The sequence below is a fragment of the Pseudoalteromonas sp. SG44-5 genome (assembly GCF_014164175.1).
GTDB lineage: Bacteria > Pseudomonadota > Gammaproteobacteria > Enterobacterales > Alteromonadaceae > Pseudoalteromonas > Pseudoalteromonas nigrifaciens.
In genome coordinates, this window is the sequence record NZ_JACJES010000011.1 from 57672 (window position 1) to 101239 (window position 43568).

The 43568-nt window shown below is 41.7% G+C and carries 35 protein-coding genes (1 of these 35 only partly in view); 16 read left to right on the plus strand and 19 right to left on the minus strand.

What is annotated here, in order from left to right:
- Nucleotides 1-691, plus strand: the 3' portion of a protein-coding gene (locus H5079_RS12180; protein WP_182684180.1) for an acetyl-CoA C-acyltransferase. It extends 515 nt beyond the left edge of the window; the window shows 691 of its 1206 coding nt (coding positions 516-1206); the start codon falls outside the window, past its left edge; it ends in the stop codon at nt 689-691.
- Between the two features lie 55 nt (nt 692-746).
- Nucleotides 747-1541 carry an SDR family oxidoreductase gene (locus H5079_RS12185; RefSeq protein WP_011328786.1) on the plus strand — a complete coding sequence of 265 codons (795 nt, stop codon included), beginning with the start codon at nt 747-749 and terminating at the stop codon, nt 1539-1541.
- A gap of 205 nt (nt 1542-1746) precedes the next feature.
- Here the strand turns inward: H5079_RS12185 and H5079_RS12190 are convergent, their stop codons facing one another.
- The 6 genes from H5079_RS12190 to H5079_RS12215 form a co-directional block, all read right to left on the minus strand.
- Nucleotides 1747-2940 carry an acyl-CoA dehydrogenase family protein gene (locus H5079_RS12190; protein WP_011328787.1) on the minus strand — a complete coding sequence of 398 codons (1194 nt, stop codon included), beginning with the start codon at nt 2938-2940 and terminating at the stop codon, nt 1747-1749.
- A 25-nt stretch (nt 2941-2965) separates the two neighbouring features.
- Nucleotides 2966-4123, minus strand: a complete 1158-nt coding sequence (locus tag H5079_RS12195; protein ID WP_089368585.1) for an acyl-CoA dehydrogenase family protein — start codon at nt 4121-4123, stop codon at nt 2966-2968.
- Nucleotides 4124-4144: 21 nt separating this feature from the next.
- Nucleotides 4145-5755 carry a FadD3 family acyl-CoA ligase gene (locus H5079_RS12200; protein WP_182684181.1) on the minus strand — a complete coding sequence of 537 codons (1611 nt, stop codon included), beginning with the start codon at nt 5753-5755 and terminating at the stop codon, nt 4145-4147.
- Between the two features lie 10 nt (nt 5756-5765).
- Nucleotides 5766-7490, minus strand: coding sequence for an FAD-binding protein (locus H5079_RS12205; RefSeq protein WP_182677274.1), 1725 nt, complete (start codon nt 7488-7490; stop codon nt 5766-5768).
- A 79-nt stretch (nt 7491-7569) separates the two neighbouring features.
- On the minus strand, nt 7570-9264 hold the full coding sequence (locus H5079_RS12210) for a class I adenylate-forming enzyme family protein (RefSeq protein ID WP_182684182.1): 1695 nt from the start codon (nt 9262-9264) through the stop codon (nt 7570-7572).
- On the minus strand, nt 9261-10364 hold the full coding sequence (locus H5079_RS12215; RefSeq protein WP_182684183.1) for an MBL fold metallo-hydrolase: 1104 nt from the start codon (nt 10362-10364) through the stop codon (nt 9261-9263). Before H5079_RS12215 ends, H5079_RS12210 begins: the two co-directional genes overlap by 4 nt.
- 153 nt (nt 10365-10517) lie before the next feature.
- Here H5079_RS12215 and H5079_RS12220 point away from each other — a divergent pair, with 153 nt between their 5' ends.
- Together H5079_RS12220 and H5079_RS12225 are read left to right on the plus strand one after the other, a co-directional pair.
- Complete coding sequence (locus H5079_RS12220) at nt 10518-11918, plus strand: MFS transporter (protein WP_011328793.1); 1401 nt, start codon at nt 10518-10520, stop codon at nt 11916-11918.
- A gap of 18 nt (nt 11919-11936) precedes the next feature.
- Nucleotides 11937-13031, plus strand: coding sequence for a Rieske 2Fe-2S domain-containing protein (locus H5079_RS12225; protein ID WP_011328794.1), 1095 nt, complete (start codon nt 11937-11939; stop codon nt 13029-13031).
- Nucleotides 13032-13110: 79 nt separating this feature from the next.
- Here H5079_RS12225 and H5079_RS12230 read toward each other — a convergent pair whose 3' ends face one another.
- Nucleotides 13111-15279, minus strand: coding sequence for a TonB-dependent receptor domain-containing protein (locus H5079_RS12230; RefSeq protein ID WP_182684184.1), 2169 nt, complete (start codon nt 15277-15279; stop codon nt 13111-13113).
- Between the two features lie 352 nt (nt 15280-15631).
- Nucleotides 15632-17071, minus strand: a complete 1440-nt coding sequence (locus H5079_RS12235) for a coniferyl aldehyde dehydrogenase (protein ID WP_182684185.1) — start codon at nt 17069-17071, stop codon at nt 15632-15634.
- Nucleotides 17072-17465: 394 nt separating this feature from the next.
- On the opposite strand from H5079_RS12235, the gene H5079_RS12240 reads away from it, so the two are divergent.
- From H5079_RS12240 to H5079_RS12270, 7 genes are read left to right on the plus strand one after another with little or no spacing between them, the layout of a single operon-like run.
- Nucleotides 17466-18446 (plus strand): flavin reductase, encoded by a 981-nt coding sequence (locus H5079_RS12240; RefSeq protein WP_011328797.1) that lies wholly within the window; start codon nt 17466-17468, stop codon nt 18444-18446.
- Nucleotides 18443-19231: a fumarylacetoacetate hydrolase family protein gene (locus tag H5079_RS12245; RefSeq protein ID WP_182684186.1), complete on the plus strand. Its 789-nt coding sequence runs from the start codon at nt 18443-18445 to the stop codon at nt 19229-19231. Before H5079_RS12240 ends, H5079_RS12245 begins: the two co-directional genes overlap by 4 nt.
- Before the next feature lie 24 nt (nt 19232-19255).
- A complete protein-coding gene (locus H5079_RS12250; RefSeq protein WP_058373846.1) occupies nt 19256-20158 on the plus strand; it encodes an acetaldehyde dehydrogenase (acetylating) in 903 nt (300 codons plus the stop codon).
- A gap of 11 nt (nt 20159-20169) precedes the next feature.
- Nucleotides 20170-21204, plus strand: coding sequence for a 4-hydroxy-2-oxovalerate aldolase (dmpG, locus tag H5079_RS12255; RefSeq protein WP_182684187.1), 1035 nt, complete (start codon nt 20170-20172; stop codon nt 21202-21204).
- A complete protein-coding gene (locus H5079_RS12260) occupies nt 21201-22514 on the plus strand; it encodes an MFS transporter (protein WP_041454514.1) in 1314 nt (437 codons plus the stop codon). Before dmpG ends, H5079_RS12260 begins: the two co-directional genes overlap by 4 nt.
- A 49-nt stretch (nt 22515-22563) precedes the next feature.
- The gene (locus tag H5079_RS12265) at nt 22564-23331 is read left to right on the plus strand and encodes an SDR family oxidoreductase (protein ID WP_011328802.1); all 768 of its coding nucleotides are present in this window, start codon (nt 22564-22566) and stop codon (nt 23329-23331) included.
- A 33-nt stretch (nt 23332-23364) separates the two neighbouring features.
- Nucleotides 23365-24870: an FAD-dependent oxidoreductase gene (locus H5079_RS12270; RefSeq protein WP_182684188.1), complete on the plus strand. Its 1506-nt coding sequence runs from the start codon at nt 23365-23367 to the stop codon at nt 24868-24870.
- A gap of 246 nt (nt 24871-25116) precedes the next feature.
- On the opposite strand, the gene H5079_RS12275 is transcribed toward H5079_RS12270, so the two are convergent.
- The 7 genes from H5079_RS12275 to H5079_RS12305 form a co-directional block, all read right to left on the minus strand.
- Nucleotides 25117-26043 (minus strand): TauD/TfdA family dioxygenase, encoded by a 927-nt coding sequence (locus tag H5079_RS12275; protein WP_011328804.1) that lies wholly within the window; start codon nt 26041-26043, stop codon nt 25117-25119.
- 39 nt (nt 26044-26082) lie between these two features.
- On the minus strand, nt 26083-26853 hold the full coding sequence (locus tag H5079_RS12280; protein WP_011328805.1) for a class II aldolase/adducin family protein: 771 nt from the start codon (nt 26851-26853) through the stop codon (nt 26083-26085).
- A 130-nt stretch (nt 26854-26983) separates the two neighbouring features.
- On the minus strand, nt 26984-28000 hold the full coding sequence (locus H5079_RS12285; protein ID WP_182684189.1) for an AraC family transcriptional regulator: 1017 nt from the start codon (nt 27998-28000) through the stop codon (nt 26984-26986).
- Nucleotides 28001-28152: 152 nt separating this feature from the next.
- Nucleotides 28153-28614: a MaoC family dehydratase gene (locus tag H5079_RS12290; RefSeq protein ID WP_182684190.1), complete on the minus strand. Its 462-nt coding sequence runs from the start codon at nt 28612-28614 to the stop codon at nt 28153-28155.
- 9 nt (nt 28615-28623) lie between these two features.
- Entirely contained in the window at nt 28624-29409 is a 786-nt protein-coding gene (locus H5079_RS12295; protein ID WP_058373853.1) for an SDR family oxidoreductase, read from the minus strand.
- 459 nt (nt 29410-29868) lie between these two features.
- The gene (locus H5079_RS12300) at nt 29869-30789 is read right to left on the minus strand and encodes a glyoxylate/hydroxypyruvate reductase A (RefSeq protein ID WP_011328810.1); all 921 of its coding nucleotides are present in this window, start codon (nt 30787-30789) and stop codon (nt 29869-29871) included.
- 50 nt (nt 30790-30839) lie between these two features.
- Nucleotides 30840-32258: an MATE family efflux transporter gene (locus H5079_RS12305; RefSeq protein WP_011328811.1), complete on the minus strand. Its 1419-nt coding sequence runs from the start codon at nt 32256-32258 to the stop codon at nt 30840-30842.
- Nucleotides 32259-32500: 242 nt separating this feature from the next.
- On the opposite strand from H5079_RS12305, the gene H5079_RS12310 reads away from it, so the two are divergent.
- On the plus strand, nt 32501-33154 hold the full coding sequence (locus H5079_RS12310; RefSeq protein WP_011328812.1) for an OmpW family protein: 654 nt from the start codon (nt 32501-32503) through the stop codon (nt 33152-33154).
- Between the two features lie 95 nt (nt 33155-33249).
- Here H5079_RS12310 and H5079_RS12315 read toward each other — a convergent pair whose 3' ends face one another.
- From H5079_RS12315 to bcsE, 4 genes are all read right to left on the minus strand, one after another.
- Entirely contained in the window at nt 33250-33786 is a 537-nt protein-coding gene (locus tag H5079_RS12315; RefSeq protein ID WP_011328813.1) for a thioesterase family protein, read from the minus strand.
- A 128-nt stretch (nt 33787-33914) separates the two neighbouring features.
- Nucleotides 33915-35471 carry a transcriptional regulator TyrR gene (gene tyrR / locus H5079_RS12320; protein ID WP_011328814.1) on the minus strand — a complete coding sequence of 519 codons (1557 nt, stop codon included), beginning with the start codon at nt 35469-35471 and terminating at the stop codon, nt 33915-33917.
- 129 nt (nt 35472-35600) lie between these two features.
- Nucleotides 35601-37178, minus strand: a complete 1578-nt coding sequence (gene bcsG, locus H5079_RS12325; protein WP_011328815.1) for a cellulose biosynthesis protein BcsG — start codon at nt 37176-37178, stop codon at nt 35601-35603.
- Between the two features lie 176 nt (nt 37179-37354).
- Nucleotides 37355-38971, minus strand: coding sequence for a cellulose biosynthesis protein BcsE (gene bcsE / locus H5079_RS12330; RefSeq protein WP_182684191.1), 1617 nt, complete (start codon nt 38969-38971; stop codon nt 37355-37357).
- Nucleotides 38972-39089: 118 nt separating this feature from the next.
- On the opposite strand from bcsE, the gene bcsR reads away from it, so the two are divergent.
- The 4 genes from bcsR to H5079_RS12350 form a co-directional block, all read left to right on the plus strand.
- Nucleotides 39090-39275 (plus strand): BcsR/BcsP family cellulose biosynthesis protein, encoded by a 186-nt coding sequence (gene bcsR / locus H5079_RS12335; RefSeq protein ID WP_182684192.1) that lies wholly within the window; start codon nt 39090-39092, stop codon nt 39273-39275.
- A gap of 17 nt (nt 39276-39292) precedes the next feature.
- On the plus strand, nt 39293-40006 hold the full coding sequence (gene bcsQ, locus H5079_RS12340) for a cellulose biosynthesis protein BcsQ (RefSeq protein WP_182684193.1): 714 nt from the start codon (nt 39293-39295) through the stop codon (nt 40004-40006).
- 2 nt (nt 40007-40008) lie between these two features.
- Nucleotides 40009-42672 (plus strand): UDP-forming cellulose synthase catalytic subunit, encoded by a 2664-nt coding sequence (gene bcsA / locus H5079_RS12345; protein WP_182684194.1) that lies wholly within the window; start codon nt 40009-40011, stop codon nt 42670-42672.
- On the plus strand, nt 42665-43568 hold a 904-nt coding region (locus H5079_RS12350; protein WP_182684195.1), incomplete at its 3' end, for a cellulose biosynthesis cyclic di-GMP-binding regulatory protein BcsB. The genes bcsA and H5079_RS12350, both read left to right, overlap by 8 nt.

Consider the following 43568-nt stretch of genomic DNA (forward strand, 5'->3'; position numbering starts at 1 on the left):
ACAGTCGCAACTGCGTATTGCTACGGCGCAAAAAAACAACCTGTTTGATGACGAAATTGTGCCAATGGCGTCTACTAAATCAGTATTTAACCGCGAAACCAAAGAAGTGACCTTTGAGGACGTATTACTAGCTAAAGATGAAGGCAACCGCCCTTCTACAACTATTGAGAGCCTACAAAGCTTAGAACCGGTGTGGAAAGATGGTCGCGTTATTTCACAAGGTGAATTTATTACAGCAGGTAATGCAAGTCAGTTATCTGATGGCGCATCAGCCTGCGTGGTAATGGACTCACAATTAGCGGCGCAAAAAGGCTTAGCGCCAATGGGTGTGTTTCGTGGTATGGCGGTTGCAGGTTGCGAGCCCGATGAAATGGGTATTGGCCCTGTGTATGCTATTCCTAAGCTATTAAAACAACATGGTTTATCAATTGATGATATTGGTTTGTGGGAAATTAACGAAGCGTTTGCGTGTCAGCTTATTTATTCGCGCGACTACCTAGGTATTGATAACAATAAACTTAACGTTAATGGCGGCGCTATCGCCATTGGCCACCCCTTTGGTATGAGTGGTGCGCGTATGGTGGGCCATGCCCTTATTGAAGGCAAGCGTCGCGGTGTTAAATATGTTGTGGTGAGCATGTGTATTGGCGGTGGCATGGGTGCTGCGGGTTTATTTGAGGTATGCCTGTAAGGCAACCTTAATTTGCACAGCAACATGTTAGTCTAATTTAAGTAAGGAGATATTAATGTCTATACTCGATAGATTTCGCCTCGATGGCCAAGTCGCTATTGTTACCGGCTCAGGGCGTGGCATAGGTGCTGCCATAGCACTGGCATTAGCCGATGCGGGTGCCGATATTGTAGTCACTGCCAGAACCATCGAAGATATTGAACAAACAGCAGCGCAAATACGCCAACGCGGCAGCCGCGCTTTAGTCGTTGCGTGCGATGTACTTGATGAGCAACAACGACAGTCATTAGTTGATAAAACAATTGAGCATTTTGGTCGACTCGATATTTTAGTCAATAACGTCGGTGGCTCAGGCGCAATTAAGCCTACACTTAGCAGCAGCGCAGCAGAGTTAGAAAATTGCTTTAAGCTCAATACCGCTACCGCGTTTGATTTGTCACGTATTAGTGCCCCGCACATGGTAAATACCAGTGGCCAAGGCAGTATTATTAATATTTCATCGGTAGCTGGGCAGTTAGCTCAGCCCGGCTTTATCAGTTACGGCATCGCCAAAGCGGCATTAAATTTTATGACGCTTAATTTAGCGCAAGATTTTGCACCTAAAGTGCGCGTTAATGCAATTAGCGTAGGCTCAACCCTTACCGAAGCACTTAAAGGCGTAATGAATGATGAAATGGAGCAGGCTATTGTTAAACGTACACCTATGAATCGCTTAGGTCAGCCTGAAGATGTAGCGGCTTGTGCGTTATTTTTAGCCTCGCCGGCGGCGGGCTATATCACTGGTGAAATTTTTGGTGTTAATGGGGGACTAACCGACGCGCCAATGCCTATGCCTCGCAGTAGTTTTTAACGTCCTTACTGTATTCAAATAAAGCCCGCTGATTAAGCGGGCTTAGCTTTACAGCCCTTCTTACTCTTTAGTTAATTTTTGAACTCACAGCCTTCGCTAAAAATAACCCCACCAGCCCAGTCGTAATGAGCAATAAAATAAGTAACCTGATGTGCTGGTTAAGCGATTTTTTATCCGTTACATCAGGTTAAGTAATACAATTATTTTATGCGGTTATTTTAGGCTCTTTGGGCATACCTAAGCCACGTTCAGCAATAATGTTACGTTGTATTTCGTTAGTGCCACCATAAATGGTATCTGAGCGAACAAACAAATACATAGCCTGTAAACGGGTTAATGTATAAGGGCCTGACTCTAGTATTTCGGCTTCGGGGCCAAGTACATCCATTGCCAGTTCGCCTAAATCACGGTGCCATGTTGCCCAAAATAACTTATAGATCAGCGCTTCTTTTTGTAAGCCGCCATCACCTGTATCTGAGAGCATACGCATACTGTTGTAGCGCATTATTTTAAGCCCTATATGAGCGTCAGCAATGCGTTGGCGAATAGTTGGATTTTGGCTTTTACCATTGGCTTTGGCTATATCAATAATTTGATTAAGCTCATTTTGAAACTGCATTTGCTGACCTAAGGTCGACACGCCACGCTCAAAATTAAGTAAACCCATAGCAATAGCCCAGCCTTCACCTGGTTGCCCTACAATATCGTCGGCATCACATTCGGCTTGATCAAAAAATACCTCATTAAACTCAGAGGTGCCGGTAAGCTGCCTTATGCCACGCACTTCAATACCTGGCTGATCCATTTTCATTAAGAAAAAGCCTAGCCCTTTGTGAGCGCTAGAATTTGGGTTAGTACGCGCTATAACAAAAATATAGTCAGATTCATGCGCAAGCGATGTCCACACTTTTTGCCCGCTAATAATCCACTTACCTTTGGCTTCGTCAAAATGTGCCTTGGTATTAACATTAGCTAAGTCTGAGCCTGCACCAGGCTCAGAATAACCTTGGCACCAAAGTGCGGTTCCGGCTGCAATGCCTGGCAAGTATTTTTGTTTTTGCGCTTCACTACCAAAGGCAATTAACGTTGGCCCAGCAAGCCCTTCACCTATATGCCCAACACGACCCGGCGCACCGGCGCGAGCATATTCTTCATTAAAAATAACTTGCTGCTCAATAGAGCACCCTCGGCCACCATATTCTTTAGGCCAACCAATGCAGGTCCAACCTCCTTGCGCGAGCTTTTGTTCCCACTTTTTACGCTCCAGAGGAAACATGTGTTCATCCCCTGGGCCACCGCGAAATTTAAGCTGCTCAAATTCACCCACTAAATTCTCAAAGAGCCAAAGTGCCACTTCGGCGCGAAATTTTTCGTCTTCATCACTAAAACTTAATTTCATCTGTTTTACCTTTTTTAGCAGCCGTTTAATCTAATAACAATGTTGCGACGTGTTCACGATGATAAGCAGCATCACCTAAAAATAACTCAGACGACTTGGCTCGTTTAAAATATAAGTGCACGTCATATTCCCAGGTAAACCCTACTCCACCATGAAGTTGCAGCGCATCTCCGGCATTTTTAAAGTAGCCTTCTGAGCAATACGACTTAGCTACGCTGGCTGCTTCGCCTAACTCATCGGCCAACAAACCACCACTGAGCGCCTCCTCTGCTACGCACGCAGCGTAATAAACGGCTGAGCGCGCCACCTCGGTACGCAGCATCATATCTGCCGCTTGGTGTTTAACTGCTTGAAAACCCGCTATAGGCCTACCAAACTGCACTCGCTCTTTGGTGTACTCTACAGTTAAATCTAATACTTGTTGCGAGCCACCTACTTGCTCTGCTGCAATGGCTATAGCAGCTAGTTGCAATACTTTATTTAGCTGTGGCCAAGCATTATTTTCCTCGCCCATTAATTGGCTGCTGCTCACTCGCACATTATCAAACACTATTTCTGCCTGTTTACGTGTTTGATCCATAGTTGGCAACCAAGTGCGCTTTACTCCAGGTGTGTCTGAGTCTATTGCAAATAAACTTATTCCTTGCTCGCCCTCACTGCCTTCACTACGTGCGGCAACTATTAATAATTGCGCCGTGTGGCCATCTAGTACATAACGATATGTGCCATTAAGTACATAATCATCGCCCTGTGCAGTTACAATGCCTTGCACTGCTGTTGCGTCCCACTGGCCATTTTTACTGGTATAGGCAAGCGTAGCGGTTAAACTACCTTCACATATTTGCGTTAAATATTGTTGCTTTTGCTCATCAGTGCCGGCAACTATTAAGGCATTACTGGCTAAACACACGGTTGAAAAAAACGGCGAACATAATAAATAACGTCCCATTTGCTCCAGCATAACCACCAAATCTACATAGCCTAGTCCCATGCCGCCATATTCTTCCGGTATATGAATTGCCTGCCAGTACATTTCTTCGCAAATACGTTGCCATATTTGTGGATCAAAGCCTTGCTCAGTGTCCATTGCGCTGCGTATTGCATTCGATGACGATACTTCAGCTAAGAAGGCTTGCGCAGTATCGCGGATCATTTTCTGCTCTTCGGTAAATGAAAATTCCAAATGTTTGCTCCTTCTAAAATTTTACTGTTGCAAAAAATGCTTTATCAGTTCTGCTTTAACTACTTTGTTAGAAGCATTTACTGGCATTGCGTCAATTATTTTGATTTTTCTGGGTACTCGATAATTTGCCATGCGCTCACGACACCAAGTCATTAACGTTGCCTCATCAAGTTCTGCTGATGATTTTAAAGTAATAAATGCACAGCCAACTTCTCCCATGCGCTCATCTTTAATTCCTACCACTGCAACTTGTGCAATAGCGCTGTGCTCAATAAGTACTGCCTCTATTTCTGCCGGATAACAATTAAATCCGCCCGAAATGTACATATCTTTTAGTCTGTCGGTAATGCTTAAATAGCCATTTTTATCTAAATGCCCAACATCGCCGGTGTGCAGCCAATTGTCTTTATCTATGGTTTCGGCGGTGGCTTGTGGTTGCTCAAAATACCCTTTCATTACATGAAAACCACGAATACAAATTTCGCCAGTTTCATTAGCACCGAGTATTTCACCCTGCTCAGACATTATTGCTATTTCGGTGCCTTCAATTGCGCGGCCACTGGTACTGGCGATGGTGGCAACGTCGGTATCAATGCCACAAATACTTGCTAAACCACCGCACTCAGTTAATCCATAGGCTGTGGTTACCACTTTAAAACCTAATAACTCACGCATTCGCTCTATTAAAATAGGCGGAATAGTTGCAGCGCCAGTAACGGCTATGCGCAGGCTACTTAAGTTAGCGCTTGCCAACTGTGGATGAGCAAGCAATGATAAATAAAGTGTTGGTGGCCCAGGTAATACGGTTATTTTATCTTGGCTAATTCGGGCAAGTACATCATCGGCGTCAAACACTGCTTGTGGTAAAATAGTCGCGCCTGCTAATAAACAACTTACCCATCCGGCTTTATAACCAAAGGCATGAAAAAACGGATTAACCACTAAATAGCGATCGCCAGGTACTATGCCTAAGGTTTTTACAAATACGCTAAACGCTTTAATTATTGCCCCATGGCGGCTCATAACACCTTTGGGTTTGCCTGTAGTGCCAGAGGTAAACATAAGATCAGACAAATTATCTGCACCAACCCCTAAGGCAATTTCACGGGCACTGCGCTCATCTATGCTGTCTTTTCTGGCTAAAAAGCTTTGCCAATCACAACAAATATCAAGTGGCTCCCCTTTACGTGGGGTTAAGGTTACAATCGACAGTTGCTGTGGAGTGAATAATTTTGCCAATTCGCCGGGGTAGTCACTTTTTAAAAAGTCACCAACACTAAACACTAACTTTGCGCCACTGCGATTTATAATTTCAGCCGCTTCAACTGCTTTCATACGGGTATTGATAGGTACTAACACTGCTCCGGCCATTTGCAAACCAATCGCGGCAAGCACCCAGCGCCCAGAGTTTGCTCCCCAAATAGCCACGCGATCGCCCGGTTTTATTCCAAAAGCAATAAGTGCACGGCTAACATTTAAACTCTCAGTAGGTAAGTCTTGATAGGTTATTTTTGCTTCGCCATCTTCAATGGCAGTAAGTTGTCCATGGCGCTTTGCAGCAGCAAACACTAATTTAGGAATACTATCCACTTCGCTGCTAATGCCAGGGTCTAATGAATTATTGATCGTCATATGCAATTCTCTAGTCATTAGCTTCTGCGCCGCGGTTAGCTGTAATGTGATTAGCCGCAACGTAACCAAAGGTCATAGCTGGGCCAATTGTTGCACCCGCGCCTGGGTAACTTGTGCCCATAACTGAGGAGGAACTATTACCTATGGCATAAAGTCCTGCAATGGGCTCACCCGATGGGCGCACCACTTGGGCATACTCATTAGTAAGCAAGCCACCTTTAGTGCCAATATCGCCCGGATGAATTTTTAATGCGTAATAAGGGCCTTTTGTTAGCGGTGCTAAACAAGGATTAGGTTTTACTTTGGTGTCGCCGTAATAACGGTCAAACACATTACCGCCACGGTCAAAGTCTTCATCTACACCCGTTGCTGCGTAGTGGTTCATCTTTTGTACTGTTTGTGCTAATCCATCAGCATCAATATTAACTAGTTTTGCCAGCTCTGCTAAGCTATCGGCTTTAAAATAAACCGAGCCTAACCAGGCTTTGGGCGCTCTGCTATCTGGCATAATTTTGCCAGGCATCAGTGGTCCCATAGCGTATTCATGGCGAAAATGGCCATCAAAAACCACCCAAGCAGGAATAGAATTACCCATTTTTTGATGATTACGATACATAGCATCACCAAATTCTAAATAAGGCGCTGCTTCGTTAAAAAACCGTTGCCCTGCACCATCAACAACAATAGCACCAGGAAAGGCTCGCTCGGCAAATAAACCACGAGCGTTGCGCTCTTTAGGTACATTTAAGGTAGGTGTCCACCAGCACCAATCAAGTAAATCGGTGGCTGCACCTAGTTTTTGCCCCGCTTCTAATGCCGCGCCAGTGTTACCGCCTTTAGGTGTTGCACTCCAGCTTTGTTGTGACGGTGCCGGTAAATATTTTTCACGTAATGCTTGATTTTGCTCAAAGCCACCACTGCCCATTATTACGCCATAACGCGCATTTAATGTAAGTTCTTGGCCATCGCGTAGCACTTTAATACCAGTCACTTTGTCGTTATTAATAACAAAGTCGGTAAACTCTGTATCGCGCCATAATGGAATATTACGATCGCATAACGAGTGGCGCAGTGATGCCACTAAACTCGCGCCTAACCCTGCTCTGCGATCGCGGCGTCCTTTTTTACGCTGCTTAAAGTCCAATTTATAACGTAGCATTAAACCAATTATCATCAGCATCCAGCCGCGCTCCTTCGACACTGCTTTATGTGCTTGGCGCGCAGTCCACGACATTTTCCCCATCAGTAATGCATTACCGGCAGCAGGCTGTTGGTTATCCATTTCATCGCCCAGCCCTGTGGTATCGTATAGCTCTGGATCCATACTACGCCCACCCGGTAATGAGCCTTCAAGGTGTTGATAGTAATCGGGGTACTTATCGGCAACCGCAAATTTAACGCGGCTATTAGCTTGCAGCTCGCGCAGCATTTTTGGTGCATTATCTAAATAGGCACGAATACGCGTCTCATCAACACTGCCTTGGCTGGCCGCTTTAATATAAGTGAGTGCTGCTTCATAGCTGTCTTTGCCGCCAAGTGCACGAAATTCATCGTTATTTGGGATCCAAATACCACCTCCAGATATTGCAGAGGTGCCTCCGTATTTATCGGTTTTTTCAACAATAAGTACTGAGTTACCCTGATCGGCGGCAAACAGTGCTGCAGTCATTGCACCCGCTCCCGAACCGACAACAATTACATCGTAATTTTTTTCAACATCATTGGCTGTGGTCATCTACCTTCTCCTGTTCAATTATTTTTATTCACTAATGACTAATCTGCGCTTTATTGGCTTTTTTAACGGCGATTAACATTTATTGATAAAGCTTTGTTTTTAATTTGTTTCTTAAAATTTTACCAGCCGGATTACGCGGTAATTTATCTTCCATAAGATGAATTTTCTGCGGTACTTTATATTTAGCCAGTCGTTGTGCTACATGTGCGAGCAATTGCTGCTCTTCAATAAACTCGCCTTCTAATGGGCAAACAACAGCAATAACGGCCTCACCGGTTTCTTCATCTGGAATACCAAACACTGCTACTTCGGCTACCGCAGGGTGTTCAAGCAAACACGACTCTACTTCGGCTGCGGGAATATTTTCCCCCGCGCGGTTAATCACATCTTTAATACGGTCAACAATAAACAAAAAGCCTGCGTCGTCTATATAGCCCAAGTCGCCGGTATGTAACCACCCAGAGCGTATTGCATCTTGAGTTGCTGTTAAGTCGCCAACATACTGATCCATTAAAGTAATACCGCGCATACATACTTCGCCCACGCTATTGCTAGGTAACGACTGTCCATCTGCTGCGCAAATACGTACTTCCATAATGGGCGAAATAAGCCCAGAGCTTTTGGGTGCATGACGAAATAAATCGCCAGACGCGGCTGCGCCCACGCCATTGGTTTCGGTCATACCAAAGCCAATTCCTATCATTTGCTCAGGTAGGCTAGACAGCGTTTTATCAATTAAGCTGGCTGGTAGTCCTGCGCCGCCAAAACCTAAGCCACTAAACGAGGCCATAACTTCTGCACTATGAAAACTCGGCTCTCGTAATAACTGCATCACCATAGATGGCGCACCATTAAATTGTGTTACTTGCTCTTTTTTGATCAGTTCAATTGCCTCTAGCGGATCCCACTTATGGGTAAACACTAAGCGCCGCCCGCCACGTAATGCCGACAATAACTGGGCATGTAAACCACTTACATGAAATAACGGCACCGCGGTTAAAATAGTAGGCACCAGTCCTTTTTCCATAATTAGCGCTAATGCTTTAGGTGAGGTCATTGCCGATATTGCACCAATAAAGTCAATATTATAAAGTGCTTGGCACACTGCAATATGGCTCGACTCAACCGCTTTAGCCACGCTGGTCGCACCTGAGGTAAACAGTACTAAAGCCGCATCGGTCGCTGTTATTGTGGGTGGTTCAATGCTGTGTGCTGAATAATTAAGCGCCTCTGTAAAGTCTATTGCTGCAGCAGATTGCGATAAATCTAATGCTGTATCGTTTAATACTAAGGTATCGGTTAACCACTCATTACTTTGGCTAATTCGCTGCCATCTTGGGCCATCACAAATTAATAATTTAGGCGTAATACCATTAAGTGCAGTTATTAGCTCTTGCTGCATCCCAAAACTGTTGAGTGGTGCAGGTACTGCACCTATCAATGCTATCGCGCAAAAAGCAATAACCCACTCAGGTCGGTTACGCATTGCAATAGCAACACGATCCCCTTGCTTTATGCCATGTTGCTGCAAGTAACTGGCAACATTATCAACGTGTTGAAAAAACTGTTTATAGCTGCAGTGCTCTCCCTGATAAACCAAAAATGATTGCTCATCAGTGCGCCTTGCATCATTAATCACTTGCGCTAAATTAAGCGGCGCGTTGCAATACACCTGATAACTTTGACCATTGATTTGCTTATTAGTGATTTCAAATGGTGCGCCAGGTGCCATTAATTGTGATTTAGTGGCAGTGACTAAATTAAATAAACTCATAATGTATTCCCAGCTGCTAATTTTTTGTCCGTGAGTAAGTAACTATTAATGCCTGAATCAGTTTTACGCTGACAAAATAATTCATCATTACTTTCTAACCAATTTAGGTGCGCTAAGGTTTCGCCCAATGCCATCATACTTTCTATGGGTGAAAGAGCGCGTTTAAATAAATGCTTCATTGCCTGATAGGCATTAAATTCAGGAGCTTGCAGTGCAAATGCTCTTAATATATCTAACTGCTCAAAATGATGATCAATCAACTGTTGTACTCGTAAATGCATGTGGCGAAATACTGGGCCATGGGCTGGTAATACTAAGGTTTGTGGGTCGAGCGTTTGTAGCTTTTCAAGCGAACGTAGCCAGTTTTTTAATGGCTGACCTTGCGGCTCTAACTCAGACACTAAAATATTTGAACTAATATTGGGCAATAACTGATCGCCAGCTAGCAGTAGCTTGTCGGCTTCACAATAAAGGCACGCATGCTCTGGCGAATGCCCCTCCCCTATGACTATTTGCCAACGGCGCTTACCTATGGTGAGCACATCCCCTTCACGCAGACGATTAAATGACGGCGGGCTAAATTTTATAAAGGGATCTTTACGGCAACTAGTAATGATCACGTCTAACTCATCTCGTGGTAAACCTGCACTATGATAAAAATCTAACTGGTTGTCACTGCCTAGTGCTACGGTGTTATTACTCAGCGTTTTTAGCATGTAAAACTCACCAAAAGTCATATATAGCGGCACATTAAACGTGGCCATTAACCAACTAGCTAGGCTGCTATGGTCATAATGAAAATGCGTACAAATAACGCCTTTAATTACTTTTTTGTTGCAATGTTGTTCTATTACCGTTAACCACAATTGCCGTGTTGTGTCATTATTAAGCCCGGTATCGAGAATATACCAACCGTCGTTATCTTCGAGTAAATAAAGATTTATATGATCCAACGACATCGGCATAGGCATACGTAACCACAACAAACCTTCAGCTATCTCCACTACCGAACCATCCGCATTGGGTGGAGTAATTGGATATTCTAAAAGGCTATGCAGCTGATGGCCTTGTGATTCTTTGGGTAAAATCATCGATTTCATTATTTCTCCAAAAATAAGTGATCAGCGCGTTTATATTTTCTTAACTTAATAAGAAGCCATTTAGCGATTCTGTAATACGTCCAAAAGGACGATGCTGAAATTATTAGCAAAGTTAAGGTAGCTTAAAACAATATCAAAAAGAGAGTGCAATAAATGCAAGTAGGTCAAAGTTCATTAAGCGCAGGTCGGACTCGTCTGACGCTATTATTGCTTTCTATTATTTACGTTTTTTCGTATATCGATCGCAATTTAATTGCCATTGTTCTTGAGCCAATTAAATTAGAGTTTGGCGTATCAGATACTATTATGGGCGCGGTGAGCGGCCTTGCATTTGCCGTTTTATACTCTGCGGTTAGCTTTCCGTTAAGCCGTATGGCCGATAGAGGCACCGACCGTAAAAATATTATTGCGGTATGTTGTGGGCTCTGGAGCCTTGCCACTATGGCCAGCGGTGTTGTTACCCAATTTTGGCAATTTGTAGTTGCCCGTATGACAGTTGCCATTGGTGAAGCAGGCGGTACATCACCGTCTATTTCTATGGTATCTGATTTATACCCTCCACATCGTCGCTCATTTGCAATTAGCTTATATATGCTTGGCCCACACATTGGTTTGTTAGCCGCCATGGCATTAGGTGGTTGGATAGCCCAAGAGCACGGCTGGCGCGCAGTATTCATCTTTTTCGGTATTCCAGGGCTATTACTAGCATTGCTACTTTATGTTTTTGCAAAAGACCCTGGCTTAGGTGTTTATGACACCGACGCTGAGCGTAATATTCGTGCCCAACCGCAAGAAAACTTTTTCCGTGCTGTTGCCGATATTATGAAACTAAAAGGGTTTTTCTTAATTTGTATGGGTACTGCCGTTGCTGGCATGGTCGGCTATGGTTACGCCATTTGGGCCCCTACTTTTATGGTACGCAATTACGATATGTCACTTTCACATGCAGGCCTTACCTTTGGTATAGCCAGTGGTGTTTTTGCTGCTACTGGGTCAATGTTTAGCGGTTATTACTGCGACAAACTAAGCCAAAAAGACTGTCGTTGGCAATTACGTATGCCTGCGATTGGCGTATTAATTAGTATTCCTTTTGGCTTGGCTTTTTTACTTTGGCCTGCCGGCGCCTTTTGGCAATTAGGGAGCCTTAAAATACCGCACGCGATTATATTTGCTGCTGGCTTTAGCTTTTTTAATAGCTGGTGGCCAACACTTGCATTCGCTGCAGTGAGCCATTTAGTTAACAGCTTTCAAAGAGCTACTAGCATTGCAATCTTAAGTTTATTTTTAACCTTTTTTGGTGCCGGTATTGGCCCATTGCTAACCGGTACACTCAGTGACTTATTTTCTGTTGGTGATGCGGGTGAAGGCCTTAAGTACGCCATTGCAGTGATGATTGCTTTATCGTTGTTTTCGGTTTGGTTTTACTACAAAGCCATTGGCCCTTATCAACAACGAATAGCAAGTAAAGTAAGTGATAACGATAAAACAGCGCAATCTTATAATAATAAAGCAGATTGCACCTCAGACAATAATTCAAGTACATCTACTACCTAAATATAAAAAGGAATACTTATGGCCACTACACAAGATTATCGCCTCGGCGATTATACATTCCCAAGAGGTTGGTTCATGATAGCTACGGCTGAAGAGATCAACACGCATAAGCCCCTAGCCGTACGGTTTTTTGGTCGCGATTTCGCACTATATCGCGGTAGAGCAACAGGTCGAGTGGTACTACTCGACGCATATTGCCCGCATATGAAAACGCATTTAGCCGCCGAAAATGATACCTCTTACGTTATTATTGATGGCGGTGGTACCAACATCGAAGGCGATAGCATTCGTTGTCCTTATCATGCATGGCGTTTTGGCCCTGATGGCCAATGTGACGACATTCCTTACCACGACGGACCAATCCCAAAAACAGCCTGTATTAAAGCGTGGCCTGTGGCCGAGAGCATGGGTGCAATTTGGATATGGCACGATCCTGAAAATGGCGATCCTGAGTGGGATCACCCAAGTTTGCCACAATGGGACGATAAAGCGTGGGTACATTGGCGCTTTGACGACTTGGGAATACTTGAGCAGCATCCGCAAGAAGTTATTGATAACATTTGTGATTATAGCCATTTAGCACCAATTCACGGCTCTACCGTACAGCGCTACGAAAATGAATTTGATGGCCACGAAGCAATTCAACGTCAATGTGGTCCGCACCGTACTTTAGTAGGCGAAGATGGCGCAAGCCCAGTGCTGCATACAATAACTAAATACCATGGTCCGGGCGTATTAATTTCACATTTGACTGGCTATTACGAGTCTTACTTAATGATAACACATACCCCTGTAGAGGATGGTTCAATTAGAGTTTGGCACGCATTATTAGTTAAATCACCGGGTGGCAATGAAGTAGCCACAGTAGAGGATGAAGTAGCAGCACGCCAGTTCCAAGACGCAAGTAAGTTTGCATTTATGCAAGACTTCCAAGTGTGGACAAATAAAGCACCTTGTTTTAATGGGTTGTTTTTACCAAGTGATGGCCCGTTTATGAAAGCGCGTATTTGGTACAAACAGTTCTTTAATCCAAGAGCGCGTAAAGAAGAGTTCCAAAGCAAAGTAAATGGCGTATATGTGCCTAAAGGCACCGTAGCTTATACCCAAGACTAATCTATTTTTAAATAAATTATAGATACAAAAAAGAGCCCCTACTTAAAAAGTAGGGGCTCTTTTTAGCTGTAACTCTTTATTAAAATGAGTAAGTTATTTCTGCTCCATAAGTTACTGGGTCGCCATAGTAATTTAAGCCACCAATGAATACCCCTGACGAATCACCCAACGGCACACCGTTAATTCGGTACTCTTCGTCGGTCATGTTTTTACCCCAAATAGAGGCACTAAAGTCACTGCCGGCAATTCTTTTAAGTGAAACTCGGGCGTTAAGTAAGTTGTATTTTTCAATACGAGTATATTGGGCCGAAGGTTGGTTATGAAACGCAAAGTGATCGTCCACAAAGCTGTAGTCGGCACCGGCGCTAAATTCACCAAGGGCTGTTTCACTAATGTAATTTAACCCAAACGACCATTTATTTTTTGGACTATAGGGAAACTCGGCACTGTCGGTAACATCGTTTGCTACCCCAGTGTACACATCGTAAGTAATAAACTTGTCGTATTTAGGGTCTAACAAACCGTAATTAAAGTTTAGCGTTAAATCATCGGTTAATGCCGCTACCAATTCAAACTCTAACCCCGCCACTTTTGCCGATCCTGCGTTTTGAATATCTGAGTACGCACCTAAGTATTCCGACATTTGCATATTGGTAATATCGTTATAAAACACCGCTATATTGGCTTGAATACGTTGATCTAACCAACGCGATTTAAGGCCCCATTCGTAGGCAATTACTTCCTCTGGTGCATAGGGTTTTACTGCTAATGCTTGCGTTGCTGCTTCACCGTTAAAACCACCCGCTTTCCAGCCTTGTGATACTTTTACATAGCTGTGAATATTGTCTGCTAGCTCATAATTAAGTGATGCCATAGCCGAGGTGTTATTCCAAGTATCGCCCGCTGTGGTGTATGGCAGTGGGAAAAAATAAGCAAAGCTAAAGTCATCTGGGTGTTCTATATAAAATGATTTTTCTTCTGTGGTCCAACGCAGACCCCCTGCCAACATTAGCTTGCCGCTTAGTCGATATTCTACATTACCATAAGCGGCAACCGAGGTAGACTCAACACCATAATAGTTATTCACTGTGCCAAAACCCAGTACATACGGGTTGTTTACATCAGATTCTTCTTTAAAGTAAAACAAGCCTGCAACGTAGGTTAAATTATCTATATCGCCAATAAATTGTAGCTCTTGTGATACTTGCTCATGCTCTACATGGCGGTAGGTATGAAAGCCAAGAAAATCAGCGCCATCGTAGTCATTGCCATCATCGTAATCTATTTCACGTAGTGCCGTAATTGACTTAATAGTTAAGTTATTACTTTGCTGCCATGTAACTGTAAGTGCATGGCCCGAGCTTTTAGAGCGATCAAATATAGCGCCATCTAATGCAGCACTTTCTTGGCGATCTTTCGTATCTTCTGGCATTGCACCGGCAATATAGACTTGGCCCAACGGAGGAGTGTTTTTTTTATTACTGCTATCGTAAGTGTAGTAAAACTCTAGATTATCGCTGTGCTCATACAAGGCACCAAAACGCAGTGAGGTAGAATCAAGCTCTTTAAACTTATCAATATCAGAACTTGTCGAAAGGTTATCGTAAAAGCCGTCGCGCTGTTTTTTATTAGCGGTAAAATTAAAACTGAGTTTGTCGTTAATTTGCGCCGAGTCGGCAGTAACATAAACATCTGTCATACCGTAGTTACCTGCCCCTACGCGTACTTCGCCGGTAAACTCACCACTGGGTTTACGCGTTACAATATTAAGCGCCCCACCTATTGTATTTTTACCATAAAGCGTCCCCTGCGGCCCGCGCAGTACTTCAACGCGCTCTATAGCGGCTACATCAAATAAACCACCGACATTTTTAGATACAAATACCCCGTCTATATACACACCAGTGGTGGGCTCCCAGGTAACCGCAGGGTTAATTGTAACCGAGCCACGAATAGCAATTGTAGCACCAGTACTGCCGCCTGGAGTTTCTGATATTTGCATGTTTGGCGTATATACACTGAGATCTTCAACATCAGTAATGCCTTTATCGGCCAATGCTTGGGCATTAAACACGGTAACTGCCGTAGGTAGCTCTTGTAAGTTTTGTACCCGCTTTTGCGCGGTTACTTGGATCACTTCCAAACCTTCTTTTTTAGTACTTTGCTCTTGAGCCGCTAGTGTCGAATTTGCCATGCTAATTAAGGCTAACGCTATCGCTGCATTTAGTGGTTTTTTATTAATATTCACTATTTAGTCCTTGTTTAAAATTGAACGCGAGTAAAATTAACTAACAGGAATATCGCCAGTTACGCGCGCTGTACCTAACACTACATAAGTTAATTTTGAGACCGCTTTGCACGGCCTAAAAACTTAACGTATTGCGTTTTCATAATTACAAAAAGCAAATTGCTGTATCACGTTATAATCGCGTGTTTATCAACAATAAATGTAAGGTTTTTATCCTCGCACACTATTACAAAAACTAAATAGTCCGCATGAACGATAACTAAAAATAATGAGGAATAACAAAGACTAAAAGGCAGGAATTAATAAGTAATATTAGGCACTGTTATTATTAAAGTAACAGTGCCGGTTAACGTCAGTCGGCCGTTACTTGCGCGACCATCATAGCTTTAAATTGCTCATGATGCGGCGGTAATAAGCCCCACTCACCACGAGGGTCGTGTTTTGGGGCAACAAATACAGTACGCTGATGGCTAAAGGCTAAAAAGCCTTCACGACCATGATAATGCCCCATACCCGATGCACCTACGCCACCAAATGGCGCATCGTGCATTGCCGCATGCATTAAGCAATCATTTATCGCTACTCCACCCGATGAAGTGTTTGCTAAAAGCTTACTCAGCTCTGCGTCATTTTCGCCAAAATAATACAGCGCTAGTGGTTTAGCACGGCTGTTAATATCGTTAATAACGCCATCTATATCATCATAAGGAAGTAGCACTAATGCAGCGCCAAATATTTCTTGCTGCATAATATCCAGCTCTTTATCTGGGGATATAACTAATTGCAGTGGTAAACGTTTATCGCTTGTGACCAACTCTGCTAAATTAGCAACCTCATGACTACTAAGAACTTGGCATCCAGCATCGCGAGCTTGCTCAACTAAATCGACAACTCGCTGGCAATGTTGGCGGTTAACGCTAGGTACAAAATCTGGATTATGAGTGATTTCTGGATAAAAGTGACGAAAATTTTCGAGTAATAATGCAGCCACTTGATCAAGCTTATTACGCGGTACATAAACAATGTCAGGGCTAACACACACTTGGCCGCCATTATTACTTTTTGCTAAAGCTAAGCGTTTGCAACTTTCGCTTAAATCGCAATCGTGGCTAAGCACTGCCGGCGATTTACCGCCAAGCTCTAAGGTAACTGGCACTAAATTTTTAGCCGCTGCCGCCATAATTTTTTTACCTACTTGGGTACTACCAGTAAATACTAAATGATCGAACGGCAGTTCGCTAAATTTAGCACCAGTGTCGGCGCCACCTGTAACTACACTCACTAGTAATGGGTCTATGTGTTTGGCAAATAATTGCGCTACTAAGGCCGCTGTTTTAGGCGTGACCTCAGATGGTTTAAGTATGGCGCGGTTACCCGCCCCTAATACACACGCCAACGGGGCAAATAAGGTATAAAGTGGCGCATTCCAAGTACCTATAATACCCACACTGCCTTTAGGTTGGTATTCAACCCGTGCGGTACTACCGAGTTGATCATAAGGGGCAAACACTTCGCGGCTTTCACTTTTAAGCCATGGTTCTAAGTTGTCGCGGGTATATTTAAGGCTGGCTAGCGAGCCGAGCACATCATTCATAATAGAAAAGCCTTGGCTGCGACCATTAAAGTCAGCTTCTATTGCCTCGGCAAATGCTTGGTGATGCTCTACAAGTAAATTTATAACTTGTTGAATACGCTCTCGCCTTTGCGCTACAGTTACCAACATTTGCAATTTATGCGCTTGTTGCTGATGCTGCAGCAAAGCTGCCATTGAACCTGAATCTTTGCTGTTCATGCACTATATCCTTACTAGGTTTTACACTTGCCTGGCGAACAATATTTGCTTACACACCATATTGCAGCTTTTGCATTGCAAGTAAACTAATTGAGCTGTGCTTCCTTTCTAGCTGTTTTTACTCAAATAAACCTCGTCCACTTGGACGAGCTCTCGTATTTAAATTATTTAATGTACGGTTGCTGCAGTCACTATTTTGCCCTATTTAAATAGGCCACTTAAAGCTAACCTTCGCAATAAAACTTAACCGCTGTTTAATATAAAATAACCTAAATAAATTGCTGAGTAATCATATAAATAGCAAATGCCTGTGTTGTTTAGTCCATTAAGACGATGATGAAAAATAGCCAGATCATGATACTGAAGTTATATAACAGTAATAAGGCGAGTTAACATGGCACAAGCAGAATTTGATAGTCAGGCATTTAGACAGGCGCTCGGTAGTTTTACTACTGGCGTAACAATTATTACTGCCACCGCTCCAGATGGCACCCCTGTTGGTCTTACCGCAAACAGCTTTAATTCTGTTTCGTTAGACCCACCTATGGTGCTATGGAGCTTGGCAAAAACCTCTCTTAGTGTGGCTGCCTTTAGCGAGGCCGAGCACTGGAACGTTCATGTTCTCTCGCAGCACCAACAAGAGCTGTCAAATAAATTTGCCGCAAAAGGCGAAGACAAATTTAATGACACTAATCTCGAAGCGGGGATTAGCTCTGCACCACTTATTGCCGATTGTAGCGCGCGTTTTCAGTGTCGTAATATGGTAACGCACGATGGGGGTGATCACCTTATTTTTATAGGTGAAGTACTGGGGTTTGATCATCAAGCACTACCGCCACTGGTGTTTCAGCAAGGTCAGTACGCAATGACTGCACGTAAACCGTGGGCAGCGGTTAACTTATCTAGTGAACCTACAGCGCCGCAGTGCAGCTACAACGAAGATTTACTAGGTTACTTGCTTGGGCGTTCACATTTTCAAATGCTGTACCGCATGCGTAAAGTACTCGATGAGCAAGCGCTGGAAGATTCACACTTTTTTGCATTATCGGTATTAAATATTCAGCAAAATCTGAGTTTAGAGCAGCTAAATACCCACCTTGATTATACCGGCCACAGTGTCAATCTTGAAGATATGGCCTTTTTAGAAAAGCAGGATCTTATTTGCCAAAAAAGCGAAGACAATTACCAACTTACCACCGCTGGGCGAGAAACCTCACTACACCATATTGCGCAAGCAAAAGTAATTGAAGAAGAGCTCATTACAGAGCTTGGTGCAGGCGACGTAATGGCATTAAAGCTATTACTTAAACGCCTTATTCATCAAACCGATCCTGGCTTACCTGATCTTTGGTCTACAGAGGATAAAAGCGCATGAGCGAACTACACCAGCATTTAGCACAAATTCTTTATGATGCGCAGCAACAGCGCACACCTATTGCGCCATTAATTAAAAATAACCCTGAGCTTACAATCGACGATGCCTATCAAGTGTCGTTAAAAACACTGGCAATACGCACTCAGGCTGGCGAAAAAATCATTGGTAAAAAAATTGGTGTTACCAGTGAAGCAGTGCAAAAAATGCTTAATGTGCATCAGCCCGACTTTGGCTTTTTAACCAACACTATGCACCACCCTGATGGCAGTAATATTAGCCTTAAAAAATCACATTTAATTCAACCACGCGCCGAAGGCGAAATTGCGTTTTGCCTTAAACACGACTTACAAGGCCCAAACGTTACCGCAGAGCAAGTACTTGCTGCGACTGATTGGGTGGCACCGTGTTTTGAAATTGTTGATTCGCGTATCGAAAACTGGCAAATCACCATAGTTGATACCGTGGCCGATAACGCCTCATGCGGGGTATTTGTAATTGGTGATAAACATACCGACCCTAGCACACTCGATTTAGCTGCAGCCACTATGGTAGTTAAACACAATGGTAAACAAGCAGTAACCGGTGTGGGCTCAGCAGTACAAGGGCATCCTGCGCAAGCAGTTGCATGGCTGGCAAATACGCTAGGCGAGTATGGTATAGAGTTTAAAAAAGGCGAAATTATTCTGTCGGGAGCTCTGGCTCCTCTAATAGATGCTAACAGCGGCGATCATTTTAGTATGGAGATCGAAGGTCTCGGTTCATGCTCTGTCAGCTTTTGCGATTAACAGTTAACCCACGAGGGAAGTAACATGAAAAAGATTAAATGCGCCCTGATCGGTTCAGGAAACATTGGTACTGACTTACTTTATAAGCTCAAACGCAGTGAGATATTAGAACCCGTTTGGATGGTAGGCATAGACCCAGACTCAGAAGGCTTAGCGCGCGCACGCGAATTAGGTATTAAAACCACCGCTGAGGGTATTGATGGCTTAATACCGCATATTGAAGCCGATGAAATCAAAATTGCTTTTGATGCAACCTCAGCCTACGTGCATGGTGAAAACTCAGCTAAAGTGAATGCAAAAGGCGTGTTGATGATAGATTTAACCCCGGCGGCTATTGGCCCTTTTTGTGTGCCTCCGGTTAACCTAAATCAACTTAATGCTGATATTAAAAACGTTAACATGGTGACCTGTGGCGGCCAAGCAACTATTCCTATGGTTGCTGCGGTATCGCGCGTACAGCCGGTTGAATATGGTGAAATTGTTGCCACTGTTTCATCAAAATCAGTTGGCCCAGGTACACGCCAAAATATTGATGAATTTACTCGCACTACCTCAGGCGCAGTGGAGCAAATTGGTGGCGCTAAAAAAGGCAAAGCCATTATTATAATTAACCCTGCTGAGCCACCATTATTAATGCGCGACACCATCCATTGCTTAACCGAAACAGAGCCAGATCAAGCCGCTATCACTGCATCTGTGCATGAAATGATTGCTGAAGTACAAAAGTATGTTCCAGGCTATAAACTAAAAAATGGCCCGGTGTTTGATGGTCGTAAAGTGTCTATATTTTTAGAGGTTGAAGGTTTGGGCGATTACTTGCCTAAATATGCCGGTAACCTTGACATAATGACCGCGTCGGCCGCGCGTACTGCAGAAATGTTTGCACTACAAATGCTAGGTCAATCGCCATCAGATAGTCAATCTTAAGGAGTAATATCATGGATTTAAAAGGTAAAAAAGTTACCCTGCACGATATGTCATTACGTGATGGTATGCATGCTAAGCAACATCAAATTAGCTTAGATGAAATGGTGTCTATTGCCACTGGCTTAGATCAGGCGGGCATTCCTTTAATTGAGGTTACCCATGGCGACGGTTTAGGCGGCTCTTCACTTAATTATGGTTTTCCTGCTCATACCGATGAAGAATACCTAAGTGCTGTAGTGCCAAAAATGACCCAAGCTAAAGTCTCAGCGTTATTAATTCCGGGCATAGGAACGGTTGATCACTTAAAAATGGCTTATGATCATGGCGTAAGTACAATTCGAGTGGCTACTCACTGTACTGAAGCTGACGTTTCAGAGCAGCATATTAGCGCAGCGCGTAAAATGGGTTTAGATACCGTTGGCTTTTTAATGATGGCACATATGATCAGCCCAGAGGAGCTACTTGCACAGGCTAAACTAATGGAGTCTTACGGTGCTAACTGTATTTACTGTACGGATTCTGCTGGTTACATGTTGCCCGACGACGTAAGTACCCGTATTGCGTTACTGCGCAGCGAACTTAACAGCGAGACCGAAATTGGCTTTCATGGTCATCATAATTTAGGCATGAGTATTCCAAATTCGCTGGCGGCAATCGAAATGGGCGCTAACCGCATCGATGGTTCGGTGGCCGGTTTAGGTGCCGGTGCAGGTAATACGCCGTTGGAAGTATTTACCGCGGTACTTGATCGTATGGCAGTTAATCACGGTATTAATTTATACAAAATTATGGATGTTGCTGAAGACTTAGTCATGCCAATGATGGATCAACCTATTCGTATTGACCGAAACTCATTAACTTTGGGTTATGCAGGTGTTTATTCGTCATTTTTATTATTTGCAGAACGCGCCGAGAAAAAATACGGTGTACCTGCACGTGATATTTTACTTGAACTCGGGCGCTTAAAAACCGTAGGCGGACAAGAAGATATGATAGACGACACCGCAATGACTATGGCTAAGGCCTTAAAGGCGGCGAAAGCTTGAACATAAAAAAATCTAATTGGCGCCAACATGCTTTATTGTTGGTGCTTACTTTATTTTATATAGAAAGTTTTGTTGGGCGACAAATTATGGCGGTGATGATTGAACCCATCAAAGCTGAATTTGGCGCCTCAGATGCGCAAATGGGCTTATTAACTGGCCTAGGTTTTGCCATTGTATTTACTTTAACCGGTTTATCGGCCGGCAGACTTGCTGACAAAGTGAGCCGCACACGTTTGTTAGCCGCCAGCGCATTAGTGTGGGGCATTATTACAGCACTTAGCGGCATAACTGCAGGCTTTATTAGTTTACTAATAATGCGTATGTTGGTGGCAGTAGCTGAAGCACCGGTTACTTCGGCCTCTTTATCGTTACTTTCGGACAGTTACCCGGTTGAGCGACGCTCATTTGCGATTAGCTGTTTTACCTCTGGCGCTACCTTTGCCGCCATTATTGCGCTTACCTTAGGTGCATATTGGGTAGAGCTGTATGGATGGCGAGAAACCTTTTTTATTATCTCTACTCCCGCTTTGTTTATTTCTTTTTTGCTATTTTTTGTGATGCCCGAACCTAAACGCGGTCAATACGATGATGCCATTAGCTCTCCAACTTCACCGCTGCAGCCTGCACTAACCACAGGTTTTAGAGCATCAACAAAAGCATTGTTAAAGCGCAAAGATTATCGACTATTAGTTTGCTCAAGCGCCATTGCAACGTTAGGCGCAAATGCGTTTGGCATGTGGAATGCCACTTTTTTAGTACGCAGCCACGACTTAACACTGAGCCAAGCCGGCATGATGGCAGGCTTTTTTGGCGGCGGTGCGGCAGCGATTGGAATTCTTTCTAGTGGCTATTTGGCTGATAGAATCGCCAGACGAAAAGGTGTTTTATGGCTACCTATACTAGGCCATATACTGGGGTGGGTATTTATTGTTATATATTTTTTATGGCCTAAAGGCTTAGGCGATGACCTATTTTTTGCCGGTATTCCATTTGCTATGCTGTTTTGCACCTTAGCGAGTTTCTTTTCTGTATGGTGGGTTAGCCCTTGTCTCACATTACTCACTTCAATTGTACCGGGCACTCAGCGGGCATTGGCTATTTCAATGCAAACCGTGCTGATTACTTTTTTAGGCATAGGTGTTGGGCCTATGTTGGTGGGCGTGCTTAGTGAAGTATTTAGCGAGGTGGCCGGTGTTGAATCCTTACGTTATGCTTTACTTATTAGTACGAGTACAACATTAATATCGGTATTTTTACTGTTTAAATTAAAATCTTATCAAGCAAAACAACTCATAAAACCCATTCAGTAAATTAAACTTTGTTTTAATTACTATTAACCAATAATGCTAGGAGTTTATTATGTCAGTTACCGCAGTTACAGGTTCAGCATCAGGGATTGGCGCCGCCGTTTGTGAAAAACTACGCGCAGCAGGTCATACTGTGATCGGCATAGACCGCCATCAAGCCGAAGTTAATGCCGATTTATCATCCCCTGAAGGTCGCGCTAATGCCGCAGAGCAAGTTATCAAATTAGCCAATGGTAAACTAGATGGCCTGGTTTGTTGCGCGGGCCTTGGCGTTACCGCACCAAGTAGCAGTTTAGTGGTTTCGGTTAATTATTTTGGCTCAACCGAGTTAATTGAATTACTTCAACCTGCACTCGCTAAAGGTGAGCAGCCAGCTATTACCGTTATTGGCTCAGTGGCCGCCAGTCAACAAGTGGCAGATCCACACCCTATTATTGAGTTAATGCTCAACAATGACGAGCCAGCCGCTCGCGCACTGGCAGATGAGCTTGGCCAACCACAAATAGCCTATTCGGCATCTAAATACGCACTCACTGTGCATTGTCGTCGTTTAGCCGTTAAAACGGGGAGTACCGGCGTGCGTATTAACTTAGTTGCGCCTGGTGCAATTGAAACTCCACTGCACGAAGCCTCTAAGCAAGATCCACGTTTTGGCGAAGCCGTACGTAACTTTGTTGCGCCTATTGGTCGCAATGGTCAGCCAAGTGAAATTGCCGATGCGGTCAGTTTTTTACAATCAGCCCAAGCCTCTTTTGTGCATGGCAGCATTATTTATGTAGATGGTGGTATGGACGCCATGATGCGCAGTGGCAAGTTTTAAACACTAAATATTAAATACTTATAAGGATATAACTTGAACCCAATACTAAGCACACACAAAGTTCGCGCTTTTGAATCGATTAGTCACTTTGATATTAGCACCGACGTACTCGTGTGCGGTTATGGCGGCGCAGGAGCCGCCGCCGCACTAGAAGCTGTAACCTTAGGTGCTAAGGTTACTATTTTAGAACGTGCCAGTGCTGGGGGTGGCTCGACTGCATTATCAAGCTGTGAAATGTATTTAGGCGGCAGTGGCGGCACTGCATTACAAAAAGAGTTAGGTTTAGAAGATAGCACCGAAAACATGCTGGCTTATTTACGCGAAGCACTTGGCCCGTATGGCGATGAAGATAAGATGCGTTGTTATGCACAAGGCGCTGCAGGACATTTTGATTGGGTTGAATCCCTTGGTGTACCTTATAAACGCGCAGCCTTTTTAGAGCGTACAGTAGTGCCACTCAGTGATGAGTCGTTATTATTTACCGGTAATGAAAAAGCTCACCCTTTTAATACCATTGCTAAGCCCGTTCCACGCGGTCACGTGCCCTCTAAAGTGGGCGACGAAGGCGGTAAAATATTTATGGATGCCATAATGCAGCGCATCGCAGGCGCGGGCGCTGAGGTAATTAATGATTGTCGCGCTATTGCTTTATTAGTAGATAAAAACAATCGTGTTTGCGGCGTAATTGCTAAGCGCGACAACCGAGAAATTGCGATTCGTGCAACTCGTGGTGTGGTATTAGCCACCGGTGGCTTTGTAATGAACGACACCATGACACGTCAATATATGCCTGAGCTACTTGAGTATTGCGTACCTTATGGCAACACCTTCGATATGGGGGATGGTATTCAATTAGGCCAAGCAGTCGGCGGGCAAACAATTAATATGGAACAGGCTTTTATGTCGTTTCCGCTCTATCCACCAGCAAAGCTAACCTACGGTATTTTACTAAATAAACACGGTCAGCGTTATATAAATGAAGATGCGTATTTAGCCAGATTGGCACATTATTCTTGCCAACAAGCTGAGCAAAAGTTTTATTTGTTAGTACAAGAAGAGGATTTTGAGGCGTCGCATTATTTACAACGTGCAGCCATTGTTGCCACTGGCGATAGCATAGCAGAAGTTGCCAGTGAAGCGCCCTTCCCGGCCGGTATGCTTGAGCAAACTGTTAGCTACTTTAATCAGCACGCCAGTAATAAACAAGACCCACTATTTCATAAAACCGCCGAGTGGCTAAAACCGTTAAACAAGCCCCCTTTTGCCTTATTAGAATACTCTGCAAGTGAAATGACTGCTGTAATTATGCCCGGCACCAAAGGCCCGCTCATATTTACGCTTGGTGGGCTAAAAACACTCACTACGGGTGAAGTGGTTAATTTAGACAATGAAATAATAAGTGGGCTTTATGCTGCTGGTCGAGCCACCGCGGGATTACCACGTACAGCCAAGGGATATGCCAGTGGTATGTCGGTTGGAGATGCCACTTTTTTTGGCAGACTCGCTGGGCGCAGCGCCGCTAAGCACCTGCCAATTTAACCTCGAATAATAAACACGCCTTAGCAATTAATTTAACAACCGTTATAGCAAACAGCGTAACGGTTTAACTTACTTATTCTGCTTAGGTAATAAATCTGCGTATTAAAAGCAAGTATATTAAGTGCATGCTATAGATTAAAAATTAGCAGATTGAAATGTCGTGTAGAGGCTGGTAAGTATTAATGAAAGATATAAAAAAGCAGCAGCTGGTTAATTTAAGCTGCTGCAATTGATGTATTGTATAAGTTATTCTGTTTTTAACACACGCCCAAGCGTTATATCGCCCTCAATGGTGGTGCGGTTAATAACGCGATTGATCCCAGGCTTAGTGCCGGTAGTGCAGTGCATTGCACGCCAGTTATCCCACAGTACCATGTCGCCTTCGCGCCATTTATGAAAGTAAGTAAATTCCGGCTTTTGTACATGCGCAACAAGTCGCTCAAGTAGCTCTATAGATTCATCATTCGATAAACCAAATTGCTGTGGAGTAACAACTCTATCTAAAAACTGCTCTACCACCTCAAGTACTTTACGGCCACTGATCGGGTGTGTAACTACCATAGGGTAAGCAGCGTCTGAAAAGTCAGGAAAGCCAATGTCGGTTGGTTTTGTTGGGCTGTTAGGGCCAGGCTCATAACCATCTAGGTTAACGTAACGCATATGACGGCGCTGCATACTAAAGCTGTAAACCACTTCTAGCTGTTCAATTAAAGCTTTAGTGTCGTCGTCGAGTGCATCGTACGCTTTTGCTAAATCGCCAAAGCCGGTCATGCCATCTTCTGCTGCCACCACCACAGCGCGCAACAATGCACCATGATTTGGACGCGCTGTATAATGCAAATCCATGTGCCAATCTAACCGACCCACAATTTCTTCGCCTTTATAAAAAGCAGTTTGAAACTTATCCATAGGGCCACCATTTTGTAGCACAAATAACTCTGGATATTTATCACTGGTGGTAACTTTTAACGGATGTAATTCTAACGGGCCAAAAATGCGACTAAACTCAATTTGCTTTTCAGGGCTAATATCCTGATCACGAAACACTAAAATAGCGTGTTCGTACCATAGTGCTTTTAGTTCAGCTTTTATTTCATCGGTAAGTGGCTCGTTAATATCGAAACCCGACACTTCTACGCCAACATTATCAAGCGGAGTTACTGTAAGCTTCATTTTTTATTCCTTCTACTTAGCTAAGTGAATCCGACAAATTTAGTCGACTAAACCTGGATCTAGGCGTAATTCTTTACGCGCCATTGCTTCCCAAACAAAAGGGAAACCGTTGTCGTCAGCAATAGACACTTTTTTAACTTCTTCATCACTTAATGGTCGTCCGCCACCTGCTAATTCCACTTCATACGCGCGTTTACTGCGCCACTCTAAAGTAATTGCTCTTAGGTGTGCTTGGCGCAGATTTTTACCCACCACTAACGAGCCGTGGTTTGCCAGTAATGCCCACTTAGCATCACCGAGCGCTTCAACTGCTGATAAGCTAGTTGCTTCGTTTTCAAAGGTGCCTTCATATTCATCATAAAGTGGTAATTCAACACCACAATAAGCACTTGCTTGGTCGTATACTGGCGGCACTTTTTGCATACAAGCCCAAATACCACTCCAATGCGGATGATTGTGAATAACAACATGTACATCAGGTCGCATTGCGTGCAGCTGTAAATGCAAACCTATCGCTGGGGTCACATTCCAATCACTATCAAGCACATTACCCTTTGGGTCTAGCGTAACGATATCGCTGGCGGTTAACTCCCCCCAAGCGAGCTCCCATGGATTAGTTAAAATATTACCGTTTTCTAATCGGTAAGTAATATGCCCTGCAATATGCTCATCCCATCCTTCACGAATAAGCATGCGACACATAAGCGCAACTTGCGCTTTTTCGCTTAACTCTGGTAATAATTCTTTGCGACCCGGACGAGTTGCAAAGCGCTCTAGCATTGATTGATTAAGGCCATCATATTTTTTCATTATTATTATACCTTCCTGTTGCTGTGCAAAATAAACATGTTAAATCATGGTTAAAATAATAGGTCTGAGTGGTTAATAAAGCTTGTCTCATTGCGCCAAGTTGTTATCCGATCTAGCCATTAACTAGCGATTAGCGCACCGCAAATAACGCATGGCGAAAAGCACTTGGCGACAACCCAGTCCATTTTTTAAAAGCGCGATGAAACCCCGAACTATCGGCATACCCAAGTTGCTGACCAATGCGAGTGATTGATAACGTAGGATCGCTCAAATGTCGCCGCGCATGTATCTCTCGTACTTGATCGATTAATTGTTGATAGCGCCAACCTTGCGCCAATAACTTACGGCTCAAGGTACGGCAACTACAATGCAGCTTTAGTGCTGCATCGTGCAGCGATGGAGGACTGGCAGGATCTTCAACAATAATTTGCGACAAGCGCCATGCTATGTCGCCATGATTTCGAGTAATGCTTTTTTCTTCGCACAGTTTTTTATAAAAGTTGACACTTTCTGGGCTCGACTGCGGGAGTGGTTGATCCAAAATCGCAGCATCAAAAAATAGCTGGGTTACTGGGGCATCAAATTCGACGGGGCAATTAAAAATGGCTTGGTAACGCTCAGCATGAACTGGCGCCGGATAATTACAACGTAGTTTAGTAATAGGCAATGCTTGACCAAGCACCCAACGACAAGTCGTGACTATATTGGCAAGTAAATCTTCTATTGCTAATACACGCAATTCACCCAGCTCAGCTTTAGCGTCAATTTGATAACAGCCTTCGGCTTGAATTTCACTAAAGGAGGTCACTACTAAATTACCAGAAAAGCGGCCTGAGTAATTTTGATATTTAAGCCCAATATGGCTGGCATCGCGCAGCGTCGCGCTGCTCATCATTAAATATGCAAGTTGGTCGTGGGTAGCAATAGAGCGTTTTAAACCTAATGTGAGCCCAAGATCGCTGCCCTCATAACACTGCTGTGCATCAGTTAGTAAACCTCGGTGCTGTTTAGCATTAATGAGCACATTAGGTTTGTGGAGCTCACTGCGACTGATACCATTGTTGGCAGCAATGGCATTGGTATCCATTCCCAAGCTAGATAAAAAATCCAGCAACCAAATAATATAACGCGTATCAGTATTGACCATGCTACCCCTCGTTTGTGTAATTAAATCCAACCTTTTATCAATAACCGTTATTCTTAAATTGCACTCTTATATTAAGCAATTTAATACTATTATTTGTAACATAACCGCTAGCTGTTTAAGTGTTATGCTTTAGTCGTGCTTAACCAAAACATTTAGACAAACGAGTAACGGCTAATGGTATCTACCACGCAGGCTGGCCTTTGTTGATCTGCCACTTCAATGGTTACTCGCGTGATCACTTGCACACTGCCTTTAACTTCTTCCACACTAATTATTTGCCCTGTGCCGCGTACTTTACTGCCCGCTGTAACCACATTAGGAAAGCGTACTTTATCGCAGCCGTAATTAACTCCCATGCTTATATTTTGCACATCTACCAACTGAGGTAAAAAATAATTAACTAATGACAGGGTTAAATAACCATGCGCAATACATGCGCCAAATGGGCCTTCTGCAGCCTTAATGGGATCGACATGGATCCATTGATGATCTCCCGTTGCCTCGGCAAACATATCAATACGGCTTTGCTCTACTGCAATCCAGTCGCTTACGCCTAAATCAAGTCCGGTTGAAGCAAGTAATTGCGTTTTGCTAGTAATTATTTTATTTGCCATTTTGCCCCCCTAAGCACGCTGTGAACTAACAGACACAACTTCGCCCGTCATGTAAGACGAGTAATCGCTGGCTAAAAACATCATCACGTTGGCGATTTCCCATACTTCGGCAGCACGACCAAAGGCTTCTTTTGAGGCTAATTGCTCAAGTACGTCGGCACTTGAGGCTTTTTTAAGAAATTCATGTAAAGCGATTGATGGCGATACCGCGTTAATTCGCACTCCATGCTCAGCAGCTTCTAATGCCGAGCAGCGAGTAAATGCCATAACACCGGCTTTAGCAGCGGCGTAATGTGCTTGCTCTTTTTGTGCTCGCCAACCCAATACTGAAGCATTATTAATGATTACACCTGCCTTGCGTTGTTGCATAAATGGCAGCATTGCACGGGTCATACGAAATGTACCGGTAAGAGTAATGTCCATCACCTTACTCCACTGCTCGTCGCTCATATCTACTACAGCGGTTTGACCACCTAGTCCTGCATTATTAATAAGCACATCAACACCTGCGAGTTTATCCTCTGCTGCATTGATCAATACCTGAACCTGTTCTTCTTGGCTTACGTCGCACAATTGGCCAAATACCTGTTGCAAACCTGTTTGCGCTTTTATATTAGCTACAGCTTCATCTAAACGACGTGGATGAATGTCAGATATCATTAATGCCCGGCACCCTTCTTCGGCTGCACGTAATGCGGCTGAAAAGCCAATGCCCGCGCCTGCGGCGGCCGTTACTAAAACCGATTTCCCGCGTAACAGGTTATGCCCTTCTACGTACTTAGGTGCTGTCGTCATTCTTATCTCCGATGTCGTGCTTATTAATTTAGCACCCAGCATAAGGCTGACGCTGAGCAACTATCATCGTCAATCTGGACTAACCCGATAACTATTAGCAATATAAGAATGAAATTGTGGTGTGATACAACAAGCAGCATACTGAGGACTTAAATTAGATAACTAATTAAGGAGATAATTTTAGTGCTTATAGCAAAAAACCTATGCTAGGTTTGATAAAAACTCAGCATAGGTTTTGTTTTAACAGAGTATTAGCGCAAGCTCGCAAGCATTTGCTTGGTTAAACCATGCCGATACTCCTAAAATTATAATAGATATAACCACTAAACTTAATTTAACGCCGCCCTGATTAGACTTCATAGTATTCTCGATATTATTTTTATTAGTAAGAATAAGTTTCATACAATAATAAAAATTACACCTGTTAACAAGATGTTTATCAAATCATTTTCTTTGTGGCTAATAGCCTTTGGTTCTATCAACCCGGTTTTTAAGTGGTGTGCCATTAGTTAAGCATTGAATACTCACTTCAATTTGTTCAATAACGCAGTTAACATCTGATAATGCAGCGCAATGTGGTGTTATGGTTATTTTAGGATGCAGCCAATATGGATGCTCACTTGGCAATGGCTCTTGATCGAACGCATCAAGCGTGGCGGCGCGTAAACTGTCACTATTAAGTGCCTGTAATAAATCAGCTTCTATTACGTGCTGGCCGCGTGCCGCATTTACTAATACTGCATGGGCGGGTAATTTAGCCAATAAATCTTTGTTAATAATTCCGGCCGTGTTTTCGGTCAGCGGTAATAAGCACACTAAATAATCTGTATTAGGCAGCATTTCGTTTAGCCCATGTTCTCCATAATACATGGTCACGTTATTCACGTCTTTATGGCTTTGTGCCCACGCGCTCACGCTAAAGCCATTATCAACGAGTCTTTGCGCACAAGCTCTGCCTAATTGACCAAAGCCTAAAATAGCCACTTTGTTGTGACTTAATACCCGATTTGGTTTCCATTGCGTTGCGGCTTGTTTTTGATAATATTCTTTTAATTGTAGTTTTTGCGCCAATACGTGAGTAAGTACATACTCGGCCATATCTACTTCTAATTGGGAGTCAACAATACGCACTACTTCAACATGCTCTGGCAGCAAATCTAAATCAATGCTATCAACCCCAGCACCAAACGACGACACCACTTTTAAATTAGGTAATTGTGCCCATAGTTCTTTTGGTGCATACCAGGCTAATACAAACTCAACTTTACTGAAATCTTCACACTGTGAATATTGCTCAATGTGTATATTAGGTAAGCGTGCTTGTAACTGCGACACCAGCTTAGAATTATCACGATCCCCTATAGCAACCAAAACAGACATAGTTATTCCTTATAAAATTAATTATACGGCAGCAAACCCCACCGCAATGTTTAGTGACTGCCTTCTTCGATGAAAGCTTCTTGGCTAATTTTAGCTATGTCTTTGTCTTCTTTGGTTAAAATAGTTTTTTGCCACGAACCTTGAGCAAACCACGCATAGGTAATAAGCGCAATAACTACGTTGGTAATGGCAAATGAATACCAAATACCGTGATCTCCTAATTGCGTATGTTTAGATAAAATATACGCCGCAGGAAACTGTACAACCCCCTGTGATAACAGGGCAACTAACATAGCATTAAGCATATTGCCTGATGCCCTAAAAGCAGCCACGACACAAAGTTGTACACCAATTCCCCCCCAAGTTAAACACATTATGCGAATAAATTTTGCGCCTTTAGCGATTACAGCCCCATCATCGGGAATAAAAAATGCAACTAAATGCTCGGCAAAATAATAGGCCACCCCTCCCACAAACGACAGGCCTAGTAAGCCCCATAAACTAGCAAGCTGAGTTATTTGCGCAGCGCGTTTGGGGTTTCCTGCGCCCATATTTTGCCCCACTAATGTAGACACAGCCATCGACAAACCCATTGCTGGGATCATCACCATTTGTAAAACATTGGAGCCAACACCGTAAGATGCAATCGTTTGCGTGCCAAAACTTGCCACTAAAAAAGACATGATAATTAAACCAAAAGCACGAGCCGACAATTCAATTGAACCCGGAGCGCCTAAAAAGAAGGCTTGTTTTATATATTGCCAATCGGGGTAAAAACTTTTTAGCTGTAATTGAATACCATGACGGCCGCGTAAAAATATAATTACCCCAGCAAGTGCAGCTAAGCTCTGCGTTACTAAAGTTGCCAGTGCAGCTCCCATTACCCCTAAGCCTTGAAAACTGCCATAGCCAAAAATAAATAACGGATCGAGTACAAAATTAAGCAACACGGTCACGCTCACAATAATTAGCGGTACTTTTGTTTGGCCAATACCACGCATTAACGATTGGAACATGGCATAAATAAATACAAAAATAACCCCAATAAACGATACATGCATAAACTTAAGTGCATCGCCATAAACAGCGTCTTCTACGCCTAAAAGGGTTAAAAAATAAGGCGATAGCATATAACCTATGCCCCCCAGCACTATGGCTGTTAGCGTCACCATTAACATAGTTTGCGCGGCAACATGATTTACTTTGTCTTGCTGCCCTGCTCCCATATATTGCGCCGATAAAATAGCCCCTGCCATCGCCAAACCTGCACCTATGGCAATGACTAAAAAAGTAACAGGCATACTAATAGACACAGCAGCAACTTGCGCAGCCCCTAAACGCCCCACCCAAAAAGCGTCAGTGAGTTGATACGCCGACTGTAAAACATTGATTAAAATTATAGGAATACCTAACTTAAGCAGCGCTTTAGAAATTGAACCATGAAGAAACAGCTGCTGGGTAGCGTTCATTTAACCTGCTTAATATTGAAAAGAAGACATAAAGATAAGTTTAACAAACTTGGCTGATTTTATTCTGAATATTACCTAAATAAGTCAATAGCTTTTGTTATGTACTGTGGAGAAACTTAATCTAAATCAATAAATGATTTTGCTAACTTCAAACATTTCTGAAACCTTGATCTAAAACAAGTTATTGTTTGTGTTAATGAATAATAATAGCGGCAATCACAAAGTAGTTCTTGGAGAACAACATGAAAACTAAATTAAGCATTGCATTACTCACCTCTTTATTAGCACTCTCTCCTGCTGCACACGCTAACTTTAGCGTAAACGTGGGTGCTATAAACGTAAACCCTGATAGTACTAGCTCACCAATTAACGAAAATTCTGCCCTAGGACTTAATCCGGGTTCAGATACTCAGTTAGGTATTACTGTTGATTATGCTTTTAATGAGCAATGGGTGTTAGAGTTAATTGCAGCTACACCGTTTTCACATGATATAAATGGCGCGGGTGGTTTAGCGGGCAATAAAATAGCTAACATTAAGCATTTACCTCCTTCGTTAGTAGCGCAATATCACTTTTTAGATTCAAGCTACGCGTTTCGCCCTTTTGTTGGTGTAGGTGTTAACTATACAACTTTCTTTGATGAGCAACCTTCTCAAGCACTAAAAACAGTACTTGGAACAGATGATGTAGAAGTTAAACTTGATGATTCGTTTGGCTTTGTAGCGCAAGTGGGTGCTAACTATAAAATAGATGAAAAATGGGGCCTACACGCTATGGTTTCAATTATGGATATTGAAACTGATGCAACTGTCTATGCCGATGGCGCTCAAGCATTAACGTCAACTGTTAAAATTGACCCAATTGTGGCGATGTTTGGGGTTAAATACAGCTTTTAATAGTAATAAGCATGTGTGTTAAAAAGGCCGTAAGGCCTTTTTTTTTCAACTATTGATTATTACTCATAACTAACCAGAGCTCAGGTTAATTATTATTATCGTGGTAAATTAGTTACTTTTTTCTGCTCTAACATTTCTTTCCAGTGCATTACTTCACTTGGTAAAATAGGGGCTACACCTTTAAAGTCAGCTACTTCCAGCATTTCTTCAATGCTAATTATGCCCTTTTTACTTTTAAATACGCCGCGCACATAAGCAATTGCGTGTAAGCCACGCTGAGAGTGAAATTTTTGCTCTATATAAAAGTACTTATGATCCCAGCCCACTAAGCGCGTGCTAATTGTATAACGCTGCATAGGTTTTATATCGCGAATATAAGTAATAGCAGTCGCGTTTACAATTGGAAACCAACGACGTTTTAATATGTGCTTTAATAAACCCACCCGCTCTGTCATCCAAGTGCGCGATAAATCCATCATAGCCAAGTAACGTGAATTAGTTAAATGTAAGTTTATATCGCAATCTGTAGGTAGGGCTTTGTAATCAATATCTACCGTATCAAGTAAGTGTTGATAGTCATGGTTACGTTTAATTTTAAAAAACAATAAAATAAGTCGAATGTATAAGTTCACGGCAGAGGTCTTACCAGTTAAAATTAAATTAAGTGTATCACACGCGTTTAGCCAAAGTTTACTTTATTAAAGTAAATAACTATAAGCTACCCGCGCACGTTTAAGCTTATAGTTATTACTTTGCGTTACTAAACTTTTACTGTTTTACGATTAATACCATAATCACGTAACTTGTTTGCCACCGCGGTGTGGCTTAAACCAAGGCGCTTTGCTAGTTGGCGTGAGCTAGGATAAGCAGGATATAGCTTACGTAATAACGTAGCCTCAAAGCGTTTAACTGCTTGATCGAGTGAGCCTTCAAAATCTGATTCTAAATACCCTAAATCATGGGTAAATGTAGGGAGTTGTAAATGCTCAACGCGTAATTCACTGTCATCTAACAAAGACACAGCACGGTAAATTGCGTTTTCTAATTGGCGCACATTACCCGGCCACGGATAATCTTGTAAAAAGCTTAAACACTCTTGTGATAACAACGGCACGTCATGACCATTTTGCTGTGCGTACTTTTGAATAAAGTGCTCAGCAAGCGGCCCCACATCGGCTTTGCGATCTCTCAGTGGTGCTATTTCTAGCGTTAAAACGTTAATACGGTAATATAAGTCTTCCCTAAAAACACCCTCTTGCACCATAGCTGGCAAGTCTTTTTGAGTGGCAGCAACAATACGTACATTAACTTTTACTTCGTTTTCATCGCCTACTTTTCTAAATGTGCCATCTTGTAAAAAGCGCAGTAACTTGGTTTGTAATTGAGTAGACATTTCGCCCACTTCATCCAAAAATACAGTACCGCCATCGGCTTGTTCAAGTACGCCACGTTTTGGCGCGGCGTTTTCTTCGTAACCGGCATAACCAAATAATTCAGATTCGGCCACATCATCGGGTAGCGAAGCACACGACAAAGCAATAAAAGGCTTAACAGAGCGATTAGAAGCGTAATGACATGCACGTGCGAGCAACTCTTTACCAGTACCGGTTTCGCCAGTAATTAAAATAGGCGCTTCTAACTGCGCCATTTTACGTGCTTCACGCACTACTCGGCGCATTGCAGTGCTAAAGTTATGAATAGTAGCAAAGCTCTCTTGTCCATAGCGTCTAAAAGCACTTACTTGTTGGCCTAAGCGACTTTGCGATTTAATATTTATTACCGCCCCGGCTAACACATCGCCTTCGTTACTTTGCGGAACAGCAATGGGTAAAATATCCGCAATAAAATCTTCACCTGCCACTTCTACGCGCGTAGTTTGGCCAAGTACTTCTTTACCCTCAAGCCAGCGAGTAAAATTAAAACCTTTAAGTAAGTTATTAATATTGGCACCAATAACTTCTTTTTCTGTTAGTTGTAAATCTTTGCACGCTGCGTCATTACATAAACGCACCCAACCTTTGGCATCTATTGAAATAACGCCATCGGGTAGTGCTCTTAGTAGTGTATTTAATTCGTTATGTTCACGCTCTGAGGGTAAAAATGCCGTGGTGCGTACATCATGCACACCATCAATTAAGCGAATTGATGGCATGATTTTTTGAAACTGCTCAAATTCTATTTCAGGAAAGCTAACATACATACGACAATTAACTGAGTCGACTTCAATCCCTTTTAAATCAACATTATAGTTAACTAAAATATTAAGGATTTCTTGAGCAATACCAACTCGATCCGCACAATGAATATCTAAACGCATACAGCCTCAAATAAGGGGAAACTATTTGCGCTGAATAATACGCTAACTCTGATCAGCTGGATAGTTTAATGTAAACAAATTTGGACATATATGCATTTTTTTTGCTTGAGCTAAATATAAAAAAATAACTCACCCTCGGGGATATAAAGTCCACTCACCGCCATCTAATTGAATATATGGACGTTTATTAACATACATCATTATTGTTCCGGCATTTTCTGCTACTTTTTGCGAAGTGGGTAACTGGCTCACTAATTCTGCCATATTATTACTTTTCCCTGCAAAGTAATTACTCTTCATCACCTTAGTTATCAGCTCAGATAGAGCAAAGTAGCTGCTTGTATTTGCCACTGTTATTTGCGACATACGAGGCAAGTCAGGACCTATAAACTTAATTGCCGCTGGCACTGTTACTATTGAAGGGCTTGGTATTTCGCGCAGCCCTGCAAATTGTACTTTGTCGCCTTGCAGTGCAGCGCCATGCTCTGGCACTAACATTAGCATCACGTTGCGGCCGCGTTTTTCTAAGTTTTTAATAAACTGATTAATATCTGAAAATAAATTTTGTTGTCTAACAGGATAACTTTCATCACTATTCATGCGCCTGCTATTAGCCAATTGATTGCCATCGTGCAAGCTAATCGTATTGTAATACATAGCGCAAGGTGCGCAGCTATCGCCTTGCTCTTCAAGCCAACTATTGAGCACTGCCTCGTCTGAATAAATAGGTTTACTGTCAAAGCTATACTGCGCAACAGGTAATGATGTGGTATCAAATAGTGGGCTATTTAGCTTACCTTGTTTTTTCACTAAATCTTTAAAGCCGTCAAAATGGCCATCATGATTCATAACTAAATGACTGTCGTATCCTAGCTTTTCTAGGTTATTAAATAAGTGACATTGCTCTGGCGCATCATCAAACAGTGCTGGTTGGCTTGTTTGCCCACAACTTGCTCGCAGTAACCTAATAGCGGCAGGACCACTGTAGGATGTAGCTGAATTAAAATCAGAAAACACAATATCAAAATCACTATAAACATCATCTAAACTAACGCCTATAGCGTTTAAGTCTGCAATAGCTAGGGAGCATATATTTAAAACAACAACGTCAAATTGCGTGCCGTTATACTCATCTGGAAAGTAGCTAACTAATTGGCTCTGCTGCTTATAAAAATCATTTAATTGCTGATCTGCTGAATCTAGCTTTTGGGTAACTACAGCAGTATTACTAAACTCTTGCTCTTGATTAGGCGCATTTTGCACCGACACTGCCATATCATTTGGCTTTAACGCCCCCTGGTAACCTATAAAAATTAATCCAGCTATTGTTACTGTAGTAAAGCGGATCCACTGCGAGGTATACCAAAAACAAATAACAATAATAAATAAGCCCAACAGCATATCGTAATTAACTATGCGGCCAAACAACTCAACAAAATAACCTAAACTAAAATCTTGAATATTTCCCGCTTGTTTGGTTAATCTATCAATTGGAGGTAACCATGAATCTTTATAAAGCAATACAATCGCAAACACCGCGCCAATAAAATGCTTTAGCTTATCTACTTGTGAATTACTAAAGGTAAGTGCAAATAAGGCAGCTAAAGCAGCATTACTTAAAAAATCAAATTTTATGGCACCATAATAAAAAAGTACAAACTTTACTAAAAAATAGAGATTCCAAATACCTAAACCCGATAATTTCACGGTTTGTCCTTTTCATTTTTTTTAAACATGTACGGCTCTAAAACTTGGTGTTTAAAAGTGAGCTGTAGATAGTATGTTTTTAATTTAGATAATATAAACGAACCCGCTAGGCACAATATACCACCGAGCAACATTGCCAATAAGGTCGTAATAATAAATTGATTCATACTCATAATTTATATCCTTAGCTTCATTACAATAGGCGTTGCATCTGCGCGCTCTGTAATAACAAGTTCGGGGCTGTCTATATCAATAGCTGAATTATTAATAAAACTTGGGGCAAACTCATAACTATTGTTTTCAGTTAATTGTTTAGAGTAATCAATTACATTTTTGTCTTTATAATAACGCCTAAGTTGCTTACATTCTTGTTGAATATAAAAATGCTCCGATATCAGGTTTTGCTGTACAAAAAAGTCACTGATTTCTAACTTAAATAAATGTTTAATCGCATTATCTACATCATTTTCTCTACACGCGTGTAAATATAAATAAATTGTATTTTCAGCAACACTTAACACATCCCCTTCGCGCTTTATGTGAAATAAATGCAGCGGATGTATAGGGTCTATTCTTGGTAATAGCTCTAATTTGACTAACACACCACTCACTCCTAAATTAACCGCGGAGTTGCTGTGTATTTCAACCTGGCGAGTAAATTCTATAAAAGGTAAATACCCCTTCGAAAAAGTATTTTCTGTGTACTGCAGTACATGCTCTACAGAAGGCGGTAAGGGTCTGGAGAATTGAAAACCTTGAATTGACTGAATTTGCGATAATAATCGTGACGGCTCTGAAAAACTATATAAAATAAGGTTTACTCCAAGAGTTAAAAATAAACACTCATCTTGATGACGAATAATACCATCAACATTTTGAATTACTAACTTTAGCCAACGACCACAGTGTTTTCTTAATTCAAAACAATGTGTTGCTAGTTGTTTTAGATCAGTATATCGGGTTACCGAAAAAACAAGCGTAGCAGCTTCTATTCTAGGGCCTTTTTTATATAGGTCTTTATTATCATCCACAATGCGATAATGTGCTGGCAACTTAGTCCCCTCAGGAACTGCATTTTGTACAAGCCACACATCGTCTTCATCAAAAAAGTTCTTACTACCGGGCTTTTCTACTTCGTTACCTATAGCTTGCTTTGCTATTAATTTATTGTGTTTAAAAACCAACTGATATTGTTCGTTAGCTAATATACCTGTGCTATGACGCCAGTAATCATAGTCGATGGTACGTATTGCAGCATCATTATCAATAAAAACGCTGCCATCGAATAATTTATTTAAACGCCTGATTAAAAAGCGATACTTAACAACTTCAGGCCCAGACACTAATAGTAATAAAGTTGCATTAGTACGCTTAGCAAACTTCGTAAAGTACTCCATCAGCTGTTCAACTTCTGACTCTTTTATAGACTCTAATTGCATCGTACTTAAATGAATAAACACTAAGGATTCGGTTATTTCTGAGTAAATACTTAGTTCACTGAGCATTTTTTTTACTAACTCTTTAATACCAAAATCTTTATTTTGTGCGCTAAATGAAAATGAATGCACCTGGTTATTTTCGTATGCTGTAATTAAGTTAGATGAAGAGGAAAGCTCAAAAAAAGATTCAATCTGCGCAGATGCAATAAATATATTGCCTGCGCAACTTTCGTTAACACTTTGTAACGCAAATTCGATAACTATATTGTCTTGAGGCGCTAAAACAGCATAGCTTGAGGCCGTTTGTAGCTCTTTGGCAAAAGGCTCTAATCCCGATATATTAAGCTGATGCAATTAAAAACCCTTATTTTAAAATACTTTTTCACTAGTTTTAAGCGCTATTCTATATATAATAGCTAAATAAAGTCCACTTTAAAAAATAAAGTCTATTAACAAAGCAGTATAACTATCAATGAGAATTTTAGCTTTTAAAGAGTCAAAAACGTTAACATCTAATGACATTAAAAACTTATCGCATCGCTTTGGCGGCCAAAGTGACGATTATGTCGAAATAGTTAATCAACAACAAAATATAAAAACAATAAATAAGTATCCTTTATTAAAGGAAATAGACAGTGCAGTTAATGCCACAAAATAAATAGGTAGCTTAATAAAGTGCAAAGAGTTTTTATAAAAGGGATAAAAGGCGGTACAGGAGGCACATCTATTGTAGCCAACCTCGCATGCGCACTTAAAAAATCAGATGTTGATGTTATTGCTATCGACTTAGACGCAAAAAGTGATTTAAGCTTACATTTTGGTTTACCTTGGACACAAACTCTTGGTTGGAGTAACGCTGAAACATTTAATGATGCGCTGTCAATGTTTCAACAAGATAGTAATAGCATTATATTTCTGCCCTTTGGCGATAATTCAGCCACAACAAATGATGTTATAGATACAGTAAATAGCTGCCAGCAATTAGACCTTGCTCCTGGCACATGGATGCTATACGACTGCCCTTCACATATAGATATTACGCATTACAGTTTAAATCACGACGATATTTTTGTTGAGTTAGTAAACTGTGATGCAACTTGCCACAGCTTAATTCACAAACGCTTAGTAACACTTAAGGAGTCTAATATTGACTGGAAACATTATTTTTTAGTCAATAAATACAATTCAGCTTCATTACTTGAGTTTGATTTATTTGCACTGTGGCAAACAACACTGCCGCGAATAGCGCCATTTTTTATTAATCATGATGAAGTTGTTAAAGAGGCGACTGCTTATCGCAATGTTGCATTTAATTGCGCCCCCTATAGCGTGGCGAATGACGACTTTGAAACACTTGCTGGCTGGTTGGTCAGCAAGGCAGCGTTATAGTTATGAGTACCTTAAATAGACGCCCATTAGATCGTACTTTATATTTACTTTTGCGCCTTTTATTTACAGAAAAGCTAGCTCGCTTCGTGATGTTTAAATTTCATTGCTATTTTAATCAACACAAAATGAATGTAGTAGAAGCGTTTTCATTTCCTTTTATAACGCTTATTAGCTCGTTATTTATAAAGTTTAACCCTCATAAATTAACTACTCATAACTTTTTGCGTACATATTACCCACACTTAAAATTACCTTATCGCAGCTTTATTTACTCAAATAGCCTGCGCTTTGTATTACAAAGTTTATTTTTATTGTTTTTTAAATATGAGCCTAAAAATAGCGCTGTAAAAGAGCCTATTAATCATTATTTTTACTCGTCAGTAAACTATACATTTAGACAACTACGCTGGATTGACTTAAAGCTAGGGAAGTTACTAAAAAGTTTATTATCTAAAAGCACTAAAAAAACAAAAAAAAGTGCTTTTAAAACAATGGCAGATGCGAGTATCTGGCAAAATAAGCTTATAAAATATATTGCTCTTACATTTATATTATTTTTAATGGCTATTTTTATCACTATTCCGTTTAGCTTAGAGGCTCAAGCTGTATTTATTAGTTTTATTTTATTGGTAGCCTATTCACTAAGACGAGTAAAAGGGCAAATGGCGACTATTATCATGATCACATTATCAGTCACTACCTCCTCGCGCTATTTATGGTGGCGGTACACTGAAACACTAAATTGGGATGATCCTCTCGCTTTATTCCTAGGTTTAGGTTTATTGCTTGCTGAAACCTATGCTTGGCTAGTACTAATTCTTGGTTTTTTCCAAACTATTAACCCGCTTGAGCGTAAACCTATTGCCATGCCTAAAAATACCGACCTGTGGCCAACCGTAGACGTTTATATTCCAACCTATAATGAACCTCTGAGCGTAGTAAAACCCACTACACTCGCGGCGATGAGCATTGATTGGCCCGCAGATAAGCTTAATGTATACATATTAGATGATGGCAAACGCCCTGAGTTTGCTCAATTTGCTGAACAAGTTGGCGTAGGCTATTTAACTCGCCCTGATAATAATCATGCCAAAGCGGGTAATATGAATAGTGCGATGCGCTATACTGATGGCGAATACATTGCTATTTTTGATTGCGACCACGTTCCTGCTCGATCATTTTTACAAATGACCATGGGGCAGTTTTTAAAAGATAGTAAGGTATGCTTAGTGCAAACCCCGCATCACTTTTTTTCAGCCGATCCCTTTGAAAGAAATTTAAATAACCACAGTCAAGTCCCTAACGAAAACATGCTGTTTTATGGCCTAATTCAAGATGGAAATGATATGTGGGACGCTACCTTCTTTTGTGGCTCGTGTGCGGTATTAAAACGCCAAGCACTTGATGATATAGGCGGCTTTGCGTTTGAAACCGTAACTGAAGACGCGCACACAGCACTAAGAATGCAGCGCGCAGGTTATAAAACAGCTTATATTAATATTCCACAAGCCGCGGGATTAGCCACCGACAGTTTATCGGCTCATATTGGCCAACGAATTCGTTGGGCGCGTGGTATGGCGCAAATATTTCGTCTTGATAATCCACTATTAGGCAAAGGGTTAAACCTGCCACAACGACTGTGCTATATAAATGCCATGCTACACTTTTTATCTGGGGTTCCTCGCATTGTATTTTTAACCGCTCCTTTAGCACTCATCTATTTCAACGCTTATATTATCTATGCACCATTTTTAGCCATATTTATTTATGTTGTACCCACACTCATTCAAGTAAAAGCGACTAACTCACGTATTCAAGGTAAATACAGGTACTCATTTTGGGGTGAAGTTTACGAAACAGTACTGGCTTGGTATATATTAAAACCCACCACAGTTGCTTTATTTAACCCAAATAAAGGCAAGTTTAATGTAACTGAAAAAGGGGGACTTAATAATAAAGAGCATTATGATTGGGGGATTTCTAAACCCTATATGGTATTACTCGCGATTAACTTATTAGGCATTATTGTGGGTACTTTAAGAGCCTTTTTTGGTGAGCCAAATCAAATTGGAGTGCTAATTATTAGTATGGCATGGGCCACCTATAATATTATTATTTTAGGTGCTGCCGTCGCGGTAGCAGCTGAAGCTCGTCAAGTAAGAAACTCACACCGCGTAAAAGCAAACTTTCCGGCGGGTATTCGTTTAGCGAATGGACATACTTTAAAAGTTAAAATTACCGACTACTCTGATAACGGAGTAGGTATTGAAACCGAGCATGCGCATTTATGCAGGGTTAACGATAAAATAGAGCTATTAATGAGCAGAGGTAATAAGCAGTTTTCGTTTACTACCTATGTAACTAATACTCGGGAGAAGCAATTTGGTCTTACACTCAAAGATCTCAGTATAGAAAAGCAACTGGCGTTTATTCAGTGTACTTTTTCAAGAGCTGATGCTTGGTTAGATTGGCAAAACAATTTTAAACATGATCGCCCATCTTATAGCTTTAAAGAAGTTAAAAAAACAAGTTTACGAGGGTTTACTAATATATTGTTTCACGCACCAAGACAACTTCAACCTATTATTAAGTTTATGACTAATTTAGTTATTTACGTAAATTCATTCATTCCCAAAAAACCGATAGTGCAGAATAATTATGATTAAAAAGTTGCTTAATACACTCACCCTACTTCTGTTTACTAGTACGGCGTGGCACGTTATTGCTATCGAACCTATGCCAAATAAATCACTTTTTGCAAATGGTTACCCCGAAAGTGCAGCCGTATCAGGCTTACAACTTGATTTTAATGCTTTAGGTTTTACTAACTATAAACTAGATGGAGTAAACAATAATTCTCGCGTCGATTTTACCAACAGTATAGATAAACTAAGCAAAAACTTAATGCTTAACTTTTCTTATACTAACTCGCCATCATTGCTTGCTAATGTTTCACACTTAAAAGTATATTTTAATGAAAACTTAGTCACAGTATTACCTGTTAATAAACAGCTTAGTACCGTTGAAAACTTAATTACGCATAACATTCAACTCAATTCAAAATACATACAAGACTTTAATCAAATTCGTTTTGAGTTAGTGGGCTATTACGACTTGACCTGTCATGATTACCATAATCGCTCTATTTGGGTTGAAATAAGTAAATCAAGCAATATTACTCTTGATCAGACTGAGCTGGCTATTGATAGTCGTTTAGAGTATTTACCTGAACCCTTTTTTGATAGTAAAGATTTTAGTAAATTAAACCTGCCATTTATATTTGCTACAACGCCAAACAAAGAAGCCATTGAAGCTGCCGCCACTTTATCTAGCTGGTTTGGTGCACAAGCCGATTGGCGCGGAGCACAATTTCCGTTATTAAAAAATAAAGCACCTAATGAACATAGCGTGGTGTTTATCACTAACGACTCTAAGCCTGATTTTTTACGTGACTACCCTGATGTTGATAAACCAACAATTGAAATTATTTCTAACCCACTCCATCGCTATAAAAAAATGTTACTTATAGTGGGCAAAGACACTGCTGATTTAAAAACTGCAG

Excerpts from the sequence above, each read along its gene's own strand:
- bcsA (WP_182684194.1), top strand. The coding sequence starts at position 40,009 with ATGAGTACCTTAAATAGACGCCCATTAGATCGTACTTTATATTTACTT.
- H5079_RS12200 (WP_182684181.1), bottom strand. The coding sequence starts at position 5,755 with ATGACGATCAATAATTCATTAGACCCTGGCATTAGCAGCGAAGTGGAT.
- H5079_RS12280 (WP_011328805.1), bottom strand. The coding sequence starts at position 26,853 with ATGAAAAAATATGATGGCCTTAATCAATCAATGCTAGAGCGCTTTGCA.
- H5079_RS12305 (WP_011328811.1), bottom strand. The coding sequence starts at position 32,258 with ATGAACGCTACCCAGCAGCTGTTTCTTCATGGTTCAATTTCTAAAGCG.
- H5079_RS12220 (WP_011328793.1), top strand. The coding sequence starts at position 10,518 with ATGCAAGTAGGTCAAAGTTCATTAAGCGCAGGTCGGACTCGTCTGACG.
- H5079_RS12240 (WP_011328797.1), top strand. The coding sequence starts at position 17,466 with ATGGCACAAGCAGAATTTGATAGTCAGGCATTTAGACAGGCGCTCGGT.
- H5079_RS12275 (WP_011328804.1), bottom strand. The coding sequence starts at position 26,043 with ATGAAGCTTACAGTAACTCCGCTTGATAATGTTGGCGTAGAAGTGTCG.
- H5079_RS12265 (WP_011328802.1), top strand. The coding sequence starts at position 22,564 with ATGTCAGTTACCGCAGTTACAGGTTCAGCATCAGGGATTGGCGCCGCC.
- H5079_RS12215 (WP_182684183.1), bottom strand. The coding sequence starts at position 10,364 with ATGAAATCGATGATTTTACCCAAAGAATCACAAGGCCATCAGCTGCAT.
- H5079_RS12300 (WP_011328810.1), bottom strand. The coding sequence starts at position 30,789 with ATGTCTGTTTTGGTTGCTATAGGGGATCGTGATAATTCTAAGCTGGTG.
- H5079_RS12225 (WP_011328794.1), top strand. The coding sequence starts at position 11,937 with ATGGCCACTACACAAGATTATCGCCTCGGCGATTATACATTCCCAAGA.
- H5079_RS12245 (WP_182684186.1), top strand. The coding sequence starts at position 18,443 with ATGAGCGAACTACACCAGCATTTAGCACAAATTCTTTATGATGCGCAG.
- H5079_RS12290 (WP_182684190.1), bottom strand. The coding sequence starts at position 28,614 with ATGGCAAATAAAATAATTACTAGCAAAACGCAATTACTTGCTTCAACC.
- H5079_RS12205 (WP_182677274.1), bottom strand. The coding sequence starts at position 7,490 with ATGACCACAGCCAATGATGTTGAAAAAAATTACGATGTAATTGTTGTC.
- dmpG (WP_182684187.1), top strand. The coding sequence starts at position 20,170 with ATGGATTTAAAAGGTAAAAAAGTTACCCTGCACGATATGTCATTACGT.
- H5079_RS12235 (WP_182684185.1), bottom strand. The coding sequence starts at position 17,071 with ATGAACAGCAAAGATTCAGGTTCAATGGCAGCTTTGCTGCAGCATCAG.
- tyrR (WP_011328814.1), bottom strand. The coding sequence starts at position 35,471 with ATGCGTTTAGATATTCATTGTGCGGATCGAGTTGGTATTGCTCAAGAA.
- H5079_RS12210 (WP_182684182.1), bottom strand. The coding sequence starts at position 9,264 with ATGAGTTTATTTAATTTAGTCACTGCCACTAAATCACAATTAATGGCA.
- bcsR (WP_182684192.1), top strand. The coding sequence starts at position 39,090 with ATGAGAATTTTAGCTTTTAAAGAGTCAAAAACGTTAACATCTAATGAC.
- H5079_RS12295 (WP_058373853.1), bottom strand. The coding sequence starts at position 29,409 with ATGACGACAGCACCTAAGTACGTAGAAGGGCATAACCTGTTACGCGGG.
- H5079_RS12310 (WP_011328812.1), top strand. The coding sequence starts at position 32,501 with ATGAAAACTAAATTAAGCATTGCATTACTCACCTCTTTATTAGCACTC.
- H5079_RS12185 (WP_011328786.1), top strand. The coding sequence starts at position 747 with ATGTCTATACTCGATAGATTTCGCCTCGATGGCCAAGTCGCTATTGTT.
- H5079_RS12190 (WP_011328787.1), bottom strand. The coding sequence starts at position 2,940 with ATGAAATTAAGTTTTAGTGATGAAGACGAAAAATTTCGCGCCGAAGTG.
- H5079_RS12250 (WP_058373846.1), top strand. The coding sequence starts at position 19,256 with ATGAAAAAGATTAAATGCGCCCTGATCGGTTCAGGAAACATTGGTACT.
- H5079_RS12285 (WP_182684189.1), bottom strand. The coding sequence starts at position 28,000 with ATGGTCAATACTGATACGCGTTATATTATTTGGTTGCTGGATTTTTTA.